At 66.7% G+C, this 54,706-nt stretch carries 57 protein-coding genes (2 of these 57 only partly in view); 31 read left to right on the top strand and 26 right to left on the bottom strand.

Annotation, left to right across the window (positions count from 1 at the left end):
* Nucleotides 1–1,201, bottom strand: partial view of a ribonucleotide reductase gene (locus tag CVUC_RS15580; protein WP_096033377.1) — the 5' end (the start) only. It extends 1,523 nt beyond the left edge of the window; 1,201 of the gene's 2,724 nt are visible here — the first part of the coding sequence; its start codon is at nucleotides 1,199–1,201; the stop codon falls past the left edge of the window.
* A gap of 279 nt (nucleotides 1,202–1,480) precedes the next feature.
* On the opposite strand from CVUC_RS15580, the gene CVUC_RS15570 reads away from it, so the two are divergent.
* Nucleotides 1,481–1,876, top strand: a complete 396-nt coding sequence (locus CVUC_RS15570; protein WP_096033375.1) for an NADH:ubiquinone oxidoreductase subunit NDUFA12 — start codon at nucleotides 1,481–1,483, stop codon at nucleotides 1,874–1,876.
* Between the two features lie 4 nt (nucleotides 1,877–1,880).
* The gene (locus tag CVUC_RS15565) at nucleotides 1,881–2,519 is read left to right on the top strand and encodes a DUF2155 domain-containing protein (protein ID WP_096033374.1); all 639 of its coding nucleotides are present in this window, start codon (nucleotides 1,881–1,883) and stop codon (nucleotides 2,517–2,519) included.
* Here CVUC_RS15565 and aat read toward each other — a convergent pair.
* From aat to aroQ, 4 genes are all read right to left on the bottom strand, one after another.
* Nucleotides 2,456–3,109 carry a leucyl/phenylalanyl-tRNA--protein transferase gene (gene aat / locus CVUC_RS15560; RefSeq protein ID WP_096033373.1) on the bottom strand — a complete coding sequence of 218 codons (654 nt, stop codon included), beginning with the start codon at nucleotides 3,107–3,109 and terminating at the stop codon, nucleotides 2,456–2,458. The genes CVUC_RS15565 and aat overlap by 64 nt on opposite strands.
* 99 nt (nucleotides 3,110–3,208) lie before the next feature.
* Complete coding sequence (gene accC / locus CVUC_RS15555; protein ID WP_096033372.1) at nucleotides 3,209–4,555, bottom strand: acetyl-CoA carboxylase biotin carboxylase subunit; 1,347 nt, start codon at nucleotides 4,553–4,555, stop codon at nucleotides 3,209–3,211.
* Nucleotides 4,556–4,560: 5 nt separating this feature from the next.
* Nucleotides 4,561–5,073: an acetyl-CoA carboxylase biotin carboxyl carrier protein gene (gene accB / locus CVUC_RS15550; protein WP_010919749.1), complete on the bottom strand. Its 513-nt coding sequence runs from the start codon at nucleotides 5,071–5,073 to the stop codon at nucleotides 4,561–4,563.
* Nucleotides 5,074–5,133: 60 nt separating this feature from the next.
* The gene (gene aroQ, locus CVUC_RS15545) at nucleotides 5,134–5,574 is read right to left on the bottom strand and encodes a type II 3-dehydroquinate dehydratase (RefSeq protein WP_010919748.1); all 441 of its coding nucleotides are present in this window, start codon (nucleotides 5,572–5,574) and stop codon (nucleotides 5,134–5,136) included.
* A 78-nt stretch (nucleotides 5,575–5,652) separates the two neighbouring features.
* Between aroQ and thiS the strand changes: the two genes are divergently transcribed.
* Nucleotides 5,653–5,853 (top strand): sulfur carrier protein ThiS, encoded by a 201-nt coding sequence (gene thiS / locus CVUC_RS15540; protein ID WP_010919747.1) that lies wholly within the window; start codon nucleotides 5,653–5,655, stop codon nucleotides 5,851–5,853.
* Nucleotides 5,854–5,997: 144 nt separating this feature from the next.
* Entirely contained in the window at nucleotides 5,998–6,807 is an 810-nt protein-coding gene (locus CVUC_RS15535; protein WP_010919746.1) for a thiazole synthase, read from the top strand.
* 110 nt (nucleotides 6,808–6,917) lie between these two features.
* Here CVUC_RS15535 and CVUC_RS15530 read toward each other — a convergent pair whose 3' ends face one another.
* From CVUC_RS15530 to CVUC_RS15515, 4 genes are all read right to left on the bottom strand, one after another.
* Nucleotides 6,918–7,658 (bottom strand): DsbA family protein, encoded by a 741-nt coding sequence (locus tag CVUC_RS15530; protein ID WP_096033371.1) that lies wholly within the window; start codon nucleotides 7,656–7,658, stop codon nucleotides 6,918–6,920.
* A gap of 24 nt (nucleotides 7,659–7,682) precedes the next feature.
* Nucleotides 7,683–9,104: a tetratricopeptide repeat protein gene (locus CVUC_RS15525; protein ID WP_096033370.1), complete on the bottom strand. Its 1,422-nt coding sequence runs from the start codon at nucleotides 9,102–9,104 to the stop codon at nucleotides 7,683–7,685.
* 142 nt (nucleotides 9,105–9,246) lie between these two features.
* On the bottom strand, nucleotides 9,247–11,949 hold the full coding sequence (locus tag CVUC_RS15520; RefSeq protein ID WP_096033369.1) for an Rne/Rng family ribonuclease: 2,703 nt from the start codon (nucleotides 11,947–11,949) through the stop codon (nucleotides 9,247–9,249).
* Nucleotides 11,873–12,091, bottom strand: a complete 219-nt coding sequence (locus tag CVUC_RS15515) for a hypothetical protein (RefSeq protein WP_024265746.1) — start codon at nucleotides 12,089–12,091, stop codon at nucleotides 11,873–11,875. The genes CVUC_RS15520 and CVUC_RS15515 overlap by 77 nt, the downstream gene beginning before the upstream one ends.
* 368 nt (nucleotides 12,092–12,459) lie before the next feature.
* Between CVUC_RS15515 and CVUC_RS15510 the strand changes: the two genes are divergently transcribed.
* The 3 genes from CVUC_RS15510 to prfB all read left to right on the top strand — a co-directional run bounded on the left by CVUC_RS15510 (nucleotide 12,460) and on the right by prfB (nucleotide 17,371).
* A complete protein-coding gene (locus CVUC_RS15510) occupies nucleotides 12,460–13,647 on the top strand; it encodes an N-acetylmuramoyl-L-alanine amidase family protein (RefSeq protein WP_010919742.1) in 1,188 nt (395 codons plus the stop codon).
* A 160-nt stretch (nucleotides 13,648–13,807) separates the two neighbouring features.
* Nucleotides 13,808–16,177 (top strand): penicillin-binding protein 1A, encoded by a 2,370-nt coding sequence (locus CVUC_RS15505; protein WP_164468131.1) that lies wholly within the window; start codon nucleotides 13,808–13,810, stop codon nucleotides 16,175–16,177.
* 68 nt (nucleotides 16,178–16,245) lie between these two features.
* Nucleotides 16,246–17,371 (top strand): peptide chain release factor 2 gene (gene prfB / locus CVUC_RS15500; protein WP_096033367.1). Its coding sequence is split into 2 segments (ribosomal slippage): nucleotides 16,246–16,314 and nucleotides 16,316–17,371, totalling 1,125 coding nucleotides; the frame shifts between segments, so codons are not numbered across the junction.
* Between the two features lie 77 nt (nucleotides 17,372–17,448).
* Here prfB and CVUC_RS15495 read toward each other — a convergent pair.
* The 5 genes from CVUC_RS15495 to CVUC_RS15475 all read right to left on the bottom strand — a co-directional run bounded on the left by CVUC_RS15495 (nucleotide 17,449) and on the right by CVUC_RS15475 (nucleotide 21,360).
* Nucleotides 17,449–17,934 carry a bactofilin family protein gene (locus tag CVUC_RS15495; RefSeq protein ID WP_010919739.1) on the bottom strand — a complete coding sequence of 162 codons (486 nt, stop codon included), beginning with the start codon at nucleotides 17,932–17,934 and terminating at the stop codon, nucleotides 17,449–17,451.
* The gene (locus tag CVUC_RS15490) at nucleotides 17,915–19,066 is read right to left on the bottom strand and encodes a peptidoglycan DD-metalloendopeptidase family protein (RefSeq protein WP_096033366.1); all 1,152 of its coding nucleotides are present in this window, start codon (nucleotides 19,064–19,066) and stop codon (nucleotides 17,915–17,917) included. The genes CVUC_RS15495 and CVUC_RS15490 overlap by 20 nt, the downstream gene beginning before the upstream one ends.
* Nucleotides 19,067–19,299: 233 nt before the next feature.
* On the bottom strand, nucleotides 19,300–19,761 hold the full coding sequence (locus tag CVUC_RS15485; RefSeq protein WP_010919737.1) for a peroxiredoxin: 462 nt from the start codon (nucleotides 19,759–19,761) through the stop codon (nucleotides 19,300–19,302).
* A 127-nt stretch (nucleotides 19,762–19,888) separates the two neighbouring features.
* The gene (tyrS, locus tag CVUC_RS15480) at nucleotides 19,889–21,214 is read right to left on the bottom strand and encodes a tyrosine--tRNA ligase (protein ID WP_024265745.1); all 1,326 of its coding nucleotides are present in this window, start codon (nucleotides 21,212–21,214) and stop codon (nucleotides 19,889–19,891) included.
* A 95-nt stretch (nucleotides 21,215–21,309) separates the two neighbouring features.
* On the bottom strand, nucleotides 21,310–21,360 hold the full coding sequence (locus tag CVUC_RS15475) for a hypothetical protein (RefSeq protein ID WP_024265744.1): 51 nt from the start codon (nucleotides 21,358–21,360) through the stop codon (nucleotides 21,310–21,312).
* Nucleotides 21,361–21,403: 43 nt separating this feature from the next.
* On the opposite strand from CVUC_RS15475, the gene CVUC_RS15470 reads away from it, so the two are divergent.
* The 3 genes from CVUC_RS15470 to CVUC_RS15460 all read left to right on the top strand — a co-directional run bounded on the left by CVUC_RS15470 (nucleotide 21,404) and on the right by CVUC_RS15460 (nucleotide 24,196).
* Nucleotides 21,404–22,510 (top strand): anhydro-N-acetylmuramic acid kinase, encoded by a 1,107-nt coding sequence (locus CVUC_RS15470; RefSeq protein WP_164512730.1) that lies wholly within the window; start codon nucleotides 21,404–21,406, stop codon nucleotides 22,508–22,510.
* Nucleotides 22,511–22,573: 63 nt separating this feature from the next.
* Nucleotides 22,574–23,248 (top strand): DUF6624 domain-containing protein, encoded by a 675-nt coding sequence (locus CVUC_RS15465; protein ID WP_096033364.1) that lies wholly within the window; start codon nucleotides 22,574–22,576, stop codon nucleotides 23,246–23,248.
* Nucleotides 23,249–23,302: 54 nt separating this feature from the next.
* Nucleotides 23,303–24,196 carry a PD40 domain-containing protein gene (locus CVUC_RS15460; protein WP_096033363.1) on the top strand — a complete coding sequence of 298 codons (894 nt, stop codon included), beginning with the start codon at nucleotides 23,303–23,305 and terminating at the stop codon, nucleotides 24,194–24,196.
* Between the two features lie 227 nt (nucleotides 24,197–24,423).
* On the opposite strand, the gene CVUC_RS15455 is transcribed toward CVUC_RS15460, so the two are convergent.
* The gene (locus CVUC_RS15455; RefSeq protein ID WP_004615265.1) at nucleotides 24,424–25,074 is read right to left on the bottom strand and encodes an alpha/beta hydrolase; all 651 of its coding nucleotides are present in this window, start codon (nucleotides 25,072–25,074) and stop codon (nucleotides 24,424–24,426) included.
* A gap of 178 nt (nucleotides 25,075–25,252) precedes the next feature.
* On the opposite strand from CVUC_RS15455, the gene CVUC_RS15450 reads away from it, so the two are divergent.
* From CVUC_RS15450 to CVUC_RS15410, 9 genes are all read left to right on the top strand, one after another.
* Nucleotides 25,253–25,729, top strand: a complete 477-nt coding sequence (locus CVUC_RS15450) for an Rrf2 family transcriptional regulator (RefSeq protein WP_010919732.1) — start codon at nucleotides 25,253–25,255, stop codon at nucleotides 25,727–25,729.
* Entirely contained in the window at nucleotides 25,726–26,865 is a 1,140-nt protein-coding gene (locus tag CVUC_RS15445; protein ID WP_096033362.1) for a cysteine desulfurase family protein, read from the top strand. Before CVUC_RS15450 ends, CVUC_RS15445 begins: the two co-directional genes overlap by 4 nt.
* Nucleotides 26,865–28,334, top strand: a complete 1,470-nt coding sequence (sufB, locus tag CVUC_RS15440) for a Fe-S cluster assembly protein SufB (protein ID WP_096033361.1) — start codon at nucleotides 26,865–26,867, stop codon at nucleotides 28,332–28,334. Before CVUC_RS15445 ends, sufB begins: the two co-directional genes overlap by 1 nt.
* Before the next feature lie 178 nt (nucleotides 28,335–28,512).
* On the top strand, nucleotides 28,513–29,262 hold the full coding sequence (gene sufC, locus CVUC_RS15435; protein WP_096034775.1) for a Fe-S cluster assembly ATPase SufC: 750 nt from the start codon (nucleotides 28,513–28,515) through the stop codon (nucleotides 29,260–29,262).
* Nucleotides 29,259–30,287 (top strand): Fe-S cluster assembly protein SufD, encoded by a 1,029-nt coding sequence (gene sufD, locus CVUC_RS15430; protein ID WP_096033360.1) that lies wholly within the window; start codon nucleotides 29,259–29,261, stop codon nucleotides 30,285–30,287. The genes sufC and sufD overlap by 4 nt, the downstream gene beginning before the upstream one ends.
* Nucleotides 30,287–31,513 carry an aminotransferase class V-fold PLP-dependent enzyme gene (locus tag CVUC_RS15425; RefSeq protein WP_096033359.1) on the top strand — a complete coding sequence of 409 codons (1,227 nt, stop codon included), beginning with the start codon at nucleotides 30,287–30,289 and terminating at the stop codon, nucleotides 31,511–31,513. Before sufD ends, CVUC_RS15425 begins: the two co-directional genes overlap by 1 nt.
* A gap of 7 nt (nucleotides 31,514–31,520) precedes the next feature.
* The gene (locus CVUC_RS15420) at nucleotides 31,521–31,877 is read left to right on the top strand and encodes an SUF system Fe-S cluster assembly protein (protein WP_010919725.1); all 357 of its coding nucleotides are present in this window, start codon (nucleotides 31,521–31,523) and stop codon (nucleotides 31,875–31,877) included.
* 117 nt (nucleotides 31,878–31,994) lie between these two features.
* Entirely contained in the window at nucleotides 31,995–32,387 is a 393-nt protein-coding gene (locus CVUC_RS15415) for a HesB/IscA family protein (protein ID WP_096033358.1), read from the top strand.
* Nucleotides 32,387–32,587: a hypothetical protein gene (locus CVUC_RS15410; RefSeq protein WP_096033357.1), complete on the top strand. Its 201-nt coding sequence runs from the start codon at nucleotides 32,387–32,389 to the stop codon at nucleotides 32,585–32,587. The genes CVUC_RS15415 and CVUC_RS15410 overlap by 1 nt, the downstream gene beginning before the upstream one ends.
* A gap of 104 nt (nucleotides 32,588–32,691) precedes the next feature.
* Here CVUC_RS15410 and CVUC_RS15405 read toward each other — a convergent pair whose 3' ends face one another.
* On the bottom strand, nucleotides 32,692–33,510 hold the full coding sequence (locus CVUC_RS15405; protein WP_096033356.1) for a lysophospholipid acyltransferase family protein: 819 nt from the start codon (nucleotides 33,508–33,510) through the stop codon (nucleotides 32,692–32,694).
* Nucleotides 33,507–34,067, bottom strand: a complete 561-nt coding sequence (locus CVUC_RS15400; protein ID WP_010919721.1) for a TetR/AcrR family transcriptional regulator — start codon at nucleotides 34,065–34,067, stop codon at nucleotides 33,507–33,509. The genes CVUC_RS15405 and CVUC_RS15400 overlap by 4 nt, the downstream gene beginning before the upstream one ends.
* Nucleotides 34,068–34,161: 94 nt before the next feature.
* Here CVUC_RS15400 and CVUC_RS15395 point away from each other — a divergent pair, with 94 nt between their 5' ends.
* From CVUC_RS15395 to CVUC_RS15385, 3 genes are read left to right on the top strand one after another with little or no spacing between them, the layout of a single operon-like run.
* A complete protein-coding gene (locus CVUC_RS15395; protein WP_096033355.1) occupies nucleotides 34,162–35,133 on the top strand; it encodes a glycosyltransferase family 9 protein in 972 nt (323 codons plus the stop codon).
* A complete protein-coding gene (locus tag CVUC_RS15390) occupies nucleotides 35,134–35,538 on the top strand; it encodes a DUF6165 family protein (protein WP_010919719.1) in 405 nt (134 codons plus the stop codon).
* On the top strand, nucleotides 35,535–35,945 hold the full coding sequence (locus CVUC_RS15385) for an ACT domain-containing protein (RefSeq protein ID WP_096033354.1): 411 nt from the start codon (nucleotides 35,535–35,537) through the stop codon (nucleotides 35,943–35,945). The genes CVUC_RS15390 and CVUC_RS15385 overlap by 4 nt, the downstream gene beginning before the upstream one ends.
* On the opposite strand, the gene CVUC_RS15380 is transcribed toward CVUC_RS15385, so the two are convergent.
* Both CVUC_RS15380 and CVUC_RS15375 read right to left on the bottom strand, forming a co-directional pair.
* Entirely contained in the window at nucleotides 35,932–36,735 is an 804-nt protein-coding gene (locus CVUC_RS15380) for an enoyl-CoA hydratase/isomerase (protein ID WP_096033353.1), read from the bottom strand. The two genes, CVUC_RS15385 and CVUC_RS15380, sit on opposite strands and share 14 nt — an antisense overlap.
* 136 nt (nucleotides 36,736–36,871) lie before the next feature.
* The gene (locus tag CVUC_RS15375; protein ID WP_096033352.1) at nucleotides 36,872–37,933 is read right to left on the bottom strand and encodes a GGDEF domain-containing protein; all 1,062 of its coding nucleotides are present in this window, start codon (nucleotides 37,931–37,933) and stop codon (nucleotides 36,872–36,874) included.
* A 193-nt stretch (nucleotides 37,934–38,126) separates the two neighbouring features.
* Between CVUC_RS15375 and CVUC_RS15370 the strand changes: the two genes are divergently transcribed.
* Both CVUC_RS15370 and CVUC_RS15365 read left to right on the top strand, forming a co-directional pair.
* Nucleotides 38,127–39,584 carry a coniferyl aldehyde dehydrogenase gene (locus CVUC_RS15370; RefSeq protein ID WP_096033351.1) on the top strand — a complete coding sequence of 486 codons (1,458 nt, stop codon included), beginning with the start codon at nucleotides 38,127–38,129 and terminating at the stop codon, nucleotides 39,582–39,584.
* A 32-nt stretch (nucleotides 39,585–39,616) separates the two neighbouring features.
* Nucleotides 39,617–40,768, top strand: coding sequence for a glycosyltransferase family 61 protein (locus CVUC_RS15365; protein ID WP_096033350.1), 1,152 nt, complete (start codon nucleotides 39,617–39,619; stop codon nucleotides 40,766–40,768).
* Between the two features lie 74 nt (nucleotides 40,769–40,842).
* Here CVUC_RS15365 and CVUC_RS15360 read toward each other — a convergent pair whose 3' ends face one another.
* Entirely contained in the window at nucleotides 40,843–42,396 is a 1,554-nt protein-coding gene (locus tag CVUC_RS15360) for a DEAD/DEAH box helicase (protein ID WP_010919713.1), read from the bottom strand.
* 121 nt (nucleotides 42,397–42,517) lie between these two features.
* Here CVUC_RS15360 and CVUC_RS15355 point away from each other — a divergent pair, with 121 nt between their 5' ends.
* The 3 genes from CVUC_RS15355 to mfd are packed head-to-tail and all read left to right on the top strand — an operon-like array spanning nucleotide 42,518 to nucleotide 47,038.
* On the top strand, nucleotides 42,518–43,249 hold the full coding sequence (locus tag CVUC_RS15355) for a class I SAM-dependent methyltransferase (protein WP_096033349.1): 732 nt from the start codon (nucleotides 42,518–42,520) through the stop codon (nucleotides 43,247–43,249).
* 23 nt (nucleotides 43,250–43,272) lie between these two features.
* A complete protein-coding gene (locus tag CVUC_RS15350; RefSeq protein WP_164468273.1) occupies nucleotides 43,273–43,566 on the top strand; it encodes a succinate dehydrogenase assembly factor 2 in 294 nt (97 codons plus the stop codon).
* A gap of 4 nt (nucleotides 43,567–43,570) precedes the next feature.
* Nucleotides 43,571–47,038 carry a transcription-repair coupling factor gene (gene mfd / locus CVUC_RS15345; RefSeq protein ID WP_096033347.1) on the top strand — a complete coding sequence of 1,156 codons (3,468 nt, stop codon included), beginning with the start codon at nucleotides 43,571–43,573 and terminating at the stop codon, nucleotides 47,036–47,038.
* Between the two features lie 134 nt (nucleotides 47,039–47,172).
* Here mfd and CVUC_RS15340 read toward each other — a convergent pair whose 3' ends face one another.
* A complete protein-coding gene (locus CVUC_RS15340) occupies nucleotides 47,173–47,817 on the bottom strand; it encodes a DsbA family oxidoreductase (protein WP_096033346.1) in 645 nt (214 codons plus the stop codon).
* A gap of 81 nt (nucleotides 47,818–47,898) precedes the next feature.
* Nucleotides 47,899–49,224: a diguanylate cyclase domain-containing protein gene (locus CVUC_RS15335; RefSeq protein ID WP_096033345.1), complete on the bottom strand. Its 1,326-nt coding sequence runs from the start codon at nucleotides 49,222–49,224 to the stop codon at nucleotides 47,899–47,901.
* A 228-nt stretch (nucleotides 49,225–49,452) separates the two neighbouring features.
* Between CVUC_RS15335 and CVUC_RS15330 the strand changes: the two genes are divergently transcribed.
* The gene (locus CVUC_RS15330; protein WP_096033344.1) at nucleotides 49,453–50,580 is read left to right on the top strand and encodes a CaiB/BaiF CoA transferase family protein; all 1,128 of its coding nucleotides are present in this window, start codon (nucleotides 49,453–49,455) and stop codon (nucleotides 50,578–50,580) included.
* Nucleotides 50,581–50,721: 141 nt separating this feature from the next.
* Nucleotides 50,722–51,708, top strand: a complete 987-nt coding sequence (locus CVUC_RS15325) for a YihY/virulence factor BrkB family protein (RefSeq protein WP_096033343.1) — start codon at nucleotides 50,722–50,724, stop codon at nucleotides 51,706–51,708.
* Here the strand turns inward: CVUC_RS15325 and CVUC_RS15320 are convergent.
* From CVUC_RS15320 to CVUC_RS15305, 4 genes are all read right to left on the bottom strand, one after another.
* Complete coding sequence (locus tag CVUC_RS15320) at nucleotides 51,680–51,913, bottom strand: sulfurtransferase TusA family protein (RefSeq protein ID WP_096033342.1); 234 nt, start codon at nucleotides 51,911–51,913, stop codon at nucleotides 51,680–51,682. The two genes, CVUC_RS15325 and CVUC_RS15320, sit on opposite strands and share 29 nt — an antisense overlap.
* Entirely contained in the window at nucleotides 51,906–52,646 is a 741-nt protein-coding gene (locus tag CVUC_RS15315; protein ID WP_096033341.1) for a pseudouridine synthase, read from the bottom strand. The genes CVUC_RS15320 and CVUC_RS15315 overlap by 8 nt, the downstream gene beginning before the upstream one ends.
* The gene (locus CVUC_RS15310) at nucleotides 52,643–53,551 is read right to left on the bottom strand and encodes a class I SAM-dependent methyltransferase (RefSeq protein ID WP_101685845.1); all 909 of its coding nucleotides are present in this window, start codon (nucleotides 53,549–53,551) and stop codon (nucleotides 52,643–52,645) included. Before CVUC_RS15310 ends, CVUC_RS15315 begins: the two co-directional genes overlap by 4 nt.
* Before the next feature lie 94 nt (nucleotides 53,552–53,645).
* Nucleotides 53,646–54,026 (bottom strand): winged helix-turn-helix transcriptional regulator, encoded by a 381-nt coding sequence (locus CVUC_RS15305; protein ID WP_096033340.1) that lies wholly within the window; start codon nucleotides 54,024–54,026, stop codon nucleotides 53,646–53,648.
* 93 nt (nucleotides 54,027–54,119) lie between these two features.
* Between CVUC_RS15305 and CVUC_RS15300 the strand changes: the two genes are divergently transcribed.
* Together CVUC_RS15300 and CVUC_RS15295 are read left to right on the top strand one after the other, a co-directional pair.
* Nucleotides 54,120–54,440, top strand: coding sequence for a YdhR family protein (locus CVUC_RS15300; protein WP_024265742.1), 321 nt, complete (start codon nucleotides 54,120–54,122; stop codon nucleotides 54,438–54,440).
* A 195-nt stretch (nucleotides 54,441–54,635) separates the two neighbouring features.
* Nucleotides 54,636–54,706 carry the beginning of a VOC family protein gene (locus CVUC_RS15295; RefSeq protein ID WP_164468129.1) on the top strand. Its footprint extends 301 nt past the window's final position, so the window shows 71 of its 372 coding nt (coding positions 1–71); the start codon lies at nucleotides 54,636–54,638; the stop codon falls past the right edge of the window.

Genomic DNA, 54,706 nt, shown 5'->3' with positions numbered 1-54,706 from the left:
GGCCGTGCTTGCGGGCCAGCGCGTGGGCCGTCGCCAGCGCCGCAGCGGCTTCGGTGGCGAGCGCCGAGCGCAGAGCGGCGGCGCGGACCCGGCGTTCGGCCAGGGTCTTCAGTACGCCTTGGCGATCCTGATCAAAGGCGGGGTCTTGGCCCAGTGTGGCTGCGGCCTCGGCGCTGGCGGACAGCGCCGCGCCGACGGCCAGGGCCCACAAGGCGGCCGCGCCGTCGCGACCTTCGATACTGGTCTGGGCGTAGCCTTGGCTGAGCAGGCAATCGCCCACGCCCGCGAGCGAAAGGCGCGCGGGGCGCTCGCCCCGGTCCAGTTCCAGGGCCGTGGCCCACAGGTGGCAGACGAAGGTGAAGCGCTCGATGTCGAACCCTTCGGCGTCCAGGAAGGTGCTGGCGTCGATCGCCGCGCCGATCGCCGCGCCGCGCGACAGGGCTTCGGCGTCGGTCGGCGACAGGGCCAGGGTCAGGGCGCTGGTCTCCCAACCGACCTGAGCGGCCAGAGTCGCGGCCTCGTCGCCGGCGGCGACCGCTTGACGGGTTGCGGCGGCGACAAGGGGCAGCTCATCATCGACGGCGAGCGCGGTCAGCGGCGCACGGGGCTGGTCGGCCAAGGCGATGGCGTCCAGGATGGTCTGGTCGTCCGCGCCCAGTTCACGCGCCTTGCGCGCGGCCCGGGCCAGGGCCGGGTTCTTGCGAACATCGCTGCAGGCGCGGCTATCGCCCGAGCAGCGACGCACCGCGTCTGCGACCTGGTCGAGCGCGGTGTTCAAACGCGCAGCGGCTTGAGCCGCCAGGAGGCGCGCCCGGCGCTGCCCCAGGATGTCCCGCGCCTGGCTCTGGAATTCGAACTCGGTGATGTCGGGCAGCAGCCGCAGACCCGTCTGGCCCGAGGTCGGGGTCGCTATCCCGGTGAGCATCGTGGTCAACAACGCCTCGCGGAAGGCATCGGCGTCGGCCTTGTCGCCGAACAGGCCGCGCGAGAGGCCCAGTTGCGCCACGCGCGCAGCGTAACGCGCCGGACCGCCGCCAAGCGGAGCCTTCGGTTCGATCTCGCCGCCCCAGTCGAGCCAGGCTTCGACGCGGGCGTCAGACCATGACGACGGCGCCGAAACGACCTGAACGCTGTCGGCCCGTTCCAGGTCGCGCCATTCCATCGCGGGGACGAGGCCTGCGGCTTTGGCGGAGGGGCGCATGGGCGGTTCCAGGTCCGAGATGCCAGCGTGAGTGCTTACCAAATCCCTAACGTGTGATTCCACGCGGCCGGGATGGGCGTAAGGTCGCACCGAAGGTTAGAACCTTGGTCACCGCCCCTCAATAGATGTTGCGGGTGCAGGGGCGCTAATCCACAAGATGTTGAAGTGCGCCGCGACCGGCGCGCGGCTGGACGGTGAGGGCGCGGGGCGCTATGGTCCGCCCGCTTCGCCGCGCTTGTCGCGGCCGAGCAAAGCCTTGCAGATTCAGGTGCGAACGTAGTGCTGAAAGCGATCTTCACGTGGTGGAACGGCGCGACCCTCGGGCAGCGTTTCCACATTGGCCGCCGCGGCGTCTTCGTGGGTCAGGACGACTACGGCAACCGCTATTTCGAAGCGCGCGACAACAGCGACAGCTACGACCGTCACAAGCGTCGTTGGGTGATCTACAACGGCTATGCCGAAGCCTCGAAGGTCCCTGCCGAGTGGAGCGGTTGGCTGCACTATACGCTGGACGAGCCGCCGACCCGCGCGCCGCTGAAGCGTCGCGAATGGGAGAAGGACACGCTTCCGAACCTGACCGGCACCGTGCACGCTTGGCGTCCGCAGGGTTCTCTGACCCGCGGCGGCGAGCGCCCGGCGGCGACGAGTGACTATCAAGCCTGGTCGCCGGAATAGGGGCATGGCCCGCCGGGCGTCCCTGATCGCGGCGGTTAGCGTCCTGTCCGGCTTGGCCGTGGCGGGTGTCGCTGTCGCGCGTCAGGCAGGAACGCCTCAGGCGCAGACTCCGCCCGCCGCGCCCGCCGCAACGCCAGCGCCGCCGGCGCCGGTCGGAGAGCTGCGGCCCGCCCAGCCTGTTCAGGTCGCGCCCGCCACGGCGAACCCTAACCCGCCCGCGTCACCCGCGCCGGGAGCAGCCACCCAGGTCAAGCCGCCGGCGGCCACCAAGCCCGCCGAGCCCGCCAAGCGCGCGCGCTATTCGGTGGCCATCCTGCAGGCGCTGGACAAGGTCACGACCGAGACGATGCGGTTCGAAGTCCCGATCGGTCAGCCGATCCGCTACAAGACCCTGATCTTCACCGTGAGGGCCTGCGAAACGGCGGCCGCCGACGAGGTCGCGCCGGAATCGGCGGCCTATGTGGTGGTCGATACGCAACCGAAGGCCCAAGCTGGCCGCGCGGCCCCGCCGGGACGCCAGATCTACAAGGGTTGGATGTACGCCAGCTCGCCGGGCCTGAACCCGCTGCAACACCCGGTCTATGACGCCTGGCTGATCGCCTGCAAGCAGTCGATCCCGGTCGCGCCGGCCGCCAAGCCATAGAAGTCGCCCGGCGTCGCCAGGGCCTTGGATAGCCGGCGGCGATAGTCCGCGCGGCTGATTTCCATCACGCCGAACTGCGCCAGATGCTCGGTGAGAAACTGGGTGTCGAGCAGTTCGTACCCGCCCGCGATCAGTCGAGCGACGAGGTGGACCAGCGCCACCTTGCTGGCGTCCCGCGCGGTCGAGAACATGCTCTCGCCGAAAAACGCTCCGCCCAGCGACACGCCATAGAGCCCACCGACAAGCTCATCGTCCAGCCAAGTCTCGACGCTGTGGGCGAGTCCGCGGGCGTAGAGCTGGCCATAGAGCCGCTGGATCGGATGGTTGATCCAGGTGTCGAGCCGTCCGGGCCGCGAGGCGGCGCAGTGCTCGATCACCGCGTCGAAGGCGGTGTCGACGCGAACCTCGTACGGTCCATTGCGAACCGTGCGGGCTAGGCGCTTGGGAATATGGAAAGTCCCGAGCGGCAGCACGCCGCGCCGCTCGGGATCGATCAGAAAGAGGCTCTCGTCCTCTCGCGCGTCGGCCATCGGAAAGACACCGCGCGCGTAGCAGGCGATCAGGTCGTCGACCGTGAAGGCGTCGTCCATCGCCGCCCCTAGGGCCTGTCCGAGGGACAGGCCCGGTCTTGTGGCGCTTGAGCGTGGCTGTCGCCGAAACCGCTCACACTTCCGGCTGCCACGCTCACCTTAAGCTTCTTGGGCTTTGATCCAGCGTTCCAGCCAGTGGATGTTGTAGTCACCGGCCAGGATATCGGGCTGCACCAGAAGGTCCTGAAACAGCGGGATCGTGGTTTCGACGCCGCCGACCACCATCTCGCCCAGGCAACGCTTCAGGCGCGCGATGCACTCGGCGCGGTCACGACCGTGCACGATCAGCTTGCCGATCAGGCTGTCGTAATAGGGCGGGATCGCGTAGCCGGTGTAGATCGCCGAATCCAGGCGAACGCCCAGGCCGCCGGGGGCGTGGAAGTCGGTGATCACGCCCGGCGAGGGCGTGAAGGTCCGCGCGTTCTCGGCGTTGATCCGGCACTCGATGGCGTGACCCTCGAAGACGACATCTTCCTGGGTGAACGACAGCGGCAGGCCGGCGGCGATGCGGATCTGCTCGCGCACCAGGTCGATGCCGGTGATGGCTTCGGTGACCGGGTGTTCGACCTGCAGGCGGGTGTTCATCTCGATGAAGAAGAACTCGTCGTTCTCCCACAGGAACTCGATGGTGCCGACGCCGAGATAGCCGATGGCCTTGACCGCATCGACCACGACCTTGCCGATCTTGGCGCGACCTTCGGCCGACAGGGCGGGCGAGGGGGCTTCTTCCAGCACCTTCTGGTGACGACGCTGCAGCGAGCAGTCGCGCTCGCCCAGGTGCACGACGTTGCCGTGGCTGTCGGCGATGACCTGCAGTTCGATATGGCGCGGCTTCTGGAGGTAGCGCTCCATATAGACCGTGTCGTCGCCAAAGGCGGCGCGGGCCTCGGCGCGGGCGGTCGAGACCGCTTCGGCCAGGTCCTCACGGGTCTGGGCGACCTTCATGCCACGACCACCGCCGCCGGCGGCGGCCTTGATCAGGACGGGGAAGCCGATCTTCTCGGCGGCCTCGAAGGCTTCTTCCTCGGTCGACACGCCGCCGTCCGAGCCGGGAACGACCGGGATGCCGGCGTCCTTCACAGCCTGCTTGGCGGTGATCTTGTCGCCCATCATCCGGATGTGCTCGGGCTTGGGACCGATGAAGGTGAAGCCGTGCGCGCCGACGATCTCGGCGAAGCGGGCATTTTCCGACAGGAAGCCATAGCCCGGGTGGATCGCCTGGGCGCCGGTGATCTCGGCGGCCGCGATGATCGATGGGATGTTCAGATAGCTCTTGGCGGCCGGAGCCGGCCCGATGCAGACGCTTTCGTCGGCCAGGCGCACCCACATAGAGTTGCGGTCGGCCTCGGAATGGACCGCCACCGTGGCGATGCCCATTTCCTTACAGGCGCGGTGAACCCGGAGCGCGATCTCGCCCCGGTTCGCAATGAGGATCTTGTCGAACATGAGCGTTACTCGATGACGACGAGCGGCTCGCCGAACTCGACGGGCTGGGCGTCCTCGACCAGGATCTCGACGATCTTGCCGGCCTTCGGGGCGGCGATCGGGTTCATGGTCTTCATGGCTTCGACGATCAGCAGGGTCTGGCCCGCCGCGACGGTGTCGCCCACCTTCACGAAGGCGTCGGCGCCCGGCTGGGGCGAGAGATAGGCGGTGCCGACCATCGGCGACTTCACGGCGTCACCACGAACGGCGGCCGGAGCGGCCTCGACGGCGGGGGCCGGCGCGGCGGCGACCGGGGCCGAGGCGGCGGCCGGGGCCGGCGCGTAAGCCGGCGCGGCGGCCTGGACGTAGTTGACGGGCGCGGCGGTCAGTTCACGCGCGACGCGGATCTTCAGGCCGGCATGCTCGACTTCGATCTCGGACAGACCCGTGTCCTTCAGGATGTCCGCGAGCTTGCGGACCAGACGGGCGTCGATCGCGGGAGCTTCGACCGGATCGGCGGGGGCCTTGGGGTTCGACATGGAAGCTTACCTTGTTCTTCTGATGCGCCGGGCGGCGGAAAACGCCGGGCGTTATCGTTGCTATGCGCGGATCAGGCCGAAAGCGGCCTCGATCGCCAGTTCGTAACTCGCCGCGCCGAACCCGGAGACGATCCCCGTGGCCGCCAGCGAAACGTAGGTATGGCGGCGGAATTCCTCCCTCGCCGCCGGGTTGGACAAGTGACACTCGATCACGGGGATGCTCAAGGTCTTGAGCGCATCCAGCAGCGCAATCGACGTGTGGCCGTATCCGGCCGGATTGATGACCAGCGCAGAGGCCGACTCACGCGCCTCGTGCACCCAATCGATCAGCACGCCTTCATGGTTGGACTGGCGGAAGACCACCGAAACGCCACGCGAAGCCGCCCGCGCCTCACAGCGCGTCCGGACATCATCGAGGGTGTCCTTGCCGTAAATCTCGGGCTCGCGTGTTCCCAACAGGTTGAGGTTGGGCCCGCTCAGCACGTGGATCGGTTTTACCATGCGGCTCCGCCGTCGATTCCGAGGGTCTTGTATAGCCGGTTCCGCCGGGTCACAAGCACGGCTCGCTTCGGAGGAGAGATGAGGCTTTTACTGAACGGGGAAGAGCGGGACGTGGCCGGCGTGGTCACGATCGCTGATCTAGTGACCATGCTGGGCCTGGACGCCCGCAAGGTGGCTGTCGAGCGCAATCTCGAGATCGCGCCGAGGTCCAGCTACGCCGACACGGCGCTGGCCGACGGCGACCGCATCGAGATCGTCACTTTTATCGGCGGCGGTTGAGGTCTTGCGTCCTTCGAGGCCGCTTCGCGGCGCCTCAGGATGAGGAAACCATCACGAGTGTCCTCATCCTGAGGTGCGAGCAAAGCGAGCCTCGAAGGACGCAAGGCGTTTGAAACTGCGGCTTCCCGGGCGTAAACCAGCCGCATGAACGCGCATGTTACCCCCGACTCCGTCACCGCTGACAGCGACGAGACCTGGACCGTCGCCGGCCGCACCTTCCGCTCGCGCCTGATCGTCGGCACGGGCAAGTACAAGGACTATGCGACCAACGCCGCCGCCGCCCGCGCGGCCGGGGCCGAGATCGTCACCGTGGCCGTGCGCCGCGTGAACCTGACCGACCCCAGCCAGCCTTTGCTGGTCGACTATGTCAAACCGACCGAATTCACCTACCTGCCCAACACCGCCGGCTGTTTCACCGGCGAGGACGCCGTGCGCACCCTGCGTCTGGCCCGTGAGGCCGGCGGCTGGGACCTCGTCAAGCTGGAGGTCCTCAGCGATCCCAAGACCCTGTTCCCGGACATGGAAGAGACCCTGCGCTCGCTGAAGCTGCTGGTCGCCGACGGGTTCCAGGTCATGGTCTACTGCTCGGACGACCCGGTTTACGCCCGGAAGCTGGAAGAGGCGGGCGCGGTGGCCATCATGCCGCTGGGCGCGCCGATCGGCTCGGGCCTCGGCATCCAGAACCGCGTCAACCTGCGGATCATCATCGAGAACGCCAAGGTGCCGGTGCTGGTCGACGCAGGCGTCGGCACGGCGTCGGACGCGGCGATCGGCATGGAGCTGGGCTGCGACGCCATCCTGATGAACACCGCCATCGCTGAGGCCAAGGACCCGATCCGCATGGCCAAGGCGATGAAGCACGCCGTCATTGCCGGCCGCGAGGCCTATCTCGCCGGCCGGATGCAGAAGCGGCTCTATGCAGACCCCAGCTCGCCGCTTGCGGGACTGATCTAGTTTGATGAGATCGAAACCTCGCCCTTCGACGAGCTCAGGGTGAGGTTTCTAGTTGTATGCGGTTTGAAGTAGCCCTCACCCTGAGCTTGTCGAAGGGCGAGGGCGGCGGCTCACCCCGCTTTGGCCCGCGCCGCCCGCGTCTGCTCGATGGCCAGCTTCAGGGCGTCGATGTCGGCGCCGGGCACCAGGGTGTCGCCGACGATGAAGGCGGGTGTGCCCGACAGGTTCAGGGCGCGGGCCAGCGCGTCGGTGTCGGCCAGATGCTGGGTGATGGCCTGGCTCTCGCCGACGGCCTTGGCCTCGTCCATGTCGATGCCGAGTCTCTCGGCGATGCGCAGGGCGCCCCTGGCGTCGAGCGCGTTCTCGGCCATCAGCGCCTTGTGCAGTTCCAGGCTCTTGCCCTGATCCTTGGCGCCCAGGGCGATGCGTGCAGCGGCCTCGCTGTCGTTGCCGAAGATCACGAAGTCCTTCAGCACCAGCCGGATGTCGGGGTTCTTCTGGACCAGCTCGAGAACCGCCGGCGTGGCTTGGCGGCAGTAGCCGCAGCGATAGTCGAAGAACTCGGTCACCGTTATCGTGCCGGCGGGATTGATGACAATGTCGCGCGGGTCGCGTTCGATCGCCTGACGATACTCGCCGATGGCCTTTTGCGACGACACCGCCTGCTGCGCCGCCTGCTTCTCCTGCAGCTTCTGGCTGGCCTCCATCAGGACTTCGGGGTGCTCAAGCAGATAGGCGCGGACCTTTTCACCGAACGCCTTGTCCGGCTTGGACTGGTCGCAGCCGGCGAGGGTCAGGCCGGCGATGGCCAATGGGACGGCGAAGGTCGCGGCGCGGCGAAGCATGGTCATCGAAATCTCTGGATGCGTGGCCGGTCAGCGGCCGGGATTGGAGGGCATGACGCCGTCCTTAGCCAGGTCCTTGAGTTCCTGGTTCGAGGGACGGGACGCCAGCACGATGTCCGTGGCGCGGCGCCAGTCTGGCGTGTTCTTGGTCAGGAGCTCACGGGCGCGCATCGCAAAGACCTTGGCCTCGCGCACGGCGCCTAATGAGAAATATTGCTCGGCGGTGGCCAGGCGAGCCTCGCCATCCTTCTTCTGCTTGTCGTAGGCCTGAGCCAGCAGGCGCCAGGTCACCGGGTTGTCGGGCTCATTCAGCAGGCTGCGCTTCAGCTCCTGAACGCCTTCCTCGACCTTCTTAGGGTCGTTCAGATTGATCAGGGTCTGGCCCAGATTGATGCGGAGCAGCGCTGCGTCCGGCTTCAGCGCCACCGAGCGGCGCTGGGGCTCTTCGGCCTGTTCCACACGATTGAATTCAAAAAGGATCTGCCCCTTCAGCTCCCAGAGATAGGGATTGTCGGGGTGGTCGGCGATCAGGCCGTCCAGCAGCTTCAGGGCCCGATCGGGCTCCTTCATCTGGTAGTAGGCGATCGAGCGCGCATAGCGGGCCGGAAACCCGGTATCGGTCTCCTTGTACTTCATCAGCGCGATCTGGGGGTTGAGGAAGCCCTCAAGCTTGGCCTTCATCACCTCGTGCCGGGCCAGATCCTCGGGCGTATCGACGGCGTTGTAGTGCGGCAGGCGCTCGACACGGCTGCGCAGCACCTCGATCCGTTCGGACGAGAGGGGGTGGCTGCGGAAATAGGCGAACCGCCGCGCCTGATCGAACACTTCCTGATAGCGGAAATTGTCGAAGAACTCGACGAGACCCCGCCCGGATTGGCCGGTGGCTTCCAGGAAGCCGGCTCCGGCCTGGTCGGCCCGCGATTCCTGCTCACGGCTGTAACCCAGCGCGCCGAGGGCCCCGGCGTACTGGGCGTTTCCGATCAGCACCGCGCCAGCGTCAGGCGCGCCCGCCAGAGCAGCCAGAACGCCAAGACCCATGGTCAGGATCATCGGCTTGAGGCCTGCGCGCATCATCTCGTCGGAGCGGATGGGGTGGCCGCCGGCAAGGTGACCCGTCTCGTGCGCAATGACGCCGCGCAGCTGGTTCGGGTTCTCGGTCTGCAGGATCAGGCCCGTATTCAGGCCCATCTGCAGGCCCTGGGTCGCGAAGGCGTTCAGCGATTTGTCGCCGACGATGAGGATCCGCACATTCTTCGGGTCCAGACCGGCGGCGGCGAAGATCGGGTCGGAGTCGCGATGCAGGATCTCTTCGATCTCGGTGTCCCGGATCAGGGAAGGACCGTCGTTCTGCGCGTTCGCAAGCTGGGGCGCCGAAACAGTGGACGCGAGAACGGCGAGCGCGCAGATCGCAGCGCCCAATCTCTTACCGGCTCGCCCACTACGCGAGGTCATCAAGTGATCTCCAGATCGCGCCCCCGCGAACCCTGACCAATCTAACTTGGATCGCGACGGCGAGGGAACAAGGGTTCGCACCGTCGCCGCGAAAGAATTCGGCCCGCGCATCTGGAGACGCGCGGGCCGTTGTCATTCGACCTTACCGGCGCCACCAGCCCCGACGGGGCTTTTCGGGCGGCGCGGTGATCTCGTTCGGATCCGGCTCGGCCGGTTGGGCCTCCTCGACGGCTTCAACGACCGGCGCCGGCGCCGGCTCTGGCGCAACCTCGACCGCGGGAGCCGGGGGAGCGACCTCGACGGCTTCGGGTTCAGCGGTCTCAGGGGCGGGAGCCTCCGCCGCGACCTCGGTCACGGTGTCGACCGCTTCGACGGACGCTTCCGTCGCCTTCTTGCCGCGCGACCGTGAGCGCTTGGGCTTCTTGGGCGCTTCCTCGACTTCCGGCAGTTCGACCCAAACATCGGCCGGCGGCCCGGCGATCACCGGCGGCGCCAGGATGGGGGCCTCGAACGGCTCCGCAGCCTCGACAGTCGCGCTTTCCACCGAGGTTACCTCGGCGACCGGCGCCTCGTCGCGCTGGCGACGGCCCCGGTCACGACCCCGACGGCCACGTTCACGGCCAGGGCGCTCTTCGCGCTCGGCCCGCTCGGGACGCGGCGCGGCCTCGGCAGCGGCCTCGACGCGCGGCTCGGGCGCCGGACGACGCGACTCGCCACCACCGACCAGCGCAGCCGGATCATGCCAGGTGAAGACGTTCTCGCCGAAGGGCACCCGCGGACGGATCCAGACGAAGGCGTCGGTCGGACGATCGCCGTCCTCGCGCCCGCCACGACGGCCGCCACGACGACCCCGGCGACGGCGACGACGACCGCCTTCATCATCATCGCCAAACTCGCCGCGATCCTCGTCCGCGCCTTCGGCCACGACGTCCTCGTCCTCGGACTCGGTCTCGCCATCCCGCTCGTCGCGACGCCCGCGGCCGCGGTTGCGGTCGCGACGCCCGCGACGGCCCTTGCGGTCGCCGCGCTCGTCATCACGCGCCGACTTGCGCGTCGTCGCATCGTCGTCGTCGGTGTCCTCGCGGTCGGTGTCGTCCTCGTCATCGAGAATGACGTCGTCTTCTTCTTCCTCGTCGTCGTAGGCGTTCGGATCGAAGTCGTCGTCTTCCTCGACGAAGGGCGGCGGGGCCACGGCGATGCGTTCGCCCAGCTCGGTGCGCTCGATCTCCTGGTCGCCCGCGTGCAGGCTGTCATCGACCACGACCGACACGAACAGGCCGTGCGTGGTCAGCAGACGCTGCAGATAATCGCGCTTTTCGTTGAGGATATAGAGGCCGACCGAGCGCGAGACCTTCAGGATCACGCTGCCCGAGCCCTTCAGGGCCTCGGCCTCGACGGCGCGCAGGGCGGCCAGGGCGCTGGACTCCACCGAACGGACACGGCCGGTGCCTTCGCAGTGTTCGCAGACATGGGTGGTGCCTTCCAGCACGCCGGTGCGGCGACGCTGGCGGCTGATCTCCATCAGGCCAAAGCCCGAGATCTTGCCCATCTGGATGCGCGCGCGGTCGTCCTTGAGCGCGTCCTTCAGGACCTTCTCGACCGTGCGGTTGTTCTTGGCTTCATCCATGTCGATGAAGTCGATGACGATCAGGCCGGCTAGGTCGCGCAGACGCAGCTGACGGGCGGCTTCCTCGGCCGCTTCGCAGTTGGTCTTCAGCGCGGTGGCCTCGATGTTGCGCTCGCGCGTGGCCTTGCCCGAGTTGACGTCGATGGCGACCAGGGCTTCGGTCTGGTTGATGACCAGATAGCCGCCCGAGCGCAGCGGCACGACCGGCGAATAGATCTGGGCCAGATGGTCCTCAATCTTGTTCTTCACGAACAGCGGGGTCGGGTCGCGGTAGTTGAAGACCTTCTTGGCCTGGCTCGGCATTAGCATGCGCATGAAGTCGCGCGCTTCCTTGTAGCCGGCGTCGCCCTCGACCCAGATGCCGTCCAGGTCCTTGTCGTACATGTCGCGGATGGCGCGTTTGACGAGGTCTTCTTCCTCGTAGATCAGCGCCGGCGCGATCGAGTGCAGCGTGTTCTCGCGGATGTTCTCCCACAGACGCAGCAGGTACTCATAGTCGCGCTTGATCTCGGCCTTGGTGCGCTTGGCGCCGGCTGTGCGGACAATCAGACCCATGCCTTGCGGCACGTCCAGGCTTTGGACGACGCTCTTCAGACGCTTGCGGTCAGTCACCGCCGTGATCTTGCGGCTGATGCCGCCGCCACGGGCGGTGTTGGGCATCAGGACGCCGTAGCGGCCGGCCAGCGACAGATAGGTGGTCAGGGCCGCGCCCTTGTTGCCACGCTCTTCCTTGACCACCTGAACCAGCATGATCTGCCGGCGGCGGATCACTTCCTGGATCTTGTACTTGCGCATCAGGCGGCGCTTGCGGCGCGCCAGTTCTTCTTCGACGTCATCGTCATCATCGTCGACCGCGCGGTCGCCGCCATTGACGTCGTCTTCGTCGTCACCGCCGGAGGCGCGACGCGAGATCGGGGTGTCGTCCTCGTCGTCACCGGAGTCGTCGCGCATCAGCGCTTCGCGGTCGGCGACCGGGATCTGGTAGTAGTCGGGGTGGATCTCGTTGAACGCCAGGAAACCGTGACGGTTGCCGCCGTACTCGATGAACGCAGCCTGGAGGCTGGGCTCAACGCGCGTCACCTTGGCGAGATAGATGTTTCCACGAAGCTGTTTGCGGGTTTGGCTCTCGAAATCGAACTCTTCAACCCGGGTACCGTCCACGACGACCACACGCGTCTCTTCGGCGTGTGCTGCGTCGATCAGCATCTTCTTCGACATAAAGGAAGTCTCCGCGGCGCGCTGCGGGCGCTTGGCCCGGTCGCCGATATGAATGAAGGGCGCGCGCGTCGCCGACCGTCGCACCGTCAGCGCGGTTGCGAAGGGTCAGGTGCCAAAGGCGGTCGGGTGCGGCGCAGCCCATTAAGGTTCGTTTGTCCCTACCGCGCCAGGCGCGGGATTGGATGGCGCGTCGTCGCCAGGACGGCGTTTGAGCCCGACGCGGGCCCCGTGGCGCGGCGTCTCTGCAGGCGTCTTGCCCGCCAGGTCGACCGCGTCTCGAACACTATCTAATCTGCCGCTCCAGTGTCGAAAGAGGCTCAAGGCCAAATTCGACGCCTGAACGGCTCACGCGGAGTCGTGACGATCACGGATTTCGCGTGCGGCGGGACTGTAGCCACATCGGCGCGCAAAAGAAAAGGTTTCGCGGTTTGAACGCGACTTAACCCTTTCGCTACCGGGCCCGATCGATATTGAGCTCCAGTTCACCAGTTCCGGGCATCGCGGGCGCGAATGCGTAGAGGTCTCATCAATTTCGCTCGTATGGGCTGGGTCAGGGCCTTGCTGATCGTCGGCGGTGTGACTCTGGCCGGCGTGGCTGTCGCCACGGCCAAGGGACCCGCCGCGCCCGCCGGCGTCCAGAAGGTTCGTTTCGGCGGCGATCGTGTCGAAACGCGGGTCGTCATCGATCTGGACCGCGCCGCCGCCGGCAGGCTGCTGTCCGACGGCATGGCCGATCAACGTCTCGTCATCGCGCTGCCCAATGTCATGGTTTCCGGCGACCTGCAGGGCGCTGGGCAAGGCCTGGTGAAGCGCTGGCTGATCGACGAGGCCGCCGGCGGCGCGCGCCTGCGCCTGGACCTCGCCGGCAAGGTGGAAATCCGCCGCAGGTTCCTGCTGCCGCCGGGCGATGGCGCCACGGCCTATCGCTATGTCATTGACCTCAAGGCGGTGGATGGCGCGGTCGCGCCGCAAACCCCGCGTCTGGCCTTGGCGTCTGCGCCTGTCAAAGCAGCACCCCTGCGCCTGAAGAAGGTGGTCGTGATCGACGCCGGCCACGGCGGCAAGGACTCCGGCGCTGTCGGCGCCAACATCTACGAGAAGGAGGTCACGCTCGCGGCCGCCAAGTCGCTGAAGGAGCGGCTTGAGCGCACTGGGCGCTTCCAGGTTGTGCTGACGCGCGAGACTGACACCTTCGTTCCGCTCGAATCGCGCGTGCAGATCGCGCGTCGGGCCGACGCCGACCTGTTTATCTCGCTGCACGCCGACTCCGGTCCGGACGCGACGACGCGCGGCGCCTCGGTCTACACCCTCTCCGAAAAGGGCGCCGATCGCGTCGGCCTGGTTCTGGAGAAGGATGATTGGCTGATGAAGGCCAACATGCCGGGCCGCGACCGGGCGGTCAGCCAGATCCTGCTGGACCTGTCGCAACGCGCGACCAAGAACCGTTCCGCCGCGTTCGCCCAGTTGCTCCTGGCCAATGTGGGCGAGGAAACCGCCTTGCTTCGCCGTAGTCATCGCGATGCGGGCTTTATCGTGCTGCTCGCACCTGATGTGCCGGCCGTTCTGCTTGAAATGGGCTTCATCACCAATCCTGATGACGAAGCCTTCCTGAGTTCCAAGGCCAGCCGCGCCCGCCTCGTGGATGCTGTCGCGGACTCAATCGAAGCCTATTTCTCCTCGGGTCTTCGCAAGTCTTAGGCGACCACGCTTCCCCTTTCGACTGTCGCGCTCTAATCACAGGCAAGATCGATCGCGCCGCGCCGGGCTAGGTGCGACCGCGAAACCGCTTACGGTTCCGCGCCAAGCGATCTAGTGAAGTGAGCATGGCGGGCGAGGGGGCCCGTTCGACGGAGGTCGCGTGGATCTGAAACCCACCGAACGATGGATGGCCATCGCGGGCGTGGCGGTGCTGTCGGCGATCGCCGTCGCGGGATTCGCGATCGCGATCTATGCCGCCTGGCTGTTCCACGATATGCCCGACGCCGGTGAGTTGCAGGACTATCGCCCGCCGACCGCGACGCGCGTCTATGCCTGGGACGGCACCCTTATCGGCGAGTACTCCAAGGAACGCCGGATCTTCATCCCTTACGACCAGATTCCGCCACAGCTGGCGCAGGCGTTCCTGGCGGCCGAGGATCGCAACTTCTTCCAGCACGGCGGCGTCGATGTCGGCGGTCTGTCGCGGGCGATGATCAAGAATGTCGGCAACGCCGTGCGCGGGCGTCGCCTGGAAGGCGGCTCCACGATCACCCAGCAGGTGGCCAAGAACGTCCTGCTGACCTCCGACGCCACGGTCGGGCGCAAGTTCAAGGAAGCGATCCTGGCCCATCGCCTGGAGCAGTCGCTAACCAAGCAGCAGATCCTTGAGCTCTATCTGAACGAAATCTGGCTCGGCTACCGCTCGTTCGGCGTCGGCGCGGCCGCCTACAACTATTTCGGCAAGGCTCTGCCGGACCTGACCCTGGCCGAGTGCGCCTATCTGGCCTCTCTGCCCAAGGGGCCGGACAACTACCACCCGATCCGCAATCGGACCAAGGCGATCACCCGCCGCAACTGGGTGCTGGGCCAGATGGCCGAGCAGGGCTGGGTGTCCAAGGCCGACGCCCAGAAGGCGATGGCCGAGCCTCTCGTCGTCCAGGCCGCGCCCAAGCGCGCGGCCTATCGCGACGCCGACTATTTCGTCGAGGAAGTCCGCCAGCGGGGCATGGCGACCCTTGGTCCGCGCCTCAACGAAGGCGGCTACTACATGCGCACCACGCTGGATCCGCGTCTGCAAACGGCGGCGCGGGTGGCGCTGATGGACGGCCTTGAGAAGTATGATCGCCGCCACGGCTGGCGCGGCGCCTGGGGACGGGTCGAACCCAGCGACCTGAACTGGGAAAAGAAAGCCCTGGCCAAGGCCGCGCCGTCCGAGCGTCGCCAATGGCGCGCGGCGCTGGTGACCGGCAACGATGGCCGCGTCCGTCTCGTCAAGGGTGAGGGCGAAGGCCAGATCGTTTCCGAGGACATGACCTGGGCCAAGGCCGGCAAGGGCTTGAAGGCTGGAGACCTCGTCTTTGTGGAAAAGGCCGCGCAAGGCGGCTACCGCCTGCGGCAGATCCCGGCGGTCAACGGCGCCTTGGTGGCGATGGAACCCTATACGGGCCGGGTCGTGGCGTTGGTCGGCGGCTACAGCTACTCGCTTTCCAACTTCAACCGCGCCACCCAGGCGATGCGTCAGCCGGGGTCGTCGTTCAAACCGTTCGTCTACGCCGCAGCCCTGGAGAACGGCTACACCCCCGCCAGCGTGATCGTCGACAGCGCCATCACCTTCAAGGGCGCGAACGGCGAGGAGTGGAGCCCGGAGAACTACCACAAGGAATTCTACGGCGCGCAGCCGCTGCGCAAGGGCCTGGAGCAGTCGATCAACGCCATGACGGTTCGCCTGGCCCAGGGCGTCGGCATGAAGAAGATCGTCGACTTCGCCAAGCGCACGGGCGTGGTTCGCGACATGGATCCGGTGCTCGCCATGGCCCTGGGGGCCGGCGAGACCACGCCGTTCAAGCTGACCGCCGCCTACGCTCCGTTCGTCAACGGTGGGCGCCGGGTCGAGCCGCACCTGATCGAGCTGGTCCAGGATCGCGAGGGCAAGGTCATCTTCCGCGCCGACAAGCGCGACTGCGAGCGCTGCGAGGCCGGTTTCAACGGCGACGAAAGTCCGCGCTTCGCCGCGCCGGGCGAGCAGGTGATGGACCCGATCACCGCCTACCAGGTCACCTCGATGCTGCAGGGCGTGGTCCAGCGCGGCACGGCCGCCGCCGTCAGCTCGCTGGGCCGACCGCTGGCGGGCAAGACCGGCACCACCAACGAGTACCGCAGCGCCTGGTTCGTCGGCTATTCGCCGAACCTGATTGTCGGGGTCTTCATCGGCTTCGACGACAACCGCTCGCTGGGCGATGGCGAGACCGGCGCGACCGGTCCCGTGCCGATGTTCATGGACTTCATGAAGGTGGCGCTGGAAGGCCAGCCCGTGGTCGACTTCAAGCCGCCGAAGAACGCCAAGTTCGCCATGGTGCGGGGTGTGCGCGAAGCGTTCCGGCCGGGCACCGAGCCCAAGGTCGAGGTCGCCCCGACCGATGGCCCGATCCCGTACCAGGACCTTCCGCCTGGTCTGCCGCCAGTACCGCCGCCGGCGGCGCAGCCCGGTAAGCCCACACAAAAGCCGGATCCGCTGAGCGGGCTTTACTGACGTCCATTGCGCGAGGGAGCAACGCAAGTTATCTCCCGCGCCCTTCAACACTGTCACGGAGTTACGTGATGCGACCGGATGTCGAGGCCGCTGCGGCCGACATCGAGCAGTCCGTGGGACTGCTCAGGAGGCGTCTTTGACTGGGACGTCGCTCTCCGCAAGCTCGATGAGCTGAACGCCCGGGTCGAGGACCCGACCCTGTGGGACCGTCCGTCCGAGGCCCAGGCCGTGTCGCGCGAGCGCGCGAACCTGGCCGCCAAGGTCGAGGCCGTGCAGTCGATCGAGCGCGACCTCAAGGACGCCCTCGAATATGCCGAGTTGGCCGAGATGGAGTCCGACGAGGACTCGCTGAACGACGCCCGCGCCCAGCTGAAGTCGCTGAAGGAGCGCGCCGGCCGCGCCGAACTGGAGGCGCTGTTGTCGGGCGAGGCTGACGGCAACGACTGCTATGTCGAAATCAACTCCGGGGCGGGGGGCACGGAATCCTGCGACTGGGCCGGTATTCTTCTGCGTATGTACACCCGCTGGGCCAACGCCCACGGCATGACCACCGAGCTGATCGAAGAAACCGATGGCGATCAGGCCGGCATCAAGTCCGCGACCCTGCTGGTCAAGGGCGCCAACGCCTATGGCTGGCTGAAGACCGAGGCGGGCGTGCACCGCCTGGTGCGGATCAGTCCCTATGACAGCAGCGCGCGCCGTCACACCTCGTTCGCCTCGGCCTGGGTCTATCCCGTGGTCGACGACAATATCGAGATCGAGATCAATCCGTCCGATGTGCGTACCGACACCTACCGCGCCTCCGGCGCCGGCGGTCAGCACATCAACAAGACCGACTCGGCGGTGCGTCTCACGCACATTCCGACCGGCATCGCCGTGGCCTGCCAGGCCGGCCGCTCGCAGCACCAGAACCGCGAAGAGGCCTGGAAAATGCTGCGCGCGCGCCTCTATGAGGCCGAGCTCCAGAAGCGCGAAGCCGCGCAACAGGCGCTGGAAGACCAGAAGACCGACATCGGCTGGGGTCACCAGATCCGCAGCTACGTCCTGCAGCCCTACCAGATGGTCAAGGACCTGCGGACCAACGTCGAGACCTCCGACACCCAAGGGGTCCTTGACGGCGATCTCGACGCCTTCATGGCCGCGTCCCTGGCTCAGCGCGTGGGTCACACCCGCGACGGCGGCGAGGCGTCTTAAGAGCGCTGGGGCCGAGCGACCAAAAGAAAACGCCCCGGAGCGATCCGGGGCGTTATCATTTTCAGCTTCGGCCCGTCTTAGCCGGCGCTCTTGGCGATCGCCAGATGCTCGGGATGCGGCGCGGGTTGCGACGGCGCGGGCGCCGGGCGCTGGAACTTCAGGCTGCGGCCCTGGAAGAAGGCGCCGGTTTCCATGGCCAGCTGCTCGTGGGTGATGTCGCCATCGACATACGAGGTGCCGTAAAGGCGAACCTGCTTGGAGGTGATCGCGCCGACCACGCGGCCGCGCACCTCGACCGCCTCGGCATAGACCGAACCCTCGACATGGCCGGTTTCGCCGACGGTCAGGCGACCCACGCGGACGTCGCCCTTCACCACGCCGTCGATCTGCAGCTCGCCTTCGCCGGTAACGCCGCCCTCGATGGTCAGGTCGGCTGACAGCAGCGAGGCGACCTTGGGCGGTGCGCGACGCGCGGGCTCGGCCGGGGTGGCGGCCATGGGCGTCGGCAGCGGCTCGATGCGGGCCGGGGCCTTGTTGTTCGATTTAGCTTGCTTGCTGAACATACTCACCAGCCTTCAAGAAGCGGTTGGGGTTCTGGGCCTTGCCGTTGACCCAGACTTCGTAGTGCAGGTGCGGGCCGGTCGAGCGGCCTGTCGAGCCCATGCCGCCGACGCGCGAGCCGATGGCCACGCGTTGTCCGACACGAACGCTGATGGCGGCGAGGTGGGCGTAGCGGGTCTTGAAGCCGCCGCCGTGGTCGATCTCGACCGTCTTGCCATAGCCAGAGCGCACGCCGGTGAACGAGATCACGCCTGGAGCGGTGGCCATGATCGGCGTATGATAGCCGCCTGGGAAGTCCAGGCCGGAATGGAAGGCGGGGCGTCGGGTGAACGGATCAAACCGCACGCCATAGCTGGACGACAGGGCCGGATTGCTGGTCGGGCGATAGAAGGGCAGCTTCTTGGCCGCCGCGCCGAGCGATCGCATGTCCGACATGTCGTTCGCGGCGCGTTGGATGCGGGTGGCGAACTCTTCGTCCACGTCCAGCACAGCGGCGAGGGCGCGAGGATCCTTGGCCTCGATCAGCGGGCCGCCCAGCGACACGCCGCGGCCGGTATAGTTTCCAGCATCCAGGCCCGCCATCCGCATGGCCAGACGCAGGCGCTCGGCGCGGCTCTTGGCGAAGCTTTCGGCGGCGTCGATCAGGCGCTCCTGGTCCATCCGGGTGGCCTGCACCCGTTGCACCGGACTGGCGGCGAGGAGGCGAGGCTTGGCGACCTGCAGCGCTTCGGCGGCGCCGGGTACGCCCTTGAAGTCGGAGACCAGCAGGGCGAGCGCGGCGTGGCGCTTTTCGACCGACGCGGCGAGCTCTTCCAGCGAGCCATTGGTGGCGGAGAGTTGCGCCACAGCGCTGTTCAGGCGGGCCTGACGATCAGCGTTCAGGCGCTCGTAGTAAGCTTTTTGCTTGATGACCTGCTGGTCGGTCGAGCTGACCGCCAGGGCGTTGACCATCATCGCTGCCGTGCAGACGCCCATCCACAGTGCGCCGACGGCCACGCCGGCGGCGCCCAGGAGCTGCTTGTTGGTCGAGAAGACATAGCCGCGCATCTCGCCGCCGGAGCGGATGTAGATGTGCCGTTCAGGAAAAAGGGCTTCCAGAGATTGCCGCAGTCGCTTGAAGCGTTTGATCGCCATCGCCCCAGGAAACCCCCCGTTTCAGGTCCCGGCGATATGCAACGATAAAACGGAAGCGCGCAAGCGTCTTCGCGCCCGAAGGGAGCGCGAGTCACAAAATTGAACTCTGCGCCCCAATCCTTAACGATCTCTGACTGAAACGGCCACGCCAGACCCGCGGTTCCGCGCTGAAACGCCACAGGCCGATGCCTTGCTGCAACAGTTGCGCGCATCTCAGGCGCGCGAGGCGAGGTCTATTTGATCGCCTTGGCGGCGTTCATGACCGCCTTGATGTGGCCAGGCACTTTCACCTTGCGCCAGATCTCGCGGATGACGCCTTCGCGGTCGATCAGGAAGGTCGAGCGATCGATGCCCATGTACTTGCGGCCGTACATGCTTTTTTCGACCCAGGCCCCGTAGGACTCGACGACATCGCCCAGCGTGTCAGCGGCCAGTTCGATGGTCAGGTCGTGCTTGGCGCGGAACTTGGCGTGCGAGGCGGCGCTGTCCTTGGACACGCCGATGATCACCGCGCCCAGCTTCTGGAATTCCTCGACTTCCGACGAGAACTGCAGCGCCTCTGAGGTGCAGCCGGCGGTGTCGTCCTTGGGATAGAAGTACAGGACGACGTTCTTGCCCTTGAGGGCCGACAGGCTGACGCGACCGGTGTCGGTCGGCAGGTCGAAATCGGGAGCCTTGTCGCCGGGCTGCAGCATCGAACGCTTCCTTGAAATTTGTCATCCCAACCCAGCGCGAAGCGCGCTGAGCCGGGATCGCCAATGGCATGAGTCTAACCAGTCCCGCCTTGGCTACGCCAGGGCCGGGATGACAATCAACTCATAACTAAACAGGCTTCACCAACACGATCTTCTTCTTGCCGGCCGCCAGCTTGACCACGCCCTCGACGAGATCGGCGGCGGTGATCAGGCGGTTGGCGTCGGCTTCGGCCTTGTCGTTGACCTTGAGGCCGCCGCCTTGGGCCAGACGACGCGCCTCGCCGCGCGATCCCGCCAGACCCGCGTCAGCGAACAGGGCCGCCAGAACGACGCCGGCGTCCAGGTCCGCCGCCGCGATCTCGTAGGTCGGCAGGTCAGCTGACAGCGCGCCTTGCTCGAACGCCTTTTCAGCGGCGTCGCGAGCCTTGCGAGCCTCTTCCTCGCCGTGGGCCATGCGGGTGGCCTCATCGGCCAGCACCTTCTTGGCCTCGTTGATCTGGGCGCCTTCCAGGGCCTCCAGTTCGGCGATGCGATCCAGCGGCAGGTCGGTGAACAGCTTCAGGAAACGGCCAACGTCCGCGTCCTCGGTGTTCCGCCAGAACTGCCAGTAGTCGTAGGGGCTCAGCTGTTCGGCGTTCAGCCACACTGCGCCCGCCGCCGTCTTGCCCATCTTGGCGCCCGAGGCGGTGGCCAGGAGCGGCGTCGTAAGGCCAAAGGCGCTCTTCTGGTCGACGCGGCGGGTCAGCTCGACGCCGTTGAGGATGTTGCCCCACTGGTCCGAGCCGCCCATCTGCAGCACGCAGCCGTGGGCGCGGTTCAGCTCCAGGAAGTCCACCGCCTGCATCAGCATGTAGTTGAACTCGAGGAACGTCATCGGCTGCTCGCGCTCGAGGCGCAGCTTGACCGAGTCGAACGCCAGCATGCGGTTGACCGTGAAGTGCACGCCGTACTCGCGCAGGAACTGGACGTAGCCGAACTTCGACAGCCAGACGTCGTTATCGACCATGATCGCGTCGGTGGGCCCGTCGCCGAAGGTCAGGAACTTCGAGAACACCGTCTTGATGCCCGCGATATTGGCCTGGATGTCGGCGTCGCTCAGCAGCTTGCGGCTTTCGTCCTTGCCCGTGGGATCGCCGACCTTGGTCGTGCCGCCGCCCATCAGGACGATCGGCTTGTGGCCGGCCTGCTGAAGGCGGCGCAGCAGCATGATCTGGATCAGCGAACCGACGTGCAGGCTGGGCGCAGTGGCGTCGAAGCCGATGTAGGCGACGATCGGGCCGCCCTGCGCCGCCGTGTCCAGTTCGTCCGCATGGGTGATCTGGTGGATGTAGCCGCGCGCCTCCAGGGTTCGCAGGAACTCTGACTTGAAGGACGAGGCGGCGGACATGGATCGACTCTCTATCTGACGTGGCGGGCCGTCTAGCACGGCTTGGTCGGTGTGTGAGGGGTTCATTTCAGACTCCGGGAACGGGCCGGAGCGCATGATCGACTGTGTTGAAGCGACCCCGGCGAGGCGGGGGCAAAGCGACGTGTCTGGTCGGCCTCCCGCTATGGCAGCGGGCGGTAATAGGGGCGGGCCAGGACGAAAGCGTCGATCATGGGGCCTAGCTACCGTTTAACGGGCATGGCAGTCAACGTTCCCATGAAGATCCTGGGATTCATGACCGGCACCTCGCTGGATGCGGTCGACATGGCGGTGCTGGAGACCGATGGCGTGGAGATCAGCGCCTTCGGTCCGGCGGGCGAGCGCAAGTTGCGCGAAGCCACCCGCGACCTGCTGCTGAAGACCACCGACATCGCCCGCGCCTGGCCGCGCGGCGAGCCTGAGCCGGTGATCCTCGAGGAGGCCCGGCGCGCCGTGGCCGACGAGCACTTCCAGGCCGCCGAAAGCTTTCTGGATGAGCACGGTCTCTCTTGGAGCGACTTCGACCTGCTGGGCGTGCACGGCCAGACGGTTCTGCACGAGCGTCCGACGGCGGAGCGGGTGGGGCGCACGGTGCAACTGCTCGACGCCGATCGCCTGGCGCGCCTCTGCGGGCGTCCGGTGGCGTTCGACTTCCGCACCGCCGATGTCGCCGCCGGCGGGGAGGGCGCCCCGCTGGCGCCGATCTACCACGCCGCCCGCGCCCGGGCCTCGGGTTTGGCCGCCCCGGTGGCGGCGCTGAACGTCGGCGGGGTCGCCAACATCACCCTGATCGGCGCGGACGGCGACCTGCTGGCCTTCGACACCGGCCCCGGCAACGGCATGATCGACCTGATGCTGCAGGCGAGGGGGCTTGGCCGCTTCGACGAGGATGGTCGTCTGGCCCTGGCCGGCCGCGTGGATGAGGCCGTTCTGGCGGCGCTGTTCGACAGTCCCTATTTCGACGCGCCCGCGCCGAAATCGCTGGACCGCTATGACTTCTCGTTGACCCCGGTCGATCATCTCTCCGCTGAGGACGCAGCTGCGACCTTGGTGGCCTTTACCGCCGAGGCGGTGTTCAAGGCCTTCGCCCAGACCGGCGAGGCGCCCAGCGCCCTGATCGTCTGCGGCGGCGGCCGGCATAATCCGGCGATCATGCAGACCCTGGCCGCGCGCGCGCCCGTACCGGTCAAGAGCGCCGAGGCCTATGGCTGGCGCGGCGACAGCATCGAGGCCGAGGCCTTCGCGTACCTCGCGGCGCGAACCGCCATGGGTCTGCCGATCAGCTTCCCGGGGACCACGGGCGTGAAAGCGCCTATGACGGGTGGACGGATCGTCCAACCCTGATACGCCCAGACTTCGTCACAATTTTGGATTGAGCTTGCGCCGCGTTGAAGTCCGGGGGTGAGCATGATCGGGATTCTGTTGGTGGCGTTGCTGTCCGCCAGTGATACTCCGCCCCTTGGTCCGCGCGCCGCCGAACTGATAGCGCCCGTCCGCCAGGCTTTGGACGCCGAGCGCAAAACCCAGGCCGCCCTGCCGCCACCGGCGAACGACTCGGAAAAGCTGGAGCGCATGGGAAGATTGGATCAGGTCGGGCGGCGCGTCCTGACCCAGATCGACCTGTCCGTGCTGCCGCCTGAGGAGTTGAAGGCCGCTCGAAAGGCGATATGGGCGCCGATCGAGGAAGCCGACGCCGAAAATGAGAGAGCATTGTTGGCTATGGTGCCGCCGGAAGGCTGGTTTCTGAAGAGTCGTTATGGGGACAGAGCCGCGAAAGCGGCGTTCAATATCGTCCAGCATTCGAACCTCGATCTCTGGCGGCGGTTCGTGCCCGTGCTCGAGCCGCTCGTGGCTAAGGGCGAGGTCGATGGCCAGAGCTACGGCCTGATGTATGACCGGCTGGCGCTTAATGAGGGGCGACCCCAGCGCTATGGCAGTCAGATGGTCTGCAAGGACGGCAGGTATGTGGTCGACACGCTAGAAGCGCCTGAAGCAGTGGACGAACGCCGAAAAGCCATGGGCTTTCTTACGCCGCTTGCTGAGTATGTAGCGACGTTCGCCAAGTATCCGCCCTGCAACTGAGCGCCAATGAACAAGGCCTCCCCGAAGTTATGTCTCGTTAATAGAAGGTAATCTATGAATCGCGTTTGTATGTTAGTTTTGCCGTTACTTTCTGTAATCGCTATAAGCGGCAAAAGTTATGGCCAAGATGAATTTCCTGCACTCAAAGGCCCTTACCTAGGGCAGACCCCGCCGGGGTTAATCGCCAAGCCCTTTGCTCTTGGCATTGTGAATACAGAAGAATGGGGAGACGCCGGCAGCTTCTCCCCTGACATGAACGAGTTTTTTGTCACTAGATGGAAACACACTCGTGACGCCAGAGAACCGGAATCTGTCATTTTTAGACAAGTGGGCGATCAGTGGCGCAAGATAGCGGTGCCGGCTGGGGAGAGCAGGCCCTTCTACGCCCCAAACGGTAAAACCTTGCATTATGGCGCCAAATACAAGGAGCGCACTGCTGACGGTTGGTCAGAGCTGAAAAGTCTTGGCCCTGCTTTTGAAGGCATACGCATTATGAGCCTTTCAGCATCAGCCAAAGGGACTTTAGTTCTGGATGAAAGAGCTAGTTCAACCGTTGATGGAATTCTTCGGTACTCAAGGCTCGTGAGTGGCAAATGGCAAGACCCGGAGCCGTTTCCCAGGGAAATCAATACCGGCAAATGGAATGCCCATCCGTACATCGCCCCTGACGAGAGCTACGTCATGTGGGACGGTGAAAGGGAGAGTGGGTATGGCGATGCTGATCTCTATATCAGTTTTCGGCAGAAAGATGGCTCATGGGGTGAAGCTATCAATCTGGGGGACAAGGTAAATACAGAAGCCGGAGAAGGTGGGGCGCAGGTCACGCCTGACGGAAAATATCTCTTCTTCAATCGAATGGTGCCTAATGCAAACGGCAAGGCGGGCTCTCAATCAGATTTATATTGGATCGATGCGCAGATAATACAAGACCTGAAGCCGAAAGAGTAATCCATCTAGAAATCGCAGACGGTGTGCTGCCAAAAGAAGGCGCACCTTCAGCGGCTTTAACCTCGCGTCATGGCGTAGCAGAGACCAGTTTAGCAGGTCGCCGCGATCGCCTCGTACTATTGACAAGCCATAGCTTGTGGCAGGGACGCTTCTAACCTTTACCGACACCCCTGAAACGAAAAAGGCCTCCCCGAAGGGAGGCCTTTTAAGCGTTTGGACTTGAAGTCCTAGATCGGATTTTCCGCCAGGCGCTTGTCGAGATAGTCGCTGACGCTCTTTTCGACGCTGGGCAGGTGCTCGGCCCAGAAGTGGGTGGCCTTGTCGATGACTTCGTAGTCGATTGTGATGCCCTTCTGGGTGCGCAGCTTGGTGACCACCCGCTCCACCTCGACCGGGGGGGTGATGGTGTCGGCCGAGCCCGTCAGGAACAGGCCCGAGGCCGGGCAGGGGGCCAGGAAGCTGAAGTCGTACATGTTGGTCGGCGGCGACACCGAGATGAAGCCGTCCGTTTCCGGGCGGCGCATCAGGAGCTGCATGCCGATATAGGCGCCGAAGTCGAAGCCGGCGACCCAGGTCTGGCTGGCGGCCGGGTTGGACGTCTGTAGCCAGTCCAGAGCCGTGGCCGCGTCGGCCAGTTCACCGATGCCGGCGTCAAACTCGCCCTGGCTGCGGCCCACGCCGCGGAAGTTGAAGCGCAGGGTCGCAAAACCGCGCTTCATGAACAGGTGGTACAGTTGCACCGAGACCGGGTGGTTCATGTGACCGCCGGCCTTGGGGTGCGGGTGCAGGATCAGGGCGATCGGCGCCGTCTCGGTCTTGCCCGGAGAATAGCGACCCTCGATCCGGCCGGACGCGCCGGTCAAAATCACATCAGGCATATCGTCCCCTTCAGCTGGCGACGGCGGAGCCCGGCTTTTTAGGGGCCGGAATACTTGACCGCCGCGCTTGGTCTTCCTAAATCGCAGCCGCAATGCGGACAGATGGTCCGCGCGCGAAGTCGCGGCTTGTAGCACACGCAAAAGCCGATGCGCGCGGAATCTGCAAGGGGTAAGGCTGATGCGCCTGAGCACCAAAGGCCGATACGCCGTGATGGCGATGACCGACCTGGCCAAACGCCAGGACGAAAGCGATGGTCGCGCCGTGGCGCTGGCCGAGATCGCCGCGCGCCAGCAGATCTCGCTTTCTTATCTCGAACAGCTTTTCGCGCGCCTGCGCCGCAAGGGTCTGGTGATCAGCGCCCGGGGTCCCGGCGGCGGCTATCGCCTGGCCAAGGCCTCGGATGAGACCTTCATCGCCGACATCGTCCTGGCGGTGGACGAGCCGCTGCGCGCCACCCGCTGCAACTTCACCAAGGGTCAGGCCAAGGGCTGCATGGCCGGCGGCGAGCGGTGCATGACGCATAATCTCTGGGAAGAGATGGGCCGCCAGATCCACGGCTATCTGGCTTCCGTCTCGGTCGCCGACGTGCTGGCCGGCGAGCTCCGCCCCCAAGGAAGTATGATGGGCCGCCCGATGGAGATCGCGGCCGAGTGAACGCTTCCCGACCCTCGGTCTATCTCGACTACAACGCCACCGCCCCGCTGCGGCCGGAGGCGAAGGACGCGCTGCTGCGCGCCCTCGAGAGCCCGGCCAACCCCTCATCGGTCCATGCCGCCGGCCGCGCGGCGCGGGATCTGGTCGAGCGCGCTCGCGCCGAGGTCGCCGCCCTGGTCGGCGTGCCGGCCGGCTCGGTGACCTTCGTCAGCGGCGGCACCGAGGCCAACGCCCTGGCCATCGAAAGCGCCAAGGCCGCCGGCGTCGAACGCATCATCATTTCCGCCATCGAACATGACGCGGTGATGGAGACGGCCAAGGCCTCTGGCTTGCCGGTCGAGGCCTTGCCTGTGGATAACCATGGCGTCGCCGATCTCGACTGGCTGGCGCAAGCGCTTGAAAAGTCAGGAAAGACCCTGGTCTGCCTGATGCTGGCCAACAACGAGACGGGCGTCATCCAGCCTGTGGATAAGGCCTCGGCCCTGGTGCGCGCCCGCGACGGCTGGCTGCATGTCGACGCCGTCCAGGCGGCCGGCAAGATCGCCATCGACTTCTCGGGCCTCGGCGCCGACACCCTGGCGCTATCGGCTCACAAGCTGGGCGGGCCGCAGGGCGTCGGCGCCCTGATCGCCGGAACCCGCGCGACCGTGACCCGTCGCCTGCACGGCGGCGGTCAGGAGCGCGGCCGTCGGGCCGGCACCGAGAACGTGGCCGGGATCGCCGCGTTCGGCGCGGCCGCCAAGGTGGGGCGTGAGACGCTTGCCTCGACGGCCGAACAGGCCCAATGGCGCGACGCCTTGGCTGAGCGGGTCAAGGCGCAGGGCGCGGTCGTGCTGGGCGAAGGTGCTGATCGTCTTCCCCAGACGTTGTGCTTTGCAGGCGAGGGCTTCGGCTCCGAGGTCCAGGTCATGACCATGGATCTGGCCGGCGTCATGGTCAGCGCCGGCAGCGCCTGCTCGTCGGGCAAGGTCAAGGTCAGCCGTGTGGTGGACGCCATGGGCCGGGCTGATCTGGCTCCGTTCGCCCTGCGGGTCAGCGGCGGCTGGGCGAGCACGGAAGACGATTGGATCAAGTGCGGCGACGCCTGGCTCGCCGCCTGGAAGCGTATCGGCGCACGGCGCCGGGAGGTGGCTTAATGGCCGCGGTCAAAGAGACTGTCGAAACCGTCGCCGCGCTCGAGAAGTACGAGCACGGCTTTACCACCGATATCGATCAGGAGTTCGCCCCCAAGGGCCTCTCCGAGGACATCGTGCGCTTCATCTCGGCCAAGAAGGACGAGCCGGCGTGGATGCTGGAGTGGCGGCTGGAAGCGTATCGCCGCTGGCTGGCGATGGACGAGCCCGACTGGGCTAAGGTCAGCTATCCGCCGATCGACTACCAGGACACCTACTACTACGCCGCGCCCAAGACCAAGGAGGGCCCCAAGAGCCTGGACGAGGTCGATCCGGAGCTGCTGGCCGTCTACGAAAAGCTCGGCATCCCTTTGAAAGAGCAGGCAGTTCTGGCCGGCGTTGAAGGCGCGCCGCGCTACGCTGTCGACGCGGTGTTCGACAGCGTCAGCGTCGTGACCACCTTCAAGAAGGAGCTGGCCCAGGCCGGTGTCATCTTCTGCTCGATGAGCGAGGCGGTCCGCGAACACCCGGACCTCGTCCGCCAGTACCTGGGCAGCGTGGTGCCGACCTCGGACAACTATTTCGCCTGTCTGAACAGCGCGGTTTTCTCAGACGGTTCGTTCGTCTACGTCCCGCCGGGCGTGCGCTGCCCGATGGAGCTGTCGACCTATTTCCGGATCAACGCCAAGGATTCCGGGCAGTTCGAGCGGACTTTGATCATCGCCGACAAGGGCGCCTACGTCTCGTATCTGGAAGGCTGCACGGCCCCGATGCGAGACGAGAACCAGCTGCACGCGGCCGTCGTCGAGCTCGTCCTGCTGGACGACGCCGAGATCAAATACTCGACCGTTCAGAACTGGTACCCGGGCGATCCGCAGACCGGCAAGGGCGGGATCTACAACTTCGTGACCAAGCGCGCCGACTGCCGCGGTGATCGCTCCAAGGTATCGTGGACCCAGGTCGAGACCGGCTCGGCCATCACCTGGAAGTATCCGTCCTGCGTGCTGCGCGGCGAGGGCAGCTCGGGCGAGTTCTATTCGATCGCCGTGACCAACGGCCACCAGCAGGCCGACACCGGCACCAAGATGATCCACCTGGGCGCCAACACCCGCTCGCGGATCGTCGCCAAGGGCATCAGCGCCGGCAAGTCGACCTCGACCTATCGCGGTCTCGTCTCGGCCCACCCCAAGGCTAAGGGTGCGCGCAACTTCACCCAGTGCGACAGCTTGCTGATCGGCAAGGACTGCGCAGCCCACACCGTGCCCTATATCGAGGCCCGTAACGGCCAATCGGTGTTCGAGCACGAGGCCACCACCACGCGGCTTTCGGACGACCAGCTATTCTACTGCCAGCAGCGCGGCCTCTCGGAAGAGGAGTCGGTGGCCCTGCTGGTCAACGGCTTCGTCAAGGACGTGCTGCAGCAACTGCCCATGGAATTCGCCGTCGAGGCCCAGAAGCTGGTGGCGATCAGCCTGGAGGGCAGCGTGGGATGAGCCCGATCGCACATTCCCTTCTCCCCCTGCGGGAGAAGGTGTCGGCGCAGCCGACGGATGAGGGGTCTCGCCGACCCGCCCGTCGCGCCAACCCGATCCGCTTTTCGACCCCTCATCCGACCCGCTTCGCGGGCCACCTTCTCCCGCAAGGGGAGAAGGAGAATGCGAAATGACAACAATGCTCTCCATCCAGAACCTTCACGCCCGCGTCGAGGACAAGCCGATCCTGAAGGGCGTCACGCTGGACGTGCCGGCCGGCGAGGTCCACGCGATCATGGGGCCGAACGGCGCCGGCAAATCGACTCTGTCCTATGTGCTGACCGGCCGCGACGGCTATGAGGTCACCGAAGGCGCGGCGACGCTCAATGGCGAAGACCTGCTGGCCCTGGAGCCCAACGAGCGGGCCGCCAAGGGCCTGTTCCTATCGTTCCAGTATCCGCTTGAAATCCCGGGCGTTCCGGCCCTGACCTTCATCCGCACCGCCCTCAACGCCCAGCGCCGCGCGCGTGGCGAGGACGAGATCGCCGCCCCGGCGTTCCTGAAGCTGGCCAAGGAGAAGGCCGCGTCTCTGAAGATCGACTTCGAGATGCTCAAGCGCGGCCTGAACGTCGGCTTCTCGGGCGGCGAGAAGAAGCGGATGGAAATCTTCCAGATGTCCATGCTTTCGCCGAAGTTCCTCATCCTCGACGAGACCGACAGCGGCCTGGACATCGACGCCCTGAAGATCGTCTCCGAAGGCGTCAACGCCCTGCGCAGCCCCGAGCGCGGCATGCTGGTCATCACCCACTACCAGCGCCTCTTGGACCACATCAAACCCGACAAGGTCCACGTGCTGGCCGCAGGCCGCATCGTCGCCTCGGGCGGTCCGGAGCTGGCGCTGCAGCTGGAAGCGGAAGGCTATGACCGCATCGTGGGGGCGGCGGCTTGACCCTTTCCATCGCCCTCAAGACCGGCGACCTCTCGGCGCTGCCGTCGCGGCGCGACGAGGACTGGCGCTGGACCGACCTGCGGGGCCTTCTCAAGACCCTGCCGCCGGTCGCGCCGGCGCATGACGGCGAGGTTCCGGCCGGTCCGTTCGCGGGCCTGGCCGACGCCGAGACTGTATTCGTCAACGGCCGCCGCGTGACGGCGTCCGACGCCGCCTCGGGCGTCGTCGCCCTGCGCTTCGTCGCCCTGGCCGATAAGGCCGCGCAGGGCGCCAGCCACGCCATCGTCGTTAAGCCGGGCGAGAGCCTCGTCCTGCTCGAAAGCCATGAAGGCCGCGCCGGATCTTACGTCTCCGACGTCGCGCTGGACATCGCTGTGGGCGAGGGCGCCTCGCTGGAGCGGATCGTGCTGGTCGAGGATGACGCCGAGGCGGTCAATGTCGTCACCGCCGAGGTGACGCTCGCGCCCGGCGCCAAGTTCGCTCAGACCGTCCTGACCGGCGGCGCGCGTCGTCAACGGATCGAGACCCGCGTCCGCCACCCCGGCGCCCATGCCGAGGTCCGCCTCGACGGCGCCTATCTGCTGGATGGCCAGCGCCACGCCGACCTGACCAGCGTCGTCACCCACGGCGGCCTCGATGGCGTCACCAGCCAGCTGACCAAGGGCATGGTCACCGACCAGGCGCGCGGCGTGTTCCAGGGCCGGATCGTCGTCGAGAAGGGCGCCGACCAGACCGACGCGCGGATGGGCCACCACGCCCTGATCCTGTCCGACAAGGCCGAGATCGACGCCAAGCCCGAACTGCTGATCTTCGCCGACGACGTCTCCTGCGCCCACGGCAACACGATCGGCGCGCTGGACGACGAAGTGTTGTTCTACGCCGAGCAGCGCGGCATCCCCGAGGCCGAGGCCAAGGCCATGCTGACCGTGGCCTTCGTGGGCGAAGTGATCGAGCGGATCGCGCACGAGGGCGCGCGTGAGCTCGCCGCCGCCTGGGTGGCCCGCAAGCTGGGGAGTGAGGCCTGATGGCTTTTGACGCCCCCTACGACGTCGCCGCGATCCGCGCCCAGTTCCCGATCCTGGCGCGAGAAGTCCACGGCAAGCCGTTGATTTATCTCGACAGCGCCGCCAGCGCCCAGAAGCCCGACGCAGTGCTGGACGCGATGATGGGCCTGGCGCGGACCTCCTACGCCAACGTCCATCGCGGCCTGCACACGCTCGCCAACGAAACGACCGAAGCCTATGAAAACGCGCGCGAAACCGTCGCGCGCTTCATCAACGCCGAGCGCGACGAGGTCGTCTGGACCAAGAGCGCGACCGAGGCGGTGAACTTGGTCGCCAGCTCGCTGGGCCTGTCGCTGAACGCCGGCGACGAGATCGTGCTGTCGGAGATGGAGCACCACGCCAACATCGTGCCCTGGCACTTCCTGCGCGAGCGCAAGGGCGTGGTCCTGAAGTTCATCCCGGTGCTGGACGACGGGCGCCTGGGCATGGAGGCCTATAAGGGCCTGCTGTCGGACAAGACGAAGATGGTCGCCGTCACCCACATGTCCAACGTACTGGGCACCGTGAACGATGTGGCCGAGATCGTCCGCCTCGCCCATGCCGCCGGCGCACCGGTGCTGCTGGACGGCTGCCAGGGCGTGGTTCACACCAAGGTGGATGTGAAGGCGCTGGACGTCGATTTCTATGTCTTCTCCGGTCACAAGCTGTATGGCCCGACCGGCATCGGTGTGCTCTACGGCAAGGCCGAGCGGCTGGCGGCCCTGCCGCCGTACCAGGGCGGCGGCGAGATGATCGCCTCGGTGGCGCTGGACAAGATCACCTATGCCGACCCGCCGCATCGCTTCGAAGCCGGCACCCCGGCGATCCTGGAGGCCGTAGGCCTGGGCGCGGCGATAGAATGGCTGAACGGCCTGGACCGCGACGCCGTCTTCGCCCACGAGCACGCCCTCTATGAGCGGGTCGCCGAGCGCCTGCGCGGCGTCAACGGCGTGCGGATCCTGGGCGAGGCGCCCGGCAAGGGCGCGGTGCTGTCCTTTACGGTCGAGGGCGCCCACGCCCACGACATCGCCCAGGTGCTGGATCGCTACGGCGTCGCCGTGCGCGCCGGGACCCACTGCGCCGAGCCCTTGATGCGCCGCTTTGGCGTCACGTCGAGCGCGCGCGCCTCCTTCGCCCTATATAACACCGAGGCCGAGGCCGATGCGTTCGTCGACGCGCTGGCCAAGGCCTGCAGTTTCTTCAGTTGAGCTCCCGATGACCGACGCCGCCTCCCAGGAAACCGTTACGGCTCTGACCCAGGACGAGCTGAACCGGCTGACGGACCAGCTGATCGAAAAGCTGAAGACCGTCTATGACCCGGAAATCCCGGTCGACATCTATGAGCTGGGCCTGATCTACAAGGTCGATGTCAGCGACTCCAAGGACGTCGCCATCGACATGACCCTGACCGCGCCGGGCTGCCCGGTGGCCGGCGAGATGCCGGGCTGGGTCAAGGACGCGGTCATGGAGATCCCGGGCCTGAAGTCCTGCACGGTCGAACTCACGTTCGACCCGCCGTGGGACGCCTCGCGCATGAGCGACGAGGCCAAGTTGCAGTTGAATATGTTCTAGTATCTTTCTTCCGATCTTCCCGGCGAACGCCGGGACCCAGGTGAAGCCCGGAGCCGTTCCGGATGGATCTGGACCCCGGCATTCGCCGGGGAGGTCGGATAAAGGGAGTTCGAGCCCATGGAACCCACGATCGCCATCCGTCCCCGCCGCCCGCGCCCCAAGGTCGTGACCCTGACCGAGGCTGCGGCCGCGCGCGTGAAGGAGATCATGGACAAGGCTGACCAGCCTTATGCGGGCCTGCGGGTCGGTGTGAAGAACGGCGGCTGTGCGGGCCAGGAATACGTCTTCGAATACGCCAAGGAAAAGGGCCCGATCGACGAAGTCGTCGAGGACAAGGGCGTCACCATCCTGATCGAGCCCAAGGCGGTGCTGTTCCTGGTCGGGACCGAGATCGACTACGAGGTCACCAAGCTGTCCTCGAAGTTCGTGTTCCACAATCCGAACGAAACCGACGCCTGCGGCTGCGGTGAGAGCGTGACGATCCAGCCGGCCGCTGAGGCCCTGGACTGATGCTGGCGAAAACGCCGTCCTGTGTCGAATGCGGCCTGCCGTGGGGCGCTCCGCGCTTCAAGCATGAGGACGAGGCGCCGCTCTACTGGTCGGACACCGGCCTCCTGTGCTCCAGCGACTGCGCCCAGACCCACTTCGCCAAGCGGCGGGCTGAAGGAACGTTCGCGGGCGTTCCTGCGGAGTGTCCGGTCGAGGTCTGATCGCTCTAGCGAACCCTCTCCCAGAGGGAGAGGGCAGGGTGAGGGGCTATAGCCTCAGCCGGCTTAGTCCTAAGCCCACACCGGTCCTTCGGACCACCCTCTCCCTATGGGAGAAGGGACGCAGCGGCGGGCTCGGCCGGGGCGGAGGCAGTCTTCTTGCCACCAGGCTCCACCAGCACCGAAGGCTTCACCGCCTCGCCGCGCGCCTGGGCGATGAGCTCATTCGTCCGCCCCTCGATCGTCGTCTGCATCAGCGCCATGAACGCGTCCTTCTCCAGGCCCTGTGGCAGGGCGGGCAGGAACTGGATGGTCGCCATGCCGGGCGTCTTCTTCTTCTCGGTCTGCTGCCAGAAGCAGCCGAGGTTCGTGGCCACCGGCACGACCGGCAGGCCGAAGTCCTTGCTCATGTAGTAGACGCCCGTGCGGTAGCGGAAATGCTCACCCGGTGCGGCCAGGTGGCCTTCCGGATAGATCAGGATGCGACGACCCTCGGCCGCGACCTGGGCGGCGCTCTTGGACAGCGCCTCGCGTGCCTCGGGCCCGCCGCAGCTGTCGACAACAATGGCGCCGAACTTCTTCAGGATGGTCCCGACCAGCGGGAACTTTTCCAGGTGGTCGCCGGTGACAAAGCTGAGGTTGTCGACATGGGCGAACATCACAAAGCCGTCGCCCCAGCTGTGGTGCTTGGCGGCGATGATGCAGGGCCCGGCGGGGAGGTTCTCCTGGCCCTTCACCTGCACCTTGACGCCGGCCAGGGTGTCCAGCGCCCACAGCATCCGGCGGCTGTAGAGCCGCAGGGTGAAGGTCACGGCCTCGCGTCCAGGCGCCAGCGCCGCGAAGGCCGCTGACAAGCCGTAGAAGATCGACAGAACCCAATAGTAGGCGTTGAACAAAACGCTGCGCATCGAAGGGTGTCCTTTCATCGCGCGAACAGCACGGCCTGGACGGCCGCAGTCATCAGGGGGGCGTGGGCGGAGAGGGCGTCGTCGCCCAATCGGCCATAGGCCTTGTTTTGGGCGGTCTGGGTGATCACGCCGATGGCCATGGCGGCCAGCACGCGCGGATCGCCCGGCGGCATCTCAGCGTTGATCATCGCCCGCTTGATCAGGTCCTCGACCAGGGTGACCGGATCGCGGCCGTCTTCCTGGTAGTAGGGCAGGAAGTGGTGCAGCTGCAGCAGGTGGAACGAGAACAGCAACCAGTCCTCATCGGCCACCGCGCAGTAGGCGCTCACCAGCGCAGCGGCCTTGGCCTTGATGCCGCTGGCGGCGGCGGCCTCGTCGGCGATCAGGGTCGAGAGGCGGCGGTGGCAGTCCATGAAGAGGCCCAGCGCCAGGGCGTCCTTGCTCTTCCAGTGGCGATAGATGGCGCCTTCGGAGACGCCGGCCCGGGCGGCGATGGTCTTGGTGGTCGCCGCGTCGACGCCTTCGGTGACGAAGGCCTCCAGCGCCGCGCGTTGGATGCGGGGTTTCGCGCTCATGACGGGAGCTTCGCACACTGCTTGAAACTCGCAAGTGAGTGCTCACTTACATTTCCGTGATTGACCGTGATCGACGAGGCGGCGACACACGGCCATGGTCCAGACGGTTCTTGTGTATTCGATGGCCGAGGTGATCGGCGACGGGCTGATCAAGCTGCCCTTCATCGCCGGCCTGCGCGCGGCGTTTCCCGGCGCGCGGATCAGCTGGTGCGCCGCCAAGGGCGAGACCGTCTATACGGGGCCGCTGAAGGCCGTCGTGGCGGGCTCCATCGACGAGGTGATCCTGGAGGGCGCCAACGGCGCTGCGGCGCTGGACAGCTTGCCGTGGTCCAGGCCGTTCGGCGGGCGCAGGTTCGATCTCGTCATCGACACCCAGGAGAACCTGCGCCGCAGCGGAGTCGCCAAGCGGGGCTGCGCCGGGCGTTTCGTCTCGGCCGCGCGTCAGGCGAGGCGCCAGGACTGGCCGGTTGCGGTGACCGACCGTCTGGCGCGACTGCTGGATCTGGCGACGGACGGGCAGGGCGGGCCAAGGCCCCTGACCCTGACCCATCCCGACGCGCTGAAGGCTGCGGAGCTTCTGTTGCCGGCCGGCCCGACCTATGTCGGCCTCGCCCCCGGCGCCGGCGGACAGGACAAGCGCTGGCCGCTGGCGAACTACCTGGAACTGGCGCGCCGCGTACTCGCCAAGGGCTGGACGCCGGTCTTCCTGTTTGGCCCGGACGAGGCCGATGACGCGGCGATCGCCGCACGCGAGGTTCCTCAGGCGCTGCAGCCCGAGCGCAACCGCACAGACGGTCTGCCCGTGAAAGGGCCGCTGCTGGTCATCGCCCTGGCCGGACGCATGGCCGCCGGGGTCGCCAATGACGCTGGACCCGGCCACATGCTGGCGGCCGGCGGCACGCCCTTGCTGTCGCTGCAGCAGGACCGCCGCAAGGCGGTGAAGTTCCGTCCCGCCGCCCAGCGGCTTGAGATGCTGGTCGCGGAGGACTACGGAAGCGATATGGGCGCCCTGCCGGTCGAAGCGGCTTGGGGGGCGCTCGAGCAGCTGGTTTCCGGAGCGTCCTGAATGTCCATCCTTGCGCCGATCTCGGCGGGCGAACTGGTCGACAAGATCACCATCCTGCGCGTCAAGGCTCAGCGCATCGGCGATCCGGCCAAGGAGGCCAATGTTCGCAAGGAGTTGGCGCTGCTGGAGACGACGGCCCGCGAGCACCTGCCGGAAAACGCCGAGATCGCCCGGCTCACCGAAGAGCTGACCATCGTCAACGCCGCGCTCTGGGACATCGAGGACGGCAAGCGCGACTGCGAGCGTCGCCAGGATTTCGGGCCGGACTTCGTGGCCTTGGCGCGCCGCGTCTATATCGACAACGACAAGCGCGCCGCCATCAAGCGCGCCATCAACGAAGCGGCCGGATCTGAGATCGTGGAGGAAAAGAGCTACAAGCCCTATCTCGGAACCCCAGAAAAGTGACGCAAGTCGTTCGCGATGCTGGGGAAATGCTCGCGGGCATGACGCCGGAGCTGAAGTCCGGCCAGTACGTGTTCTGCGCCGCCGGCGACCGGGATTGGACGCTCGTGCAGCCGCTGGCGATGTTCCGCGAGGCGGAAGGCGTCAGCCTGATCCTTGAGCGCAGCGCGGCGGAGGCGGCGGGGTTTCCCGTCGAGGCGCCGATGGCCCTGATCACCCTGAACGTCTATTCGGCCCTCGATGGCGTGGGTCTGACCGCCGCCGTATCCGGTGCGCTCGCCGAGGCCGGGATCGCCTGCAACATGGTCGCGGCGCTACACCACGACCATGTCTTTGTGCCTGTAGAGCGGGCGAAGGAGGCGGTGGGGATCCTCCTGGCGCTGCAGGCGAAAGCCGCTACCGCCCCTTGAACACCGCCGCGCGCTTCTGAAGGAAGGCGGTGACGCCTTCGATGAAGTCCTCGGTCTTGCCGGCGATCTTCTGGGCCTTGCGCTCGGCGTGCAACTGGCCGGTCCAGTCGCTGTCGAGGCTGTCCCAGACCAGCTTGCGAATGACGCCCAGCGCGGCCGGCCCCTTGGCCAGTTCCTGCGCCAGGGCGTGGGCCGTGACCATCAGCTCGGCATCCGGCACGCAGCGGTTCACCAGGCCCCACTGGAGGGCCGTGGCGGCCGGGATCTTGTCGCCCAGCAGCATCATCTCCATGGCCCGCGCCTTGCCGATCAGGCGTGGCAGCAGATAGGTCGAGCCGCCGTCGGGCACCAGGCCGATGCGGCGGAACGCCTGCAGGAAATAGGCGCTCTCGGCGGCGACGATCAGGTCGCCCATCAGCGCGATTGAGCAGCCCACCCCGGCGGCCGGACCGTTCACCGCCGTGACGATCGGCAGCGGAAAGTCTCGCAGCAGGGTCATCAGCGGATTGTAGACGGTTTCCAGCGCCGAGCCGGCGTCGGGCTTGCCGTCGACGTCCGCCTCGCGACCGGCGGCGCCGCCGCCCGACAGGTTGGCGCCCGAGCAAAAGCCACGACCTTCACCGGTGAGGATCACGGCGCGCGCCTCGATCTTGCCGGCGGCGATCGACGAGAAGGCATGATGCAGTTCGCGCGCGACCTCCGGGCTGGCCGCGTTCAGTGTGGTCGGATCGGCGAGGGTGACGGTGGCGACGCCATCCTGCGTCGAGACACGGATCTTCTGATAGTCCACGGCGGAGCCTCCCTGTGTTCGTTGGGGGCGAGTCTAGGCGCCTTTGCCCCTTGGGAAGGCTAGCGAAATCTTCAGAAACAGAAACGCCGCCGATCAGGGACCGGCGGCGCAAAGGTAGGTCTTCTGCTGAAAAAGGTCAGGCGGCGTTGGCGGCGCCGGGCATGGACTCCGCGGCCGTCACGCGATTGCGGCCACCACGCTTGGAGGCGTAGAGCGCGGCGTCCGCCCGTTCCATCACCGAGTGGCCCGACTCGCCCGGCTTACGCTCGGCGAACCCCGAGGACACCGTGATCGCGCCCAGGTCCTCGTTGGTCGAGCGGCGCTTGAGCATGCGCGACGACACCTCGACGCGGATTTCCTCCAGCGTGGTCGCCACCACCGAGGCGGCTTCGCGGGGGAAGATCATCGCGAACTCCTCGCCGCCGTAGCGGGCGGCGAAGCGGGGCGGGGCGGCGACACGGCCGATGACCGAGGCGACATAGCGGATGACCTGGTCGCCCGTCTGGTGGCCCCAGGTATCGTTGAAGCCCTTGAAGTGGTCGATATCGAGCACCGCCAGGCAGATGGTCGTGCCACCTTCCTCGGCCTCGGCGCAGGCGCGGTCGAGTTCGTCGTCGAAGGCCTTGCGGTTGGCCAGATTGGTCAGGCCGTCGGTCGTGGCGTCGCGTCGCACCTGCTCCAGATGTTCGCGCAGGCGTTCGACTTCGGCGGTGGAGTCGGCGAGACGCGCCTCCAGCGACTGGTTTTCCTTGTGCACCCGGCGGGTGGCTTCGGCGATGCTGCCGACCACCGCCTTGATCGAGGCGACGTCGGTCTGGGTGTCGAGGCTCTTGCTCGCGCCGGCCAGTTCCTGGCCGAAGGCGGCGTTGGACTTCTGGGCGTTCTGGATCGCCTTGGAAACCGCCTCCAGTTCCTTGGACAGAATGTCGCCCGCATCGCGGATCTGTTCGTTCAGACGCGCCTTGGGCAGGAACGTCGCGGCAAGCTCTTCGCTGACCAGTTCGGTCATCGGCTCGCCCAGCGAGATCAGTCGGGTCAGCTCACGCGCCAGTGCGCCATTCGGGTCGGCCACATAGTGCGTCCAGAGCTCGAAGTTCAGCGCGGTCGGCCAGACTTGATGCCGTTCCATAAGCTCCAGAGCGCGCGAGGCGATCTTGTAGGCCTCTGGACCGCGCAGCGTGGTTTCGACGTCCGACATGTTCTCTTCCCTCGATGACGTTGCCCTTGCGGCAATGCCGATCGCTTGGGTTTGCAGCCTAAGCTGTAGAGTTCTTACGAGGCGTTAAGAACGAACGACGTTCACTTGCGTCTTAGCGCCGCCTCCCGCATGGTGATCATTGATAAGATGAGTTCCGCGCCATCGGCCGGACCTTGGGAGGAGCGACCAGTCCATGAACGCACCGGTGAATTTGTCTTCCGACGCGCACAAGGCGGTGATGAACGACGTGTTGCAGCGCCAGAAGGCCGCCCATCTTCGGGATGGTCCGCCCAGCGCTGAAAAGCGAATCCAATGGCTGAACCGGTGCATTGACCTGCTGGTCGGGCACCAGGCCGAGATCGCCAAGGCGGTGAATCAAGACTTCGGCTCCCGATCGCCCGAGGCGACGTCGCTGACGGACGTGGCCGGCTCGATCGGCCCGCTGAAGCACGCCCGCGAGCATCTGACCAAGTGGATGAAGCCGGAGAAGCACAAGACGACGCCGGCGATCCTGGGTCTGTTCGGGGCCAAGGCGACGGTGCAGTGGCAGCCCAAGGGCGTGGTCGGGGTGATCAGCCCCTGGAACTTCCCGGTCAACCTGACCTTTGCACCGCTGGCGGGCGTGTTCGCCGCCGGCAACCGCGCGATGATCAAGCCGTCCGAGTTCACGCCCGCGACGTCCGATCTGCTGAAGGCCATGTTCGCCAAGGCGTTCAACGAGGAGGAAGTCGCCGTCTTCGTCGGCGGGCCGGAGGTCGGTCAGGCGTTCTCGGGCCTGGCCTTCGACCACCTGGTGTTCACCGGCGCGACCTCGGTGGCCAAGCACGTGATGCGCGCCGCCGCCGAAAACCTTGTTCCCGTCACCCTCGAGTTGGGCGGCAAGAGCCCGGTGATCCTCTCGCGCGGCGCCGACATGGCGACCGCCGCCGCTCGGGTGATGAACGGCAAGACCCTGAACGCCGGCCAGATCTGCCTGGCGCCCGACTATGTCCTGGCCCCGCAGGAAGACGTCGAAGCCTTCGTCAAGGAAGCCCAGGCCGCGGTCAGCCGCTACTTCCCGACGATCAAGGACAATCCCGACTACACGGCTGTGGTGGCCCAGCGCCACTATGATCGGGTCAAAGGCTATGTCGACGACGCTCGCGCCAAGGGCGCTCGGGTTATCGAGATCAATCCGGCCGGCGAGGATCTGTCGCAGCAAGAGCACCGCAAGATTCCGCCGACCCTGATCCTCGACCCCACCGACGACATGAAGGTGATGCAGGAAGAGATCTTCGGTCCTGTGCTGCCGGTGAAGGGCTACAAGACCGTCGACGAGGCGGTCGACTATGTGAACGCCCACGACCGCCCATTGGCGCTCTATTGGTTCGGGACCGACGAGGCCGAGAAGGACCGGGTGCTGGAGAGCACCACCAGCGGCGGCGTCACGGTCAATGACGTGATCTTCCACGTGGCCCAGGAGAACCTGCCGTTCGGCGGTATCGGTCCGGCCGGCATGGGCGCCTATCACGGCTATGACGGCTTCCGCGAGTTCAGCCACCGCAAGGCGGTGTTCCAGCAACTCAAGAAGGACATCGCGCCGATGCTGGGCCTGCGGCCGCCCTATGGCGAGGGCATCCGCAAGTATCTGGCGGGCCAGATCAAGAAGTAGCCAATCGCGGCGCGGCGTGCTCCAAGCGGGGCATGACCGCGTCGATTTCCTTGCGCCTCGTCGTAGAGGCGCGCGACCTGCCGCCCATGCTGCCGGACGTCCTGCGCGAGCGCTTTGACCGAGGCGAGACCGGCGTGGCCTGGGCGCCTGAGCATGACGCTTCAGTCGGCGCGCCGCTTGGCGTGTTGGGTGGTCCGGAAGCGACGGCCTGGCCGTTCGCGATCTCGGAGCCGCCGCCTGTCAATGTTCCGGCCCTTTGCGCGGTTGGACCTTGCTGGTGGTATCCCAGCTTCGGCGCGGTGATCGGAAACGATGGCGCGCTTTATAACGCCACGGTCGGCGAGGCGCGGCACGGCTCCGCCGATCTGTCCGCGATCCCTGGCGTCGCCTCCGGAGGAACCCGGCTTGTGCCGCCGGAGGACGCTCCGGTCCTGGACGGCGGTGCGGTGTTCATGCCCTGGGGCGCGGGCTTCAACTACGGTCATTTCGTCATTGATGCGCTCCCGTCGATCCTGGCCCTGGAGCAGGCGGGTCTGCTGCACGACACGCCGCTTCTGGCGCCCCGCCTGACCGATTGGCAGCGCGAGCTGATCGCCATGGCCACACCCGGTGTGCGGCTTCAGGAAGTCGACGCGCCTGCAGTTCGTCTTGGACGCGCGGTGTTCGCCACCAGCATGGATCACTTCCTGCACCACCCGAACGGGCTGCTGGCGACCCTGGCCGAACGGGTGACCGCGAACGCGCCCAAGGGCGCCGGCGCGCGGCGGGTCTATCTGTCCCGGCGCGGGCAGTCGATGCGGGTGATGGTGGGAGAGGCCGCCTTCGAACGCGCCTTGCAGGCGCGAGGATTTGTCATTGTGCGCCCCGAAACCCTGGGTGCGCGCGCGCAGGTCGCCTTGATGCGCGACGCAGAGATCATCGTCGGCGCCAGCGGCGCGGCCCTCGCCAATGCTGTGTTTTTGCCCCGGGGCGCACGGGTGATCGAGATTCAGCCGACGAACTTCACCAGTCAGTGGGTGAGGGCGGCCTGTCGCCAGGTCGGGGTCGAATGGCGCGGCTATGTTTGCGCCTCACCCTGTCCAGCTCACGCCGCGCCGTTGCTGGCCCGCCTGAGACGGGGCTTCAAGTTCGCGTTCAGGCCGGATCTGGACGACCTGCTTAGTTTCGTCGACGCCGCGCTGTAGGCAGCATCGACCCCAAACGAAAAAGCGCCGGACGATCGCCCGGCGCCTTCGTAATCCTCGATGGATCTTGCCGACTACTTCGCGCCGCGCGGCGGGCGCGCGAGGAAGGCGGGCACGTCCGAGCCGAAGCCGACCACGCGACGATCATCGTCGTCGCGGTCACGGACCGGCTGAACCCCGCGCACCGGGCGTTCAGGACGCTCGGCGCGGGCCGGGCGCTCGGCTTCGACCGCGGTCGGCGCAGGCGCGGCGGCCTTGGGCTCGCGCTCACGGCGCGGCCGGCGTTCGCGCGCAGGGCGCTCCTCGGCCATCGCTGGGGTGTCGACGATTTCGGCGACAGCCTCCGCCGGCGCTTCGACCGTTTCTTCGGCGCGCTCGCGGCCACGACCGCGTCCGCGCGCGGGGCGCTCGCTGCGTTCACCACGCTCGCCACGATCACGGTCGCGGCCCCCGCGCTTGCGGTCGCCCTCGCGCTTGACGGTGACGGCGTTGGAGTAGTCGAGGTCCAGCTTTTCTTCGTCCGGCGTCGAACCGATCAGCTTGATGACCTTGTCGAAGCCCTTGTCGTCGGCCGGCGTGACCAGCATGTAGGTGATGCCCGTCCGGCCCGCGCGGCCGGTGCGGCCGATGCGGTGGACATAGTCGTCGGCATGGTGCGGCACGTCATAGTTGAAGACGTGGCTGACGGCCGGGATGTCGAGGCCACGCGCGGCGACGTCCGAGGCCACCAGGATCTTCAGCGCGCCCGAGCGGAAGTCCGCCAGGGTCTTCATCCGCTGGGTCTGGTCGAGGTCGCCGTGGATGGGGGCGGCGTCATAGCCGTGCACCTTCAGCGACTTGGCGACGATGTCGACCTCGGTCTTGCGGTTGCAGAACACGATGCCCGTCTCGATGCCGGCCTTTTCGATCAGGGCCCGCAGCGCCAAGCGCTTGGCCTTCGGATCAGAAGAGGGAACCTTGACCAACAGCTGGGTGATGTTGGCGTTGGTGGTCGCAGGACGCGCCACCTCGATCCGCACCGGATCGCGCAGAAACTGCTTGGTCAGGCGGGTGATTTCCGGCGGCATCGTCGCCGAGAAGAACAGGGTCTGCTTCTTGGGCGGCGTCATCTTGAAGATGCGCTCGATGTCCGGGATGAAGCCCATGTCCAGCATGCGGTCGGCCTCGTCGACGACGAGGAACTGCACGCCGGTCATCAGGAGCTTGCCGCGCTCGAAGTGGTCGAGCAGGCGGCCCGGCGTGGCGATCAGCACGTCGACGCCGCGATCGAGCTTCTTTTCCTGGTCGCCGAACGACACGCCGCCGATCAGCAGGGCCCAGGAGAGCTTGGTGCCCTTGGCGTACTTCTCGAAGCTGGCGGCCACCTGGTCGGCCAGTTCGCGGGTCGGGGCGATGACCAGGGCGCGCGGCATGCGGGCCTTGGCGCGACCCGACTGCAAGCGGTCGATCAGCGGGAGGGTGAAGGCGGCGGTCTTGCCGGTGCCCGTCTGGGCGATGCCGAGGACGTCCTGGCCCGCGAGGGCGACGGGAATGGCCTGGGCCTGGATGGGGGTCGCAGTGGTATAGCCGGTGTCGGCGACCGCCTGCAGGGTCGTGGGCGATAGCCCTAGGTCGGTGAATTCAGTCATTACACGCTGATCTGCGGAGCCGCCCGTGCTTGGGCGAGCGGGCGGCGCGGATTCGCCAGACCTGCTCCGAAGTTGGGGATAAATAGGCGGAAAGTCGGCAAAGTCAATCGTCGCGAGGGCGATGCGGAGTATTCGAAAGATGAGTGACGGGGGGTGGAAAAATTCCGCCAAGGCCTGGATCGCCGATATGGGCGAGCAGGGCGACTATGGTCGGCGTTATGTTCTCGATGCGCCGATGATCGCACGCCTGCGCCGACTGAACGGCGGTCGAGCCCTGGATGTCGGCTGCGGGGAAGGGCGGTTCTGCCGCATTCTGCGGGCCGAAGGCTTCGATCCGGTCGGGTTGGATCCGACCGTCGAGCTGCTCGAGGCGGCGCGGGCGCGTGGCCCGGGCGGAACCTATGTCGAGGGCCGCGCCGAGGATCTTGCGTTCGCCGACGCGAGTTTCGATCTGGTGGTGTCGTGTCTGTCGTTGATCGACATCGAAGCGGCGGACCGCGCGATCGCCGAGATGGCCCGCGTCCTCAAGCCGGGCGGGACCTTGCTCATCGCCAACCTGACCAGCTTTTCCAGCGCCCGCGCCAAAGACGGCTGGCAGACAAACCTTCTAGGGCGACGCACCCACTTCGCTATCGACCACTATCTGGCGGTTCGCGCCAAGTGGGAGGAATGGCGCGGCATCCGGATCATCAACTGGCACCGGCCATTGAAGGACTACATGCAGTGGTTCCTGGCGCAGGGCCTCGTCCTGACTCATTTTGACGAACCCGCGCCCACCGGCGGCGATCCGTCGCGTGCTGACAGGTACCGACGTGCCCCATGGTACGTGATCATGGAGTGGCGCAAGCCCTGACGCCGCTCTATATCCGCCCGCACATGACCATAGACCACGACTCCCGCCTTCGACGCCTTCGTTTCCGCGCCTGGCACCGCGGTTTTCGCGAAGCGGACCTCATTCTGGGGCCGTTTGCGGACACCCATGGGCCGAACCTGACGCCCGAGCAGTTCGACACGCTCGAGACGCTGCTCGAACAGTCGGATCGCGAGATCTACGCCTGGATCGTCGGGCAGGAGCCGACGCCGGCGGAATTCGAAACGGACGTCATGGCGATGATCCGTACGTTCCGGTTCCAGGCGCACGCGTCGCGCCCGGCGGGTGATGGCGCCTGACGCCATGAGCTACGACGCCAAGCAAATCGCCAAGGCCGCCGGCGGCCTGACCCTGGCCGGCGCGCCGGAGGGCTTTGACGCGCTGGTCATGGCCGACATCGCCCGCGCGCGCGGCGGCCTGACCGCCTTCGTCGCGCGCGACACCGCCCGGGCCGGGGCCTTCATCGACGCGCTGAAGTTCTTCGCGCCCGAGATCGAAGCGGTGCTTTTCCCGTCGTGGGACTGCCTGCCCTACGATCGGATCGGTCCGTCGTCGGGCGTCTCGGCCACCCGTATGGCCACGCTCTCGCGTCTGGCGCGGGGTCTGGGCGACAGCAAGGCCGCTATCCTGGTGATCGCCGCGCCGGCGCTTCTGCAGCGGGTGCCGACCAAGGATGTCCTTCTGCGCGCCTCGTACTCGGCCAAGGTCGGTAACAGCGTCGATATCAAGGACCTGGAGCGCTACTTCGCCGTCAACGGCTACACGCGCGCCTCCACCGTGTCGGAGCGGGGCGAGTTCGCGATCCGGGGCGGGGTGATCGACGTCTATCCGCCGGCCGCCGAGGAGCCGGTGCGGCTGGACCTGTTCGGCGACACGTTGGAGAGCATCCGCGCCTTTGATCCCGAGACCCAGCGCTCGACTAAGCAACTGAAGGAGATCGACCTTCTGCCGGTCAGCGAGGCGTTGCTGGACGCCGACGGCATCTCGCGCTTCCGCAAGGGCTATGTCGCCGAGTTCGGCGCGCCGGGCGATGATGCGCTGTACGCCGCCGTCAGCGAAGGCGGCCGCCGCGCCGGTCTCGAACACTGGCTGCCGCTGTTCTACGAGCGGATGGCGACCCTGTTCGACTATCTGCCCGCCGGGGCCCTAATCGGCGTCGATAACCAAGCCACCGAAGCGCGCGATGAGCGCCTGGCCATGATCCAGGACGCCTATGAGGCGCGCGCCAGCGCCGATCGCAAGTCGGCCTATCGCCCCCTGGCGCCCGAGGCCCTGTACCTGACCGCCGAGGAATGGGAGCGCGAGCTTTCCGACCGCACCCATCGGCGCTTCACGCCGTTCCAGCCTCAGGGTCTGGACGTCGTCGACCTGGGCGCCAAGCTTGGCCGGGTGTTCGCCGCCGAGCGCGCGCAGGACAGCGTCAATCTCTTCGAAGCCACCGCCGACCACGCGAAGAAACTGGCGGCCGAAGGCAAGCGCGTGCTGTTCGCCTCGTGGTCGGAGGGCTCGTCCGAGCGCCTGGGAACCATGCTGGCCGACCACGGCCTGAAGAAGATCCCCTATGCCGGCTACTGGCAGGCGGCCAAGGCCAATGATCCCAAGGTCCCCCAGCGGGTCGTCCTGCCGCTGGACCACGGCTTTGAGACCGACAGCCTGGCGGTCATCTCCGAAACCGACATTCTGGGCGATCGCCTGGCCCGCCCGCGCAAGAAGCGCCGCGCCGCCAACTTCCTGGCCGAGGCCAGCGCCCTGACGCCGGGCGACCTCGTCGTCCACATCGATCACGGCATCGGCCGGTATGAGGGCCTGAAAACGCTCGATGTACAGGGCGCGCCGCACGACTGCCTGGACCTGCTCTATGGCGGCGAGGCCAAGCTTTATCTGCCCGTCGAGAACATCGACCTCTTGACCCGCTACGGCGCGGCCGACGCCGAGAACGTGCAGCTGGACAAGCTGGGCGGCGCGGCCTGGCAGGGTCGCAAGGCCAAGGCGAAAGAACGCCTACGGGTCATGGCCGAGGGCCTGATCCAGATCGCCGCCGCCCGCCAGCTCAAGACCGTCGAGGAGACCGACCCGCCGTCGGGCGTGTTCGACGAGTTCTGCGCCCGCTTCCCCTACGAGGAGACGGACGATCAGCTCAGCGCCATCCACGACGTTCTGGAAGACCTGTCGTCCGGCAAGCCGATGGACCGTCTGATCTGCGGCGATGTGGGGTTCGGCAAGACCGAAGTGGCCCTGCGCGCGGCCTTCGTGGTGGCGATGAGCGGCAAGCAGGTCGCCATCGTCTGCCCGACGACGCTGCTGGCCCGCCAGCACTACAAGACCTTCAAGGACCGCTTCCAGGGCTGGCCCGTGAAGGTCACGCGCCTGTCGCGCCTGGTCACCGGCAAGGAAGCCGCCGAGACTCGCGAGGGCCTGGCCAACGGTCAGTTCGAGATCGTGGTCGGCACTCACGCCATCCTGTCCAAGCAGGTGTCGTTCAAGGATCTGGGCCTCGTGATCGTCGACGAGGAGCAGCACTTCGGGGTCAAGCACAAGGAGAAGCTCAAAGAGCTTCGCGCCGACGTGCACATGCTGACCCTGACCGCCACGCCGATCCCGCGCACCCTGCAGATGGCGCTGAGCGGCATTCGAGAAATGTCGATCATCGCCACGCCGCCGGTCGATCGCCTGGCGGTGCGCACCTATATCAGCCCGTTCGATCCGGTGACCCTGCGCGAGGCCCTGCTGCGCGAGAAGTATCGCGGCGGCCAGTCCTATTACGTGGTGCCGCGCATCAAGGACCTGGAGGACATCGAGAAGTTCCTCCGCACGCAGGTTCCGGAGGTGAAGTACGTCGTCGGCCACGGTCAGATGGCGGCCACCCAGCTGGAAGACGTGATGACGGCCTTCTATGAGGGCCAGTACGACGTGCTGCTCGCCACCACGATCGTCGAAAGCGGTCTCGACATCCCGTCGGCCAACACCCTGATCGTCCACCGCGCCGACATGTTCGGCCTGGCTCAGCTCTATCAGATCCGGGGCCGCGTCGGCCGCTCCAAGGCCCGCGCTTACGCCTATCTGACGACGCCGGTCGAGAAGTCGCTGACCCTGTCGGCCGAGAAGCGTCTGCAGGTGCTGCAGTCGCTGGATAGCCTGGGCGCCGGCTTCCAGCTGGCCAGCCATGACCTTGACCAGCGCGGCGGCGGCAACCTCCTGGGCGACGAGCAGAGCGGCCACATCAAGGAGATTGGCGTCGAGCTCTACCAGCAGATGCTGGAGGACGCCGTCGCCGAGCTGCGCCAGCGTCAAGGCCAGGAAGCCCTGCTGGAGGATCGCGGCTGGTCGCCGCAGATCAACACCGGCGCGGCCGTGATGATCCCGGACGACTATGTGCCGGACCTCAATGTGCGCCTGTCGCTGTATCGCCGCCTGTCCGAGGCCGAACAGGCCGCCGACCGCGAAGCGCTGGCCGCCGAGATGATCGACCGCTTCGGCCCGCTGCCGCCCGAAACCGACAGCTTGCTGAAGGTCGTGGCCATCAAGGGCCTGTGCCGCGAGGCCAATGTCGCCAAGATCGACGTCGGCCCCAAGGGCGCGGTGGCCAGTTTCCGGGGTGACAGCTACGCCAACCCGCTGGGGCTGATGCAGCATGTCGCCAAGAACAGCCTGATCTGGAAGGTCCGCCCCGATCAGAAGGTCGTCATCAAGGGCGAATGGGACACTCCGGCCCAGCGTCTGGACGCGGCCGAGAAGATCCTGACGGTCCTGGCCAAGCTGGCGAAGGGGTAGGGGCTTTAATGTCCCCTCCCCTTGATGGGGAGGGGTAGGGGTGGGGTGAACCCAACGGCTGATGTCGGGCGCGGCCGCCACCTCAGCAGTCACCCCATCCCCGACCCTTCCCCATCAAGGGGAAGGGAGAAACCCTAAGCCGCCAGGGCCTGGTCGATCGCCTGGGCGATGCGCTCGGGGGACTCGGCGCCGACGACGGCGACCTTGCCGGCGAAGATGGCGAACGGCACGCCGGTCACGCCGCCCTGGACGGCCATGGCGTGCTCGCGCGCCACGGCCTCCTTGTCGGCCCCTTCAGAGAGCAGTTGCAGCACCACCAGACGTTCCATCCCCGCCGCCTCGGCGATATCGCCCAGCACGATGGGATCGCCGATGTCGAGACCCTGCTCGAAATAGGCCTTGAACAGCGCTTCTACGACCTCGTCTTGCACGCCGGCCGTCAGGGCCCAGCGGATCAGGCGATGGGCGGCGTTGGTGTTCGGCGACAGGCCGATGGCCTCGAAGTTGAAGACGATGCCTTCCTCGGCGCCGCCCTCAACCAGCGCCGTATGGACGGCCTTGAGTTTCTCCGGGTCCTTGAACTTCTGGGCCATATAGGCTTTGCGATCGACGCCGTCTTCGGGGAGCGTCGGGTCCAGCTGGTAGGGCCGCCAGATCAGCTGGGCTTTCAGGTCGGGACGCAGGGCTATGGCCGATTTCAGGCGCCGCCAGCCCAGATAGCACCACGGGCAGACGACATCGGCCACGACGTCGATGATCATGGCTTGCGGCTGGCTCATGGCGAACTCCCTCGGAAACACCGTCCGCTAAAGGACGTGGCCCATATAGGGCGCGTGACCTTGCGCCCCAAGCGACAAGCGTCAGCCCGCCTCGCGCTTGAGCGCGGCGGCGGCGGCCCGTTCCAGGGCCTTCACCGCGCCTTCACCCGGCTGCACCTCGGCCACGCCGATATCGAATTCGCAGACGAACGGCGCGCGGTCCTCGCCGGCGTCGAAGGCGGTGCAGCCGATGACGGCGGCGATCCGTTCGGCGGCGGCGCGGGCGGCGTTCTGGTTGGTGGCGGGCAGGGCCAGGGCGAACACCTCGGTCGCCAAACGCGCCGGCGTATCCTCGACCCGCACCAAGCGCCCCACCATCGAACCGATCTGCGGAATGGCGCGGTCCAGCCAGCCGTTCTTGCGCGCCCAGACGGTCTCGGGCTTGTCGGCGACGCGCAGGACACAGATCGACAACGGCCGCGACCGCTCGCGCGCGGCGCCGGCCAGTCGCGCCAGATGGGCGGCGAACAGATCACGGGTGAAGAGGCCCGTGGCGGCGTCCATCAGGCCCGAGCTGCGCGCCTTCTCCAGCGCGCCGCGAATGGATTCGCCGCGACGGAAATTGCGCGCCAGCTCCATGACCCGCATGGCCGTCTCGCGCTCGGGCGTCTCGGGCGAGGCGACGTCGGAAACGCCGCGATGGAAGGCCTCCGACATCGTCACATAGCTTTCAGCCTTCAGGTAAAGCAGGGCCGGAATGTGGAACAGGCGCGTGTTGCGGCGCATGCCGGCGGCGATCGACAGCGCCTCTTGCTGGCTGTCGCCCGCCCACAGCACCACCGAGTCGAACGGCCGCTCGTGCAGATAATCAAAGGCCGTATAGGCCGTGAAGGCGCCGACCACCTCCGCGCCGCTGGCTTGCAGCGCGTTGGACAGGGCCAGGAACTGCGGCGCGGGCTCGCCGACCGCCAGGATGCGGTAGGGCGCGTCGGAGGGCTCCGGCAGGTCGAGGCGGCGGCCGCGTTCGCCGAAGGTCTCAAGGCGAAGCTCGAACTCTTCCTCGGCGATCGCGGTGCGGACCAGCGATTCCAGGCGCAGCGCCGCCTGCGACGGGTGCAGGGGCGGGGAGAGCGTCAGGTCGAACGCCTGGTTGCGGAAATCGGCGTCCGGTTCGCTGATCGCGATCACCGGCAGACGGCGCGGCGCGACCGCAGCCTTCAGGCGACGCGCCAGGGTCTGGGTCTCGGGGCCGGCGCTGGCCAGATCGACGATCACCGCCTCGATGGGCAGATCGCCCAAGGCCGCGAGCGCAGCATAGGGGCCGCGCGCGGTGATCGTGCGCCAGCCCAACCGGTCCAGCCCTTCGGCCAGCGGTCCGGCGCGCACATCATCGCGCGCCACGATCAGAATCCGGGCGTCAACCGCCAAACCAACCTCCGCCCGAACACACGCCACGCCGCCCCCGTCGGGACCGCCGGGATTCGGCGCTGCACCATAGCAGAGGGTGCGCGCCTTCAAAGCCGCGCAACGCCGCAGCCTGGGGGCGAATCGAAGATCGTTCGCGGGGCGCTGATCCAGGCTTGCCTGACCGAACGTCAGTATCGCTCTACTGCGCGCAATCGGCCAGGTTCGAAGGGTCGACAGGGAGATCGCGTCATGGGCCAGGGGCCGCTTTCGGGACTGAAGATCGTGGAGTTCGCCGGCATCGGACCGGGGCCGTTCTGCGGCATGTTGCTGTCGGACCTGGGCGCGGACGTCGTGCGCATCGACCGCAAGGGCCAGGGGCGCGGCTCGCCGTCCGACGTGACCGCGCGCGGCCGCCGTTCCGTGGCGCTGGACCTGAAGAATCCCGACTCGATCGAGACCTGCCTCAAGCTGCTGGAGCAAGCCGACGGCCTGATCGAGGGCTTCCGCCCCGGGGTCATGGAGCGCCTGGGCCTTGGCCCCGATGTCGCGCTCGCGCGCAACCCGAGGCTCGTCTATGGGCGCATGACCGGCTGGGGTCAGACCGGCCCCTACGCCAAGGCGGCCGGCCATGACATGAACTATATCGCCATCACCGGCGCCCTGCACGCCATCGGCACGACCGACAAGCCGGTGCCGCCGCTGAACCTGGTCGGTGATTTCGGCGGCGGGGCGCTGTATCTGGCCTTCGGCCTGTTGGCGGGGGTGATCCACGCGCGCTCGACCGGGCAGGGGCAGGTGATCGACTGCGCGATGAGCGACGGCGCGGCCTCGCTGATGGCCATGTTCTACGGCTTCAAGGCCGCCGGTCTGTGGGGCGAAGGGCGGCGGGCGAACCTGCTCGACGGCGGCGCCCACTTCTACGACACCTACCAATGCTCGGACGGCAAGTGGATTTCGATCGGCTCGATCGAGCCGCAGTTCTACCTGCTTCTGCTGGAAAAGACGGGGATTTCCGACCCGCAGTTCCAGCATCAGATGAGCCGCGAGGAGTGGCCGCAGCTTCGCGAGAAGCTGGCCGCCGTCATCCAGACCAAGACCCAGGCCGAATGGTGCGCGATCATGGACGCCTCCGACGTCTGCTTCGCGCCGGTCCTGACCATGGATGAGGCCCCCGGCCACGCGCACAACGCCGCTCGCCAGACCTTCGTCGAGGTGGCCGGCGTCACCCAGCCCGCGCCCGCGCCCCGCTTCTCGGCGACGCCGGGCGCGATCCAAGGACCGCCGCCGAAGATCGGCGGTCACAATGACGAGGCCTTGGCCGACTGGGGCTTCAGCCCTGGGGCGATCGAGGCGCTGAAGGCCTCCGGCGCGCTCTGAATTCCGTTCAGGCGCCGTTCAGGCGGGATTTTCTAGGGTGCGAGCGTCGGTCGGTCGTCGCGCCCATCCGTCCCTCGAAGCGGCGATCGGTTCACAGGCCCGTCCTGCGGAGACGCGCCGCCTCCCCAAGGCGGCGCGTCTTTGACTTCGAGAGGCCGCGCGGCCATGGTCCGGCGGATGCACGACCCGCTGCAACGCATCCGCTGGCGCGACCTCGACCTTGATCCGATCCATTGGGTCCGCGAAATCCTCCGCGTGCTGGGGCTTGCGCTGTCCCGGCTCTGGGGGCGCGACGTCATGCTCTATGTCGGCGGCGTCTCGTTTTTCGCGCTGCTGGCCGTCTTTCCGGGCCTGGCGATTCTGATCGGCCTCTACAGCTTCTTCCTGACGCCGGAGACCGCCGCCTGGCAGGCGGTGAAGCTCGCCGAACTGATTCCCTCCGGCGCGCGCTCGATCGTGCAGGATGAGCTCTCCCGGCTAGCACACGCGCCCGGGCAGACCGTTTCGCTGCAGAGCGGCGTCGTCCTGATCGTCGGCGCCTACGCCGCGCACCGGGGCTTCAAGGCCCTGCTCGCGGGCCTGTCGTTCATCCACGACGAGGAGAACCAGCGCGGCTTTCTGGGCTTCAACCTGATGGCCTTGCTGGTCCTGATGGCGGCCTTCGGCCTGCTCTTCATCATGTCGGGCATCTTCCTGACCCTGCGCCTGCTCAACTCGGCCCTGGAGCTACGACCGCTGGAGGGCGTCTCCTGGATCCAGTCCGAATGGACCTGGGCCAGCTTCGGCATCGTGGTCGGGATGAGCCTCGTCTATCGCTACGCCATGTCCCGAGGGATCGTCGGCTGGCGCGCCTCGATCGCCGGCGGGGTGGCCGCCGCTGCGCTCTGCGTGTTCATGTCCTGGGCCAGCGCCTTCTATGTCGAGAAGGTCGTCCATCTGGGCGCGACCTACGGCTCGATCTCGGCCGTGATCATCTTCCTGATCTGGCTGTCGTGGAGCGTGAACGCCATTTTCTTCGGCGGGGCGCTGGCCACCGAGGTTGAGATCGCTCTGGATGAGCGGCCGCGCGCCCTTCTGGAAGGCCCGCGTCCGATCGCGCTCAAGGCGCCTTCCGAACCCGAATCCTGATCACGCCGCCGTCCAGGTCGGTGACGTCGAGAACCGTCGCGCCCACCTGGCCCGCGAAATGCGGCGCGTCGATCCTGGCCATCGGATCCGTCGCTAGCAGCACGAGTTCCGCGCCGGGCGCGGCCGCCTCGTGCGCCTTGCGCAGCTTCAGGGTCGGCACCGGGCAGTGATGGCCCCGCGCGTCGACAACGATCGGCTCAGCCATCGGCGAACACCTGCTCGGCCGCCGCCGCAGTGAGAATGCGATGCTGGCCGGCCGCAAGGTCGTCGGGCAGGGCGATGCCGCCGATCCGCTCGCGATGCAGGGCCACGACGTGATTGCCCACCGCCGCGAACATCCGGCGGACCTGATGATAGCGCCCTTCGGTGATCGTCAGACGGGCTGTGTGGGCGTCCACCACGTCCAGGCTGGCCGGGAGCAGCGGCTTTTCCTCGCTGTCCAGCATCAGCGTTCCGGCGGCGAAAACCTGGCCCTCGGAACCGTTCAGTGGCCGGTCCAGCGTCGCCAGATAGGTCTTGGGCACATGGCGCTTGGGCGAGATGACCCGATGCAGGAAATCACCATCGTCGGTGATCAGGATCAGGCCGCTGGTGTCCTTGTCGAGACGGCCCACCGTCGAGAGCCCCGGGTCCCGCAAGCGCCAGCGGCGGGGCAGCAGATCATAGATCTTCTCGCCGTCTTCCTTGTGCGAGCACACCACGCCCAGCGGCTTGTGCATGATCAGCACCAGCGGCGCAGGCGGATCGACGGGCGCGCCACGAATGGTCATCCGCTCCGGCAGGGTCGCATCGACCGCGATGCGAGCGCCGGCGTCCTTTAGAACCGTCCCGTCGAGCACGACCTTGCCGCCGGCGACCAGGGCCTGGACCTCCTTGCGGCTGCCATAGCCCAGATTGGCCAGCAGCCGGTCCAGCCGCGCCATCAGCGCCTTGCTCATTTCTTCGCCTCGAAGACCTTGTAACCGCCGCCCTCGCCAACCAGTCGCACCTTGCTGAAGCTTTCGCCCAGGATGGCCTCATAGGGCAGATGGCGATTGGCGACGATCCACAGCGATCCACCCTTGCGGAGGGCTTCGGCGGCGGCGCGAATGAACGCTTGGCCCAGCGCCTTGTCTTCGCCGCCGCCCTCGTGGAACGGGGGATTGCTGACGACGAAGTCGAGATCCTTCAGGCCGGTCTGACGCGCATCGGCCCAGACGATTTCGGCCCGCGGATCGGTGACGTTGCGCCGCGACACCTCTACGGCGCGGTGATCCAGCTCGACGAGCGTGAGCTTGGTGACCTTCGGCGAGGCCAGCACATTCAGGGCCAGCAGTCCAATGCCGCTGCCAAAATCCGCACCCACGCCCGAGAAGGCCGGCAGGACCTGGAGGAGGGCGTTCGTACCCGCGTCCAGCCGATCCCAGCTGAAGACGCCGGGCTGGGTCCAGAGGCCATTTTCGGCGATCTGGCGCGGCGCGCCGGCCTTGAGCGCGTCTTCCAGGCCCGGGATCACGCTGGGACGCAGGCAAACGCAGATCCGGTTGTGCCGGCGGGCGCTCTCGCCGACCTCGCAGCCCAGCGCCTGCAGTTCCTTTTTCAGGCGAAGCCCGCCGCGATCCTTGGGGGCGAACACCGTCAAGCGCCCCCCCGGGGACAGGGTTCGGAGCGCGTGCGCCAGCACATAACGCCGCTCGACGGCGCCGGCGGGGGCGCGAGCCGTCACGGCATCGAAGGTTTCGTCGGCGACGGTCGCCAGATCAGTGGAGCCTACGATCAGCGGCGACAGCTGCACGGCGTCGGACGCGCAAGGCGCCAGATCATGATCGGGCAGGCCATAGAGCGCGGTGCGGTTCGCCGACATGCTTGTCCTGAAGCCCTTTTTGCTTGGTGGGGTGGATTTAACCGAGGCGCGCCATCCGGTTACGCAGATTCCACGCCGAGTTCAGCGGAAATCCCTATTGGCTCAGCGCGATCCGCGTCTCGTCCTGCCGTTGGTCTCGATGCGCCAGGATGGTTTCATAGTGGGCGACAACCCATTGCTCCAGGGTGCGGGCAAGCGCGCTGAGCGATTGGCCCAGCTCGGTCAGGCGATACTCCACCCGAGGTGGGACCTCGGGATAGCTGATCCGCTCGACAAATCCGTTCTGCTCCAGATCCCGCAGGGTTTGGGTCAGCATCTTCTGCGAGATGCCGCCGATCTGACGCATCAGCGATCCTGTGCGCACGGGCCCCTGTTGCAGGCAGCACAGGATCAGGATCGCCCACTTACCGCCGATCAGATCCAGCATCTCCCGCGACGGGCAGCGCATGTCATAGGGGTTGGCCGGCAGGAACATGGTTCAAATATTACCAAAAGGTGCGTACTTTCCATTGGGAACCATAGGGCATAGCTAGCGAGGCATCAATCCACGCCATGGAGCGTCCCCAAAATGTCTCAGCCCAACCGCGTTTATCTCTATGCCGAGTTCCAGAATTCCGCGCCCTTCACCAAGGCGATCTGGGGCGACGCCAACCCCGCCATGCAGACTGTGCCGGGTCTGCGCAGCAAGACCTGGCTCAGCGGACTGAACACCCAGTCTGTCGGCGGTTTCTACGAGTTCGATTCCGTCGAGAACGCCCGCGCCTATGCGGAAGGCATGCTCGCCGGCTTCGCCAAGGCGGCGGGCGCCAGCCTCACGGTCAAGCTTTTTGACGGCGACGTGGTGGCTGAAGCGAGCCGGGGAATGAGCTCGCCGTACTACGCTGACTAATGCAGAATCGTCCCGGGCAGCACAGCGATCTGGCCGGGACGTCCCGGAGTCGGCAATGGGGGTGTGCGCGGACTTGCTCTGCTATTGGGCGACCGTCGAACTGCCAAAGCGGCCGCGGTATTGATCATCCGCAACGCTTTCCCACCTTGGACCCACGGACTTCAAGCGTCTGTCTTGCCGCCATGGACTGGAGACATGAGGAACCCCGTCTATCATTTTGAGATTCCCGTCATGGATATGGATCGAGCGGTCCGGTTCTATGAAAG

The organism is Caulobacter vibrioides (assembly GCF_002858865.1).
In the GTDB taxonomy this organism is placed as follows: domain Bacteria; phylum Pseudomonadota; class Alphaproteobacteria; order Caulobacterales; family Caulobacteraceae; genus Caulobacter; species Caulobacter vibrioides.
This window is presented reverse-complemented; position numbering and strand designations above follow the sequence as displayed.

Coding starts and splice junctions, on each gene's coding strand:
- sufC (WP_096034775.1), top strand. CDS start 28,513: ATGCTCTCCATCCAGAACCTTCACGCCCGCGTCGAGGACAAGCCGATC.
- CVUC_RS15320 (WP_096033342.1), bottom strand. CDS start 51,913: ATGGCTGAGCCGATCGTTGTCGACGCGCGGGGCCATCACTGCCCGGTG.
- CVUC_RS15415 (WP_096033358.1), top strand. CDS start 31,995: ATGGAACCCACGATCGCCATCCGTCCCCGCCGCCCGCGCCCCAAGGTC.
- CVUC_RS15460 (WP_096033363.1), top strand. CDS start 23,303: ATGAATCGCGTTTGTATGTTAGTTTTGCCGTTACTTTCTGTAATCGCT.
- accC (WP_096033372.1), bottom strand. CDS start 4,555: ATGTTCGACAAGATCCTCATTGCGAACCGGGGCGAGATCGCGCTCCGG.
- CVUC_RS15395 (WP_096033355.1), top strand. CDS start 34,162: ATGGTCCAGACGGTTCTTGTGTATTCGATGGCCGAGGTGATCGGCGAC.
- CVUC_RS15535 (WP_010919746.1), top strand. CDS start 5,998: ATGAACGCGCATGTTACCCCCGACTCCGTCACCGCTGACAGCGACGAG.
- CVUC_RS15420 (WP_010919725.1), top strand. CDS start 31,521: ATGACCGACGCCGCCTCCCAGGAAACCGTTACGGCTCTGACCCAGGAC.
- CVUC_RS15450 (WP_010919732.1), top strand. CDS start 25,253: ATGCGCCTGAGCACCAAAGGCCGATACGCCGTGATGGCGATGACCGAC.
- thiS (WP_010919747.1), top strand. CDS start 5,653: ATGAGGCTTTTACTGAACGGGGAAGAGCGGGACGTGGCCGGCGTGGTC.
- CVUC_RS15525 (WP_096033370.1), bottom strand. CDS start 9,104: ATGACCTCGCGTAGTGGGCGAGCCGGTAAGAGATTGGGCGCTGCGATC.
- aroQ (WP_010919748.1), bottom strand. CDS start 5,574: ATGGTAAAACCGATCCACGTGCTGAGCGGGCCCAACCTCAACCTGTTG.
- CVUC_RS15495 (WP_010919739.1), bottom strand. CDS start 17,934: ATGTTCAGCAAGCAAGCTAAATCGAACAACAAGGCCCCGGCCCGCATC.
- CVUC_RS15510 (WP_010919742.1), top strand. CDS start 12,460: ATGCGTAGAGGTCTCATCAATTTCGCTCGTATGGGCTGGGTCAGGGCC.
- sufB (WP_096033361.1), top strand. CDS start 26,865: ATGGCCGCGGTCAAAGAGACTGTCGAAACCGTCGCCGCGCTCGAGAAG.
- aat (WP_096033373.1), bottom strand. CDS start 3,109: ATGGACGACGCCTTCACGGTCGACGACCTGATCGCCTGCTACGCGCGC.
- CVUC_RS15405 (WP_096033356.1), bottom strand. CDS start 33,510: ATGAAAGGACACCCTTCGATGCGCAGCGTTTTGTTCAACGCCTACTAT.
- CVUC_RS15410 (WP_096033357.1), top strand. CDS start 32,387: ATGCTGGCGAAAACGCCGTCCTGTGTCGAATGCGGCCTGCCGTGGGGC.
- CVUC_RS15360 (WP_010919713.1), bottom strand. CDS start 42,396: ATGACTGAATTCACCGACCTAGGGCTATCGCCCACGACCCTGCAGGCG.
- CVUC_RS15390 (WP_010919719.1), top strand. CDS start 35,134: ATGTCCATCCTTGCGCCGATCTCGGCGGGCGAACTGGTCGACAAGATC.
- CVUC_RS15485 (WP_010919737.1), bottom strand. CDS start 19,761: ATGCTGCAGCCCGGCGACAAGGCTCCCGATTTCGACCTGCCGACCGAC.
- CVUC_RS15365 (WP_096033350.1), top strand. CDS start 39,617: ATGACCGCGTCGATTTCCTTGCGCCTCGTCGTAGAGGCGCGCGACCTG.
- CVUC_RS15375 (WP_096033352.1), bottom strand. CDS start 37,933: ATGTCGGACGTCGAAACCACGCTGCGCGGTCCAGAGGCCTACAAGATC.
- CVUC_RS15565 (WP_096033374.1), top strand. CDS start 1,881: ATGGCCCGCCGGGCGTCCCTGATCGCGGCGGTTAGCGTCCTGTCCGGC.
- CVUC_RS15370 (WP_096033351.1), top strand. CDS start 38,127: ATGAACGCACCGGTGAATTTGTCTTCCGACGCGCACAAGGCGGTGATG.
- CVUC_RS15520 (WP_096033369.1), bottom strand. CDS start 11,949: ATGTCGAAGAAGATGCTGATCGACGCAGCACACGCCGAAGAGACGCGT.
- accB (WP_010919749.1), bottom strand. CDS start 5,073: ATGTCGAACCCCAAGGCCCCCGCCGATCCGGTCGAAGCTCCCGCGATC.
- CVUC_RS15470 (WP_164512730.1), top strand. CDS start 21,404: ATGAAGATCCTGGGATTCATGACCGGCACCTCGCTGGATGCGGTCGAC.
- CVUC_RS15330 (WP_096033344.1), top strand. CDS start 49,453: ATGGGCCAGGGGCCGCTTTCGGGACTGAAGATCGTGGAGTTCGCCGGC.
- CVUC_RS15300 (WP_024265742.1), top strand. CDS start 54,120: ATGTCTCAGCCCAACCGCGTTTATCTCTATGCCGAGTTCCAGAATTCC.
- CVUC_RS15315 (WP_096033341.1), bottom strand. CDS start 52,646: ATGAGCAAGGCGCTGATGGCGCGGCTGGACCGGCTGCTGGCCAATCTG.
- CVUC_RS15400 (WP_010919721.1), bottom strand. CDS start 34,067: ATGAGCGCGAAACCCCGCATCCAACGCGCGGCGCTGGAGGCCTTCGTC.
- CVUC_RS15350 (WP_164468273.1), top strand. CDS start 43,273: ATGACCATAGACCACGACTCCCGCCTTCGACGCCTTCGTTTCCGCGCC.
- CVUC_RS15490 (WP_096033366.1), bottom strand. CDS start 19,066: ATGGCGATCAAACGCTTCAAGCGACTGCGGCAATCTCTGGAAGCCCTT.
- CVUC_RS15455 (WP_004615265.1), bottom strand. CDS start 25,074: ATGCCTGATGTGATTTTGACCGGCGCGTCCGGCCGGATCGAGGGTCGC.
- CVUC_RS15465 (WP_096033364.1), top strand. CDS start 22,574: ATGATCGGGATTCTGTTGGTGGCGTTGCTGTCCGCCAGTGATACTCCG.
- CVUC_RS15530 (WP_096033371.1), bottom strand. CDS start 7,658: ATGACCATGCTTCGCCGCGCCGCGACCTTCGCCGTCCCATTGGCCATC.
- CVUC_RS15305 (WP_096033340.1), bottom strand. CDS start 54,026: ATGTTCCTGCCGGCCAACCCCTATGACATGCGCTGCCCGTCGCGGGAG.
- tyrS (WP_024265745.1), bottom strand. CDS start 21,214: ATGAACCCCTCACACACCGACCAAGCCGTGCTAGACGGCCCGCCACGT.
- CVUC_RS15425 (WP_096033359.1), top strand. CDS start 30,287: ATGGCTTTTGACGCCCCCTACGACGTCGCCGCGATCCGCGCCCAGTTC.
- CVUC_RS15340 (WP_096033346.1), bottom strand. CDS start 47,817: ATGAGCCAGCCGCAAGCCATGATCATCGACGTCGTGGCCGATGTCGTC.
- CVUC_RS15310 (WP_101685845.1), bottom strand. CDS start 53,551: ATGTCGGCGAACCGCACCGCGCTCTATGGCCTGCCCGATCATGATCTG.
- mfd (WP_096033347.1), top strand. CDS start 43,571: ATGAGCTACGACGCCAAGCAAATCGCCAAGGCCGCCGGCGGCCTGACC.
- CVUC_RS15515 (WP_024265746.1), bottom strand. CDS start 12,091: ATGGGCTGCGCCGCACCCGACCGCCTTTGGCACCTGACCCTTCGCAAC.
- CVUC_RS15355 (WP_096033349.1), top strand. CDS start 42,518: ATGCGGAGTATTCGAAAGATGAGTGACGGGGGGTGGAAAAATTCCGCC.